Source organism: Alteromonas sp. CI.11.F.A3 (genome assembly GCF_032925565.1).
GTDB lineage: Bacteria > Pseudomonadota > Gammaproteobacteria > Enterobacterales > Alteromonadaceae > Alteromonas.
In genome coordinates, this window is sequence record NZ_CP136708.1 from 748,459 (window position 1) to 806,129 (window position 57,671).

General features: G+C 43.6%; 42 protein-coding genes, 6 tRNA genes and 3 rRNA genes (2 of these 51 only partly in view). 39 read left to right on the forward strand and 12 right to left on the reverse strand.

Translation table 11 applies throughout. From position 1 onward, the window contains the following. The 13 genes from R1T43_RS03275 to R1T43_RS03335 all read left to right on the forward strand — a co-directional run. Positions 1 to 494 carry the 3' portion of a hypothetical protein gene (locus R1T43_RS03275; RefSeq protein ID WP_317352827.1) on the forward strand. 403 nt of this gene lie to the left of the window's left edge, so 494 of the gene's 897 nt are visible here — the last part of the coding sequence; its start codon lies beyond the left edge, outside the window; its stop codon occupies positions 492 to 494. A gap of 6 nt (positions 495 to 500) precedes the next feature. Then, positions 501 to 1,529: a glycosyltransferase family 10 domain-containing protein gene (locus R1T43_RS03280; protein WP_063457842.1), complete on the forward strand. Its 1,029-nt coding sequence runs from the start codon at positions 501 to 503 to the stop codon at positions 1,527 to 1,529. A gap of 115 nt (positions 1,530 to 1,644) precedes the next feature. Then, a complete protein-coding gene (locus tag R1T43_RS03285; protein WP_063457841.1) occupies positions 1,645 to 2,253 on the forward strand; it encodes a hypothetical protein in 609 nt (202 codons plus the stop codon). Positions 2,254 to 2,303: 50 nt separating this feature from the next. Continuing rightward, positions 2,304 to 4,355 carry a glycosyltransferase family A protein gene (locus tag R1T43_RS03290; protein ID WP_317352832.1) on the forward strand — a complete coding sequence of 684 codons (2,052 nt, stop codon included), beginning with the start codon at positions 2,304 to 2,306 and terminating at the stop codon, positions 4,353 to 4,355. Further along, positions 4,348 to 5,211, forward strand: coding sequence for a hypothetical protein (locus tag R1T43_RS03295; RefSeq protein WP_317352835.1), 864 nt, complete (start codon positions 4,348 to 4,350; stop codon positions 5,209 to 5,211). The genes R1T43_RS03290 and R1T43_RS03295 overlap by 8 nt, the downstream gene beginning before the upstream one ends. A gap of 14 nt (positions 5,212 to 5,225) precedes the next feature. Beyond that, positions 5,226 to 6,008 (forward strand): heparin lyase I family protein, encoded by a 783-nt coding sequence (locus R1T43_RS03300; protein ID WP_317352838.1) that lies wholly within the window; start codon positions 5,226 to 5,228, stop codon positions 6,006 to 6,008. 43 nt (positions 6,009 to 6,051) lie between these two features. Continuing rightward, positions 6,052 to 7,098, forward strand: a complete 1,047-nt coding sequence (locus tag R1T43_RS03305; protein WP_063457836.1) for a glycosyltransferase 61 family protein — start codon at positions 6,052 to 6,054, stop codon at positions 7,096 to 7,098. Positions 7,099 to 7,151: 53 nt separating this feature from the next. Beyond that, positions 7,152 to 8,036 (forward strand): glucose-1-phosphate thymidylyltransferase RfbA, encoded by an 885-nt coding sequence (rfbA, locus tag R1T43_RS03310; protein ID WP_317352842.1) that lies wholly within the window; start codon positions 7,152 to 7,154, stop codon positions 8,034 to 8,036. A gap of 75 nt (positions 8,037 to 8,111) precedes the next feature. After that, positions 8,112 to 8,657 carry a dTDP-4-dehydrorhamnose 3,5-epimerase gene (rfbC, locus tag R1T43_RS03315; protein ID WP_317352844.1) on the forward strand — a complete coding sequence of 182 codons (546 nt, stop codon included), beginning with the start codon at positions 8,112 to 8,114 and terminating at the stop codon, positions 8,655 to 8,657. Between the two features lie 9 nt (positions 8,658 to 8,666). After that, positions 8,667 to 9,527, forward strand: coding sequence for a dTDP-4-dehydrorhamnose reductase (gene rfbD / locus R1T43_RS03320; protein WP_317352846.1), 861 nt, complete (start codon positions 8,667 to 8,669; stop codon positions 9,525 to 9,527). A gap of 18 nt (positions 9,528 to 9,545) precedes the next feature. Continuing rightward, positions 9,546 to 10,625, forward strand: coding sequence for a dTDP-glucose 4,6-dehydratase (rfbB, locus tag R1T43_RS03325; protein WP_317352848.1), 1,080 nt, complete (start codon positions 9,546 to 9,548; stop codon positions 10,623 to 10,625). Positions 10,626 to 10,712: 87 nt separating this feature from the next. Beyond that, positions 10,713 to 12,428, forward strand: coding sequence for a glycosyltransferase family 2 protein (locus tag R1T43_RS03330; RefSeq protein ID WP_317352850.1), 1,716 nt, complete (start codon positions 10,713 to 10,715; stop codon positions 12,426 to 12,428). A 42-nt stretch (positions 12,429 to 12,470) separates the two neighbouring features. Beyond that, positions 12,471 to 13,658 carry a nucleotide sugar dehydrogenase gene (locus R1T43_RS03335; RefSeq protein WP_317352853.1) on the forward strand — a complete coding sequence of 396 codons (1,188 nt, stop codon included), beginning with the start codon at positions 12,471 to 12,473 and terminating at the stop codon, positions 13,656 to 13,658. A gap of 83 nt (positions 13,659 to 13,741) precedes the next feature. Here the strand turns inward: R1T43_RS03335 and R1T43_RS03340 are convergent, their stop codons facing one another. Next, complete coding sequence (locus R1T43_RS03340; RefSeq protein ID WP_317352856.1) at positions 13,742 to 14,656, reverse strand: LysR family transcriptional regulator; 915 nt, start codon at positions 14,654 to 14,656, stop codon at positions 13,742 to 13,744. 109 nt (positions 14,657 to 14,765) lie between these two features. Between R1T43_RS03340 and R1T43_RS03345 the strand changes: the two genes are divergently transcribed. Genes R1T43_RS03345 through R1T43_RS03355 form a run of 3 tightly spaced genes read left to right on the forward strand, consistent with a single transcriptional unit; the run spans position 14,766 to position 18,923 of the window. Then, the gene (locus tag R1T43_RS03345) at positions 14,766 to 16,472 is read left to right on the forward strand and encodes an ABC transporter transmembrane domain-containing protein (RefSeq protein ID WP_317352859.1); all 1,707 of its coding nucleotides are present in this window, start codon (positions 14,766 to 14,768) and stop codon (positions 16,470 to 16,472) included. Continuing rightward, entirely contained in the window at positions 16,465 to 17,508 is a 1,044-nt protein-coding gene (locus R1T43_RS03350; RefSeq protein ID WP_317355648.1) for an efflux RND transporter periplasmic adaptor subunit, read from the forward strand. The genes R1T43_RS03345 and R1T43_RS03350 overlap by 8 nt, the downstream gene beginning before the upstream one ends. Positions 17,509 to 17,516: 8 nt before the next feature. Then, positions 17,517 to 18,923: a TolC family protein gene (locus R1T43_RS03355; RefSeq protein ID WP_317352862.1), complete on the forward strand. Its 1,407-nt coding sequence runs from the start codon at positions 17,517 to 17,519 to the stop codon at positions 18,921 to 18,923. A gap of 80 nt (positions 18,924 to 19,003) precedes the next feature. Here the strand turns inward: R1T43_RS03355 and R1T43_RS03360 are convergent, their stop codons facing one another. Together R1T43_RS03360 and R1T43_RS03365 are read right to left on the reverse strand one after the other, a co-directional pair. Continuing rightward, on the reverse strand, positions 19,004 to 19,879 hold the full coding sequence (locus R1T43_RS03360; RefSeq protein WP_317352865.1) for a sulfotransferase: 876 nt from the start codon (positions 19,877 to 19,879) through the stop codon (positions 19,004 to 19,006). Positions 19,880 to 19,998: 119 nt separating this feature from the next. After that, positions 19,999 to 20,802, reverse strand: coding sequence for a hypothetical protein (locus R1T43_RS03365; RefSeq protein ID WP_317352868.1), 804 nt, complete (start codon positions 20,800 to 20,802; stop codon positions 19,999 to 20,001). A gap of 504 nt (positions 20,803 to 21,306) precedes the next feature. Here R1T43_RS03365 and R1T43_RS03370 point away from each other — a divergent pair. The 5 genes from R1T43_RS03370 (at position 21,307) to rrf (ending at position 26,860) form a co-directional block, all read left to right on the forward strand. Further along, positions 21,307 to 22,839 (forward strand): 16S ribosomal RNA (locus R1T43_RS03370). A 207-nt stretch (positions 22,840 to 23,046) separates the two neighbouring features. Continuing rightward, positions 23,047 to 23,123 (forward strand) — tRNA-Ile (locus R1T43_RS03375). Positions 23,124 to 23,237: 114 nt separating this feature from the next. After that, a tRNA-Ala gene (locus R1T43_RS03380) sits at positions 23,238 to 23,313 on the forward strand. Between the two features lie 279 nt (positions 23,314 to 23,592). Continuing rightward, positions 23,593 to 26,470 (forward strand): 23S ribosomal RNA (locus tag R1T43_RS03385). A 274-nt stretch (positions 26,471 to 26,744) separates the two neighbouring features. Beyond that, a 5S ribosomal RNA gene (gene rrf, locus R1T43_RS03390) occupies positions 26,745 to 26,860 on the forward strand. Together the 16S, 23S and 5S rRNA genes with 2 tRNA genes alongside form the textbook arrangement of a ribosomal RNA operon. 169 nt (positions 26,861 to 27,029) lie before the next feature. On the opposite strand, the gene R1T43_RS03395 is transcribed toward rrf, so the two are convergent. Further along, on the reverse strand, positions 27,030 to 27,548 hold the full coding sequence (locus R1T43_RS03395) for a hypothetical protein (protein WP_317352871.1): 519 nt from the start codon (positions 27,546 to 27,548) through the stop codon (positions 27,030 to 27,032). 439 nt (positions 27,549 to 27,987) lie between these two features. Between R1T43_RS03395 and murB the strand changes: the two genes are divergently transcribed. From murB to R1T43_RS03465, 14 genes are all read left to right on the forward strand, one after another. Then, entirely contained in the window at positions 27,988 to 28,980 is a 993-nt protein-coding gene (gene murB, locus R1T43_RS03400) for a UDP-N-acetylmuramate dehydrogenase (protein WP_317352873.1), read from the forward strand. After that, positions 28,977 to 29,966, forward strand: a complete 990-nt coding sequence (gene birA, locus R1T43_RS03405) for a bifunctional biotin--[acetyl-CoA-carboxylase] ligase/biotin operon repressor BirA (protein ID WP_057789228.1) — start codon at positions 28,977 to 28,979, stop codon at positions 29,964 to 29,966. Before murB ends, birA begins: the two co-directional genes overlap by 4 nt. Then, entirely contained in the window at positions 29,953 to 30,693 is a 741-nt protein-coding gene (locus R1T43_RS03410) for a type III pantothenate kinase (RefSeq protein WP_317352878.1), read from the forward strand. Before birA ends, R1T43_RS03410 begins: the two co-directional genes overlap by 14 nt. A 112-nt stretch (positions 30,694 to 30,805) precedes the next feature. Beyond that, positions 30,806 to 30,881, forward strand: a tRNA-Thr gene (locus R1T43_RS03415). Between the two features lie 7 nt (positions 30,882 to 30,888). After that, positions 30,889 to 30,973, forward strand: a tRNA-Tyr gene (locus R1T43_RS03420). A gap of 33 nt (positions 30,974 to 31,006) precedes the next feature. Then, a tRNA-Gly gene (locus R1T43_RS03425) sits at positions 31,007 to 31,081 on the forward strand. 7 nt (positions 31,082 to 31,088) lie between these two features. Next, positions 31,089 to 31,164 (forward strand) — tRNA-Thr (locus R1T43_RS03430). A gap of 67 nt (positions 31,165 to 31,231) precedes the next feature. Then, entirely contained in the window at positions 31,232 to 32,413 is a 1,182-nt protein-coding gene (gene tuf / locus R1T43_RS03435) for an elongation factor Tu (protein WP_013782545.1), read from the forward strand. Positions 32,414 to 33,200: 787 nt separating this feature from the next. Next, complete coding sequence (locus R1T43_RS03440) at positions 33,201 to 34,583, forward strand: alkaline phosphatase PhoX (protein WP_317352880.1); 1,383 nt, start codon at positions 33,201 to 33,203, stop codon at positions 34,581 to 34,583. A 356-nt stretch (positions 34,584 to 34,939) separates the two neighbouring features. After that, complete coding sequence (locus tag R1T43_RS03445) at positions 34,940 to 35,092, forward strand: hypothetical protein (RefSeq protein WP_211071734.1); 153 nt, start codon at positions 34,940 to 34,942, stop codon at positions 35,090 to 35,092. A gap of 48 nt (positions 35,093 to 35,140) precedes the next feature. Further along, complete coding sequence (locus R1T43_RS03450) at positions 35,141 to 36,703, forward strand: catalase (RefSeq protein WP_317355650.1); 1,563 nt, start codon at positions 35,141 to 35,143, stop codon at positions 36,701 to 36,703. A 163-nt stretch (positions 36,704 to 36,866) separates the two neighbouring features. Continuing rightward, a complete protein-coding gene (locus R1T43_RS03455) occupies positions 36,867 to 37,433 on the forward strand; it encodes an ankyrin repeat domain-containing protein (RefSeq protein WP_317352885.1) in 567 nt (188 codons plus the stop codon). A 304-nt stretch (positions 37,434 to 37,737) separates the two neighbouring features. Then, positions 37,738 to 38,271, forward strand: a complete 534-nt coding sequence (locus R1T43_RS03460) for a hypothetical protein (RefSeq protein ID WP_317352888.1) — start codon at positions 37,738 to 37,740, stop codon at positions 38,269 to 38,271. Between the two features lie 232 nt (positions 38,272 to 38,503). Continuing rightward, positions 38,504 to 40,957 (forward strand): S8 family serine peptidase, encoded by a 2,454-nt coding sequence (locus R1T43_RS03465; protein WP_317352890.1) that lies wholly within the window; start codon positions 38,504 to 38,506, stop codon positions 40,955 to 40,957. Between the two features lie 9 nt (positions 40,958 to 40,966). On the opposite strand, the gene R1T43_RS03470 is transcribed toward R1T43_RS03465, so the two are convergent. The 6 genes from R1T43_RS03470 to R1T43_RS03495 all read right to left on the reverse strand — a co-directional run bounded on the left by R1T43_RS03470 (position 40,967) and on the right by R1T43_RS03495 (position 49,755). Next, positions 40,967 to 41,596 carry a response regulator transcription factor gene (locus tag R1T43_RS03470; RefSeq protein WP_317352891.1) on the reverse strand — a complete coding sequence of 210 codons (630 nt, stop codon included), beginning with the start codon at positions 41,594 to 41,596 and terminating at the stop codon, positions 40,967 to 40,969. Beyond that, entirely contained in the window at positions 41,593 to 42,282 is a 690-nt protein-coding gene (locus R1T43_RS03475) for a sensor histidine kinase (protein WP_317352894.1), read from the reverse strand. Before R1T43_RS03475 ends, R1T43_RS03470 begins: the two co-directional genes overlap by 4 nt. Then, entirely contained in the window at positions 42,275 to 45,397 is a 3,123-nt protein-coding gene (locus R1T43_RS03480; RefSeq protein ID WP_317352897.1) for a protein kinase domain-containing protein, read from the reverse strand. Before R1T43_RS03480 ends, R1T43_RS03475 begins: the two co-directional genes overlap by 8 nt. Before the next feature lie 88 nt (positions 45,398 to 45,485). Next, positions 45,486 to 46,313, reverse strand: coding sequence for a GAF domain-containing protein (locus tag R1T43_RS03485; protein ID WP_317352901.1), 828 nt, complete (start codon positions 46,311 to 46,313; stop codon positions 45,486 to 45,488). Positions 46,314 to 46,338: 25 nt separating this feature from the next. Further along, the gene (locus tag R1T43_RS03490) at positions 46,339 to 47,181 is read right to left on the reverse strand and encodes a DUF6689 family protein (RefSeq protein ID WP_317352904.1); all 843 of its coding nucleotides are present in this window, start codon (positions 47,179 to 47,181) and stop codon (positions 46,339 to 46,341) included. A gap of 93 nt (positions 47,182 to 47,274) precedes the next feature. Further along, positions 47,275 to 49,755: a S8 family peptidase gene (locus tag R1T43_RS03495; RefSeq protein WP_317352906.1), complete on the reverse strand. Its 2,481-nt coding sequence runs from the start codon at positions 49,753 to 49,755 to the stop codon at positions 47,275 to 47,277. 354 nt (positions 49,756 to 50,109) lie between these two features. Between R1T43_RS03495 and R1T43_RS03500 the strand changes: the two genes are divergently transcribed. From R1T43_RS03500 to R1T43_RS03510, 3 genes are all read left to right on the forward strand, one after another. Beyond that, complete coding sequence (locus R1T43_RS03500) at positions 50,110 to 51,189, forward strand: chemotaxis protein (RefSeq protein WP_317352909.1); 1,080 nt, start codon at positions 50,110 to 50,112, stop codon at positions 51,187 to 51,189. Between the two features lie 18 nt (positions 51,190 to 51,207). Next, complete coding sequence (locus R1T43_RS03505; RefSeq protein ID WP_317352912.1) at positions 51,208 to 52,260, forward strand: aldo/keto reductase; 1,053 nt, start codon at positions 51,208 to 51,210, stop codon at positions 52,258 to 52,260. Between the two features lie 218 nt (positions 52,261 to 52,478). Further along, complete coding sequence (locus tag R1T43_RS03510; RefSeq protein ID WP_303461481.1) at positions 52,479 to 53,630, forward strand: Na/Pi symporter; 1,152 nt, start codon at positions 52,479 to 52,481, stop codon at positions 53,628 to 53,630. A gap of 112 nt (positions 53,631 to 53,742) precedes the next feature. Here R1T43_RS03510 and R1T43_RS03515 read toward each other — a convergent pair whose 3' ends face one another. Next, a complete protein-coding gene (locus R1T43_RS03515; protein ID WP_317352918.1) occupies positions 53,743 to 55,743 on the reverse strand; it encodes an alpha-amylase family protein in 2,001 nt (666 codons plus the stop codon). A gap of 155 nt (positions 55,744 to 55,898) precedes the next feature. Then, entirely contained in the window at positions 55,899 to 57,065 is a 1,167-nt protein-coding gene (locus tag R1T43_RS03520) for a DcaP family trimeric outer membrane transporter (protein ID WP_317352921.1), read from the reverse strand. A 253-nt stretch (positions 57,066 to 57,318) separates the two neighbouring features. On the opposite strand from R1T43_RS03520, the gene acs reads away from it, so the two are divergent. After that, positions 57,319 to 57,671: the start of an acetate--CoA ligase gene (acs, locus tag R1T43_RS03525; RefSeq protein ID WP_317352924.1), read on the forward strand. Its footprint extends 1,597 nt past the window's final position; the window shows 353 of its 1,950 coding nt (coding positions 1–353); it begins with the start codon at positions 57,319 to 57,321; its stop codon lies beyond the right edge, outside the window.

The following is a 57,671-nucleotide window of genomic DNA, read 5'->3' on the forward strand; positions in this document are numbered from 1 at the left end:
TGGGAAAAGCTGGTTTAACAATTGAAGCTACTTTATTTAATCAAAATCAAATTGAACGAATCGAAGCCGCTGAGGGAAGAGTGGTCTTTCATGAGAAAAAGCCTGAAAAGACTTTGCACATAGATTGTAATAATATTAAAAGTAATCATTGTATCAAAGCACTTCTCTCTGAATCATTAGTTGTCGTTTGCAGAGCAGCTGTGCAGCAACAGGTCGATGTAATTACTCTTTGCGTTGAACATGGTTCTCTACCAGTCATTCCAACTGAAAAAACTGAGCAATTAGTTCACTTAAATGAGAGCTTTGTTAGGCTAATTCAACGAGATTGGCAAAAGCTCTATCTAGGCGAACACGGCAGCTCGAACATAAAAAGTGCGTTGCGCAGTTTCGAGAATGCCAGCAAGTGGCTATGTTACTATTCTCGTTCAGATTCTTCCTACGTAAGAAGTATTGTTGAGCTGGTGTTTTCTCTTACTTCTTCTACGAATGAGTAGCGCACTATGAAAAAACGTAAGGTTTGTTTATTCGGGAGGCATGCCAACCGAACACCGCTCGCTTACAAAGAGTACCAAACTCTTTTTTCAGAACACTTTCAGTTGGTAAAAGAAGTTGAGTGCGCTGATATTATCGTGCTCGGGTATTCCGTCGATCTTTACGGACTGATAGAAGCGCACCATAATTTTCTTGCTAGAAATAAAAACGTTAAGTGTTTAGTGATATCTGAAGAGCCCTTGTGGGATCTGATTTCAAAAAATTATCCGCTGGATACGCAAATGCAGTTCGAACATAGGGGGTTATCTATAGAAGTAGGGGTAGCAAACTTTTTTAACAGTAATATTTATAAGTTCAGTAAAATTCCATACTTCATAACTACAGAAAGCCATTACGCAGCGCGTTACTTAGTTGAAGCCACCAATTTATTAAATGAGTTTGATAAAAATAAATTGCTTATTCATTGGAAATCAATCCCATTGAAAAGCTGTTTTCTTCAACAAAACCGAACAAATGATGTTTTCTTCCCAGAGCAGTACGCTGATATCGCGCTTTCTAGCTATAGAACAACGCTTGCAACGCGGTTGAAGGATGATAAAGCTATGGCTAAAGGTATGGGGTGGGGAAATGATGGACCAAGGCAAGCCATACCCGATTGGCATCTTGACAAACTGCTTACATATAGCCGGAAGTTTCCGATATTTTCAGCAATAGAAAACACACTATTAGATGACTATATCACTGAAAAAATCTTCGATGCATTCATGCTGGGTAGCGTTCCTGTTTATATCGCAAACTCTTCTCACCGAGTGTTCGAGCTCATCAACCAAGAAAGCATGATTAATCTTTCCAATACATCAGAAACAGCTGCGGCAGAAATTCTTTCTAATTGGACACCTAGCAATATGAACATGGATGCTTATTTCGATTCTCTTGAAAAAATTCGAGAGTTATTTTCTACTCCTGAAACTCTGCAGATAGAAAGACAAAGGGTAGTTAACGAGGTTGTGAATTTTATTGGCAAAAACTGTAATTGAATTACAGTTTTTGGCCGATGTGCTCTTTTTATAGTATGATACCTACCAGAACTTAGCGTGATGCTAACCGTTCTCCGCCATTACGTATCGACCACCTTCGCATTTAAGTGTTTATATGGAAAATAACGATTCTTTGTACCAAAAAGTATTTGGTACTGATTCAATAGCCTCTGAAGATATCGTCTTATCACAAGATAATATTAAGGTCCTTTACCCAGCGCTATTCATCAAAAATACCTCCAGATCTCGACGTAACAGGTTAGAACAATCAGCTACGTCTAAAATAACCTACAAAAATGTAGCGACTTTTGATGAGGAGCTTTTTGTGAGCAGTGCAACAATGCATAATGATGCAATGTTGAAATACCGTTACTCTTCAAAGCTTGCTAGGCTGATGCGTAAGATTGTCAATACGTGGTTTAAACCTGTGTTTTATAACAATGCTGCAATAGAAAACGACGTAAAGCTGTTATTAGACAGTTCGCTTTTTGATGCTAATTGGTACAAGGCCCAATATCAGCTGCAAGGTTCCACAGATCTCCTTGCAAAGCACTATTTGTTAGAAGGCTACAAGAGTTTAAAAGATCCTAGTGAGCACTTTTCAACACGTTTCTATTTGGCTGAATACAGTGATGTGGCCGCTTCGCCAGTAAACCCATTAGTTCACTATCTTACTAATGGAGTACATGAGAAAAGAAAAATTAAAGCACAGAGTAAAAAATAATGCGTAATCACCATCGATTTTCTTCTTTCTTAACGTTCTCGAAGCGTGTTTTGGGCATCTCTGAATTAACAGAACAAGAATTTGAAAAATATCCTGGTAGTTTAACTTTTGACTATCGACTTAATGAACAAGGTAGTTCAACCTTTTTGGTTTCTTCTTTAACCTCTAAAGGTGAGGAAGTCGCACAATCAAGTTATCTATTGGCGGACGATAAAAGAGAGTGTGAAAATACAGGCTTTCCATATATAGAAGGATACACATTAAAACATTTGGCTAGCATTAATCGCATTTTGAATGAAGTCGAGGAGTGCAGTGAGCATGTTACGCAAGAGCATATAAGAAAGTTGGCTGATTTACTCTCTGTCGATATTGATATTCCTTTTTCAATTGAGCAGAAGGTTCGGGAGGTAATTGAACTACCTCGAGTGATGCTTGTAGCATTAAATGAAGCAACGGATATAGCAATTTTACTCCAGTGCGAGGATAGCTTTACGTATGCTGTGTTAGAACAGTTTGAGTCGCTTATTGTAGCCCCTCAGTTTGTGGCCAGTGCGCCAAATGTAAGGTGCCTTCAACAATTACTTTCTGCATTAAAAAACTCAGCAAAAGTGTTGGAGACGTGCTCAAGAATAACTGTTACGAATGACTCTGCTGTTGAGGATGCATTCATTGCGATTGTGCTGAGTGTCTCGAAGAATGCACAAGAAGCGCAGTGTGTTTTTAAAGCACACCAATTAACGAGTATATCTTCACATATAAAAAATTATGAGCGCGTAATCGAAACCCTTTCACGCTCGCCGATAAAAGTGAATTACGTATCTGAGTTGCCGGTGTTAGCGTCTCTTTTATCTCAGTTGAGTATTGAGCGCACATCTCACGCAAAGTTATTGTTCAGAGCATATTACTTTTGTGAAGAAGAAAATAGAAGTTGGCTTTCACTATACCCATTCGAAGGTGTGCTTGAAAAAGTCTTTTCATTTAAGGATAGTGACTTCAATGAACTTTATCGTGATGTCCGTCGATCGTTAGTAACGCCTGTAGCCGAAAGTGAAATTGCGACGTTGTTGACAACCGCGGAAGTTGAGCATTTAAGTTTAGGTAAACTTATCTATTTTTTTAGTTTGCTGCCTAAAACTATGCATGACAGTGAAAAGCTATCGTTTTTATGCAAAGGGATGATAGCAAGAGGACTACCAGTTATAAACAGTGAAGAGAGTTTAACGTTATGCGCCTCATTAGGGCTAAAAAATGTAAGTAACCAAATAATAAATGATGCGTTGAAAGTTAGCGGTTTCTTGCCTTTATTACCAGAAGTAAATGAATACTCTCTACTTGATGTATTTAGTCATGTACTTGACGTAGAGCTCGAGAATGACAAGGCAAATAGTGGACTCGTTTCAATCATTGTTACTACATTCAACCCTAATGTCGAGCTTCTCGAAAAAGCAATCGAATCGTTGTTACAACAAACTTATCGCAACATAGAAATAATAGTCATTGATGATTGCTCAGCCCCAGCAATTAGTGAGAGTATTGAGGCACTTTGTAGGCAAAAAACCGAAAGGCCCATTGTCTACTACCGGAATAACGATAACGTGGGTCAATATATTAGTAGAAATACAGCGATTGGCTTGGCAAAAGGCGAGTATATAGCGATACAAGACGACGACGATGTTAGCCATCCACAGCGGGTTTCTGCGCAAGTTAAAGCGCTAGAAGAGAAGAAAGGCTTGGCTTGTTTCACTAAACATGTTCGATATACAGATGACGGTAACTTATCAGTAGACGACCCTAGAAATTTACTGGTACTAGGAGACGGCCCCGCGACATTGTTATTTAAGCGCACCTTAATAGATCTAATAGGGGGATTCAGAAACTACCGCTCTAGGGGAGATATCGACTTCAGAACTAGAATCGAGAGAATTGCCGGTGCTAACGCAGTCGTCAGACTCGATGTGCCACTCTATTTTATGAGGTCATCGCTTACCTCTGTATCATCTATGTATGAATATTTTAACGGCGATCAACTCACTTTCTTCAGAAGAAGAATTAGTTTACTTCAATCAAAAAAGGCGTCTGAAAAGGTAATTCCGAATGAGTAAAGTAATAATTAGCTTAACAACTATTCACTCTCGGGTAGACAAAATACATCATGTTATTAAGTCATTGCTTGCACAAGAATGCACAATTCAATTCGAAGTTAAACTTTTTATCTCAGAGAAAGGGTACTTACTTGACGAAGGTATTCCAACTGTACCTGCTTCACTACAAGAATTGGCTGATAATTACCCTAATTTGTTTTCGATTAACTACACAGAAAATATCGGGCCGTATAGAAAGTTCATCCCTATTCTAAAAGATTACTTTTTCGATAAAGACGACTTTAGCTATTTTGTTACAGTGGATGATGATACTAAGTATCCTATAACCTGGCTGCAGACGCTTGTCGAAAATGCTCAAAAGCAAGAATGCGTAGTGGCTTACAGAGGACGAGTTTTAAGTTGCGATTCTAATAGTATCCACAGGTATAAAAAATGGTCTCACTCGGATGAGTCCGTACTTACGCCTGATATAAGAACAGTGGGGACTGGAAAAGACGGGATCATCTATAAGCCGGAATACTTTCATCCCGATGTTATTGAAGTCGAGAGTGCGCTGAGAGTTTGCAATCATGCTGATGATTTGTGGTTAAAGTTCCATACCGCAGTGAATGGAGTGAAGTCAGTACTGCTCGCTTCTTCATTGCAAGAGGCTTTCGAAGACATTGGTGAAGAAGACGAAAATACACTATACAGAAAAATTAATAAACACGGTGGCAACGACAAAGCAGTTGAAAGTTTAGTGAATTACTTTTTAGAGCGCTATGACTTGAACATGCTCGATGTGTTTAATCTTAATGTTTCAAATAGTTCAACTTGGTTAGGTAAGAAATTTATAAATTCTTACCATGCTATGTAAACAAGTCGGCGATTGTGTTTTTAGGCTTCGCTTTCTATGCCATGCTCCTGGCTAGTGATCCGCTCAAATTAAGCATACCGATAGGCGATACAGACGGTATTAGAAATCCTCATCTTTGTGCGGAAAAAATAAACGATGGGCATGGCGACCTCTTAACTTCAAAAGTAATGTTGAGAGGGAAATGTGAAGGAAATGGGCAGAGTGCGAGTATAACTCAAATAGGTAATCGAAACGCACTCCAATTTTTGGCTGTGGGAGAGAGCTTACGTTCGAAAGTGTCTAGAACAGAATTAGCCCTAACATCTTTAAATTTAGAGTTTGAGAAGCCTGTAGCAATCACTTTTGACTTAATGATTCCTTCCAGTGCTGATGTAACCAATGGCTTTTATTATCTCATGCAGTTTTGGCAGTGCTCGCCATTATCACCGCTCGGTGGAATTCGAGTGGTAAGGGGGAGTAGTCACAAAATTAACTTTATGACTAGAGGTGATGAAAGCGAAGTAGGCTCAAGTTTTTATTCCGTGGAACTTAAGCCTGAAGAGTGGACTACATTTGAGCTTCGGTTAAACGTGTCGCCAGAGGACGAAACTTCATATTTTGAGGTTTGGAACGAAGGGGTATTGGTGGGTAGGCGCACTGGACCATTTGGCTTCAGTAGCAAGTTCTCTTGCAAAGGAAACTCAAACGCCCCTGAGCATTTTCGATTGAAGTTCGGAATATATAAAGAGTACGAGGATAAGAAGAGCTTTGAGGCATTTTTTGATAATATCCAGCTTTTAGTTTCTCCATCTAAATAAATTTACATATAAAGTAAGTTTAAAGCGCATAATAGGGTAATGGATGCTCTCAATTTATAACGCACTAGAAATTAACAACATTAAATCATCTTCTGTCTTCGGTTCGTTAAATGTAATAGATAGTTGTATTGACTATGGCTCTGTGTGCGAAGCTAAGTTAATACCCAACTATTACAAACGAGGTATGAGAACGTGGTGGACGAGAAGATCGCAAGGTGTTTTCGACAAAGACTGTAATCACGTAGAGGCACTTTCTGATATTCGTTCTGAGCGAAGAATATGGTGGCCGAACGAAGAAACGCACCTCACTTTGTCTGAAGCGAAGTTCGAACATTACGACCAAGCATTTTATGGTGGTACGATTTATGACCATTTTGGTCACTTTCTTTTGGATTCACTTTCTAGACTGTATCCAATATTGAACGAAGTTAGGTCTAGCAATTCGCCTATTTTATTTCACTATCCTTTAGATTCGCTCGACCGTGAAAAAGTGCTAAATGGTTATGTAGGAGAGTTTTTCGCATTACTCGGATTAGCGCATGAAAAAATTGTTTTCATAGACAAGCCCTTATTGGTGAGCAAGCTTTACTACCACGAGGCCACGTTTAGTGACGCTAATTTTGTTTCAGGCTCCATAAAGTCATCCTACCCTTGTCTTAGTCAAAAAAACAAGACCGCGAAAAAAGGTTTTATTTCCAAAAGCAAGCTTCAGTCGGGCACAGGATTCACTTCTCAAGGCGAAGAAATTGATGAAATATTCGGAAGCTTAGGGTTTGATGTCATCTACCCTGAAAGCATTCCATTGCAAGAGCAAATAGACATAGTGCAAAGTTATGATGTTCTTATAGGTTTCCCATCATCTTTCTTTCATCTTAAACTGTTTTGCAAAGAGGGAGCTAAGTTGATAATAATGTTTCCAGAAATTGATGAATTTTTGCATACGAACTTTTTGAATATAGATGTTGGTGCTGAGTTCTACGACTCTTATATCCCTCTTGCAGCTGAGCCAGTAAATGCTCCCCCAGGTTTTGCGAAAGGTTTTAAACTTGAGCTTTCTCAGGTTTATGAGATAGCAAGGCTATTCTGTTAATATATAGCATCGCTGCTTATGTAAGTTAAGTGGTTATAAACAGGTAATGAAAAATGAGTAGAAAAGGAATAATACTAGCTGGCGGATCTGGCACACGTTTGCACCCGTTAACTAAGGTGGTAAGTAAGCAGCTAATGCCTGTTTACGACAAGCCGATGATTTTTTATCCGTTAACAACGTTAATGATGTCGGGAATTCGTGATGTACTTATTATCACCACGCCTGAAGAGCAGCAGCGGTTTATCGACCTTATTGGAGATGGCTCGGCGCTAGGAATGAATATAGAGTACGCAGTTCAGCCTTCGCCCGATGGCTTGGCACAGGCATTCCTTATAGGCGAACAGTTTATTGGGAAGGATAGCTGCTCACTTGTGCTTGGTGATAATATTTATTACGGCCACGACTTAAAGCTGTCGTTACAGAACGCCTATAAACAAGATCATGGTGCTACGGTATTTGGCTATCATGTTAACGACCCTGAGCGTTATGGTGTGGTAGAGTTTGATGAAGACTGGAACGCACTTTCTATCGAAGAAAAGCCTGCTGTTCCTAAATCAAACTATGCCGTGACAGGTCTCTACTACTACGACAATCGCGTAGTGGATTTCGCTAAAGAAGTTAAGCCATCACATCGTGGTGAACTTGAAATTACCGACCTTAACAACCTGTATCTTAAAGATGACTCACTCAAAGTAGAGTTGATGGGCCGAGGCTCAGCTTGGCTTGATACGGGCACGTTAGACTCTCTTTTAGATGCTGCAAACTTTGTGGCTGCTATCGAAAAACGCCAGGGTTTGAAGGTATGCTGCCCAGAAGAAGTCGCATATAGAATGGGGTATATCAACGCTGAGCAACTTGAAAAGCTAGCGGCACCACTCAAGAAGAGTGGCTATGGCGATTATCTGCTCAAAGTGATAAACGATAGAGTTAAGATCTAGCTTCATATCAAATTTTATAAGGTGGCACTGCCACCTTTCTTCTTATTTTAAATTGCCAGTTTGTACGGAAAGTAAATGCAAGTAATTAAAACAGACATCCCAGACGTAAAAATTATCGAGCCAAAAGTATTTGGCGACGAACGCGGTTTCTTCCTTGAAACCTTTCGCACCGACTGGTTCAAAAAAGAATGTGCAGATGTTGAATTTGTGCAAGACAATCATTCAAAATCCAGCCAAGGTATTCTTCGTGGGCTGCATTATCAGTTAGAGCAGACACAAGGGAAATTGGTTCGCGTGGTCAGTGGCGAAGTATATGATGTTGCCGTAGACATGCGTAAAGACTCATCGACTTATGGAAAGTGGGTAGGGGTTTTACTGTCGGCTGAAAATAAGCGTCAACTATGGGTACCTGCAGGTTTTGCTCACGGTTTTTATGTAACCAGTGAATCTGCTGAGTTCGTGTATAAGTGTACCGACTACTATCACCCAGAATCAGAAGTGTCGGTTAAATTTGACGACTCTACTTTAAACATCGATTGGCCATTAGTTAATGGCGAAAAGCCGTCTTTATCTGGAAAAGATGAAAATGGCGTCGCGTTCGTTAATGCCCCTACGTTTTAAGGATTTAACATGAGTATTGTAGTAATTGGCAATGCTGGCCAATTGTCTTTTGAATTGGTTCGTATTCTAGGTGAAGACACTATTTGTTTAGGCCCTGAAGATACTGACATTACCAACGAATCTGTACTATCTGAAACGCTAAGCAAACTAGCGCCAAGCGTTATTATTAACGCAGCAGCTTATACTGCGGTAGATAAAGCAGAAGAAGACGTTGATTTGTGCCACGCGATAAACGCGACAGCCGTTGAAAACTTAGCAAAGTACTGTAAGCAGTCGGGTGCATTTTTAGTGCATGTGTCTACTGATTACGTGTTTAACGGTCATAAAGGTTCGCCTTATCTCACTGACGACACTATCGAGCCTCAAGGGGTTTACGGTAAAACCAAGGCCGATGGCGAGAAAGCCTTGCTTGATTTACTACCTAACTCAAGTTGCTTAATTCGTACCGCGTGGGTGTATTCATCTCATGGGAATAACTTCGTTAAAACCATGCTTCGTTTAATGGCAGATAAACCGCAGTTATCGGTTATTGACGATCAAATTGGCACCCCTACGTGGGCCAAAGGGTTGGCAGAAGTGTGCGTAAGTGCGGCGCAGAATAAAACCCAAGGTGTATATCACTGGACGGATGAAGGCGTTGCCAGCTGGTACGATTTCGCGCTAGCCATTCAAGAACTTGGTATTGAAAAAGGTTTATTATCTTCGGCTATTCCAGTATTGCCTATTCCTTCTTCTCAGTACCCAACACCGGCTTCACGACCGCACTATAGCGTGCTAGATAAAACCAGCACACGAGATACCTTTTCATCACTTAATCTTACACATTGGCGTACTCAATTGTCTGCCATGATGGATGAATTGAAAGCATAATTATTGAGTAATACACGTATGAAAACAATTTTAGTAACCGGTGGCGCAGGTTTTATCGGCTCGGCAGTCGTTCGCCATCTTATTAACGATACAGACCATAAAGTCGTAAACTTAGATAAGCTTACTTACGCAGGTAACTTAGAATCGCTTTTATCTGTATCAGATAACGAGCGTTATGCGTTTGAACAAGTGGATATTTGTGATGCTGACGGCGTAAAAGCCGTTCTTAATACTCACCAACCTGACATTATTATGCACCTAGCGGCTGAATCTCATGTAGACCGTTCAATCGACGGCCCGGGTGAGTTCATTCAAACCAATGTAGTAGGTACTTACACCTTGCTTGAGCAAGCTCGTGCTTATTGGTCAACGCTTGATGATGGGAAAAAGGAAGGCTTTAAATTCCACCATATTTCAACTGATGAAGTATATGGCGACCTTCCACATCCAGATGAAATAGAAGAGGGTAGTGAACTACCTCTATTCACTGAAACTACCCCTTATGCACCAAGCTCGCCTTATTCTGCCAGTAAAGCGTCTTCAGACCAGTTGGTGCGTTCATGGCTACGTACCTACAAACTACCTACTTTGGTAACCAACTGTTCGAACAATTATGGCCCGTATCACTTTCCTGAAAAGCTAATTCCTTTAGTTATTTTGAACGCCTTAGCTGGCAAGCCATTGCCTGTATACGGTAAAGGTAATCAAATTCGCGATTGGTTGTATGTGGAAGATCATGCCCGTGCATTGGTGCTAGTTGCCCTTGAAGGAAAAATTGGCGAAACCTATAACATTGGCGGCCATAACGAAAAGCAAAATATTGAAGTAGTGAATACAATTTGCGACATCTTGGATGATGTTCAGCCAAAAGCCAGCAAGTATGCAGAGCAAATCACTTATGTGGCAGACCGCCCTGGTCACGATATGCGTTATGCTATCGATGCGTCTAAAATTGAACGTGAGTTAGGCTGGTCACCACAAGAAACCTTTGAAAGCGGTATTCGTAAAACCGTAGAATGGTATTTAAGTAACGAAGGCTGGTGGAAAGCTGTATTGGATGGTAGCTACCAAGGTGAGCGATTAGGTTCAGGAAGTTAATACCTATAGATACTGTCGTGTTACAATATAAAGCCGCTTTGCTAGTCCGAAGCGGCTTTTTGCTAATTAACGTAATGTAGTGAGTACATGAAAAAAACTGCTATGCGCTCTTTGCGAGCCGCCCTCAAACTCATCCCAAAACCTTTAAAAGATAAGCTTAAAAAGAATGAGTCGTTGACGGAACTCTATGTACAAGCGATAAGAAAATCGGGACTTTTTTATGGTGCTCCTACTAAAAGAGATACGCAAAAAGCATACAATCGCCACCTGATAAATCAAGACAGAAACTTAATCTCTTCACCTCAGGTGTCAGTAAACAATCAATGCCAAGCGATTATTTTTGGAATAGAAGATACCGGGGTTACTATCGCCTCTTTGAAAGCACAGAAGGTTAATACCTATTTTGTGGTCTCCACTGATAAAAAACCAAGCGAAATAGGCGCTGAAATCGCAAGTGTTTTCTCAAATTTAGATGAAAATTTTCCTACCTTGTTATTAAATGCGGGAGATACGTTAGCTGAGAATGCTTTGCCTTCGTTCATGGCTGCATTGGGTGATGCAGCATTTGTTTATAGTGATACAGACGAGATTGACAGTAAAGGTAAGCGCTGTCGTCCAAGGTTTTTACCTTGTTGGAATCCTGACTTACATATATCAACCGCTTATGTGCTATCAGGGGTTCTGTTTAATACTGGGGAGCTAAAGTCTTTATCAATGGGGGAGTATTCAGATATAGCGTCATTGATCGGTGAAGTATGGCTTTCGAAACCGGATATTAAAGTAAACCATTACGCCGCTACACTTGTACATTTAAACCTCAGCGATAAATCAATTACATCTAGCTTGTACGCGTTGAAAAATAGCGTTTTACGTCACGAGCATGTTTCAATAGAAATAGGTGAAGAAGCTCAAGTTAATAAAGCGCTATGGCATTTAGATACGCAGCCACTCGTCAGTCTTATTATCCCTACGAAGAATGGCAAAGAGTTAGTAAAGGCGTGTATAGATTCCATCCGCGAAAAAACCATCTACAAAAATTATGAGATCCTTCTCATTGATAATGGTTCCGATGAAGAAGCGAGCATTCGTTATTTTGAAACGCTGGCAGAGCTACCAGAAGTTCGCGTTTTAAACTACCCTGGACCTTTTAATTATTCAGCGATAAACAACTTTGGCGTAAAACATGCTAAAGGACAGGTAGTAGGGTTAATTAATAATGATATTGAGGTAATTAGTCCAGATTGGCTTACCTACATGGTTGGGCATGTAATGCGCGACGATATTGGATGCGTAGGCGCTAAACTTCTTTATTCAGATGGCCGTATACAGCATGCTGGCGTGGTACTTGGTTATGGAGGCGGTGCTGGACATGCGCATAAGTACTTCCCTCGATATCACTCTGGTTATTTGAAACGACTTGCTGCCACGCAAAATTACAGTGCGGTTACTGCGGCATGTCTGTTAGTAAAGCGTAGCCATTTTGGTGCAGTGGGCGGTCTTGATGAAGAAAACCTTGCGGTGGCCTTCAACGATGTCGACTTCTGTTTACGGGTAAAAGAGTTGGGTGTTAGAAACTTATATTGTGCCGAGGCTGAGTTATATCATCATGAGTCGGTCAGTCGAGGGCTAGATATTTCACCAGAGAAGGCTGCTAGGTTTAATCGAGAACTTGAATATCTGCAAACAAAGTGGTCTCATGTTATAAAGCACGACCCTGCATATAACCCTAATTTAACGCTGAAACGCGAAAACTTTGCGCTTAAGACAAAAGAAGAGCAGAGTGTTTTATTAGCTTCATATTGATAATTTATAGTCATTGCTTCTAGTTACGGAGAAAACGAAATTATGGAAAGCACACCACAAAGCATGAAAATAGCCGTTGCAGGCACAGGCTATGTAGGTTTATCTAATGCAGTATTACTCGCACAGCACAATGAAGTGATTGCGGTAGATGTAGTTCCTGCGAAAGTGGATCTTCTAAACGACAAAAAGTCTCCTATTGAAGATAAAGAAATTACAGAATACTTAACGAACAAGCAGCTTAATCTTAAAGCCACGTTAGATACTGAACTTGCTTATAAAGACGCTGAGTTTGTAATTATTGCCACACCTACAGATTACGATGCGCAAACCAATTACTTCAATACCAGCTCAGTAGATGCGGTAATAAAAGAAGTTATGCGGGTTAACCCTAATGCGGTAATGGTTGTAAAGTCTACTGTTCCAGTAGGCTTTACCGTTGAAGCAAAAGAGCGTCATGGCACTGAAAATATTATCTTCTCGCCAGAGTTCTTACGTGAAGGTAAAGCCCTTTACGACAACTTGTACCCAAGCCGTATTATTGTAGGTGAGCTAAGTGACCGTGCGAAGGTGTTTGCTGGTTTGCTAGAACAGGGAGCGATTAAAGAAGACATTAATATTCTTTTCACTCACAGTACCGAAGCTGAAGCCATCAAGCTTTTCGCTAATACTTACCTAGCCATGCGTGTCGCTTACTTTAACGAGCTAGATAGCTATGCAGAGCGTAGTGGATTGAATTCTAAACAAATCATTGAAGGTGTTGGGTTAGACCCGCGCATTGGCGATCACTACAACAACCCAAGCTTTGGTTATGGTGGCTACTGCTTGCCGAAAGACACTAAACAGTTGCTAGCTAACTACAGTGAAGTGCCTAACAACATGATTCAGGCTATTGTAGATGCTAACCGCACTCGTAAAGACTTTATCGCGGATTCTATTGTTAGTCGTCAACCTAAGGTTGTGGGTATCTTCCGCTTAATTATGAAGTCTGGGTCTGACAACTTCAGAGCGAGTGCAATCCAAGGCATCATGAAGCGTATTAAAGCGAAGGGTATCGAGGTTGTGGTTTACGAGCCTGTTATTACCGAAGATGACTTCTTCAACTCGCGCGTCATTAAAGATTTAGAAGAGTTTAAATCTATTTCTGACGTTATTGTGGCAAACCGCGTAACTGACGATATTGAAGATGTACTAGAGAAAGTATACAGCCGTGATTTATTTGGCGCTGACTAATACCTTTACAAAAAACTGATAGCTCACAAAAGCCAGCATTAATGCTGGTTTTTTGTTTTCAAAAACCTCAGAGTTCACTTCAACTAAGCATCTATAGGCTTTTGTGAGTAACCTAAGTTGATGCGCGCCGCCCTAATAATAGATTCAGTAATAGTAAAATCTACGCGACTTTTCCCCGTAATAGCATAGTACCTTTCATTCAATGAGTGGGCCTGTCCAATACAGTAAACACCATATTGCGCTTCAACATGACTTGATATGGCCGACGGCGCGCAAAATACCCCGAAGTTCTCGCTACCAAATAGTTTTAGCAGTGCAGTGTCATCAAACTCTGCTACTATCTTTGGATAGAGTTGTTCCGTTTCTAGCCAACTCGTTAACGCGTGGTGTATACCGGACGTATTCCCCTGAATCAGCAATGGCATATGATTTAAGCATTCGGGAAAGGTCTGGTTATCGGAAAGGGGGGCTTTAGCAAAAAAGCTAAGCGCACTTTCTCCAAGAAAGTGGCTGTTAGCACTAACTTGTGAACCCGGCGCAACACCCCTATCGGCCAAAATGAAATCAATCGCGTTAATTGCTAGTTCTTTAAGTAAGCCATCGAAGCTATCTTCTTTAATCACATATTTAACGTTAGCGAAATTGCGCATCGTGTCATGAACGAAGTCATAAAAAAGTACTTTAGGTATGCCATTAGTAATACCAATCACAAATTCCTTAGTATTTATTTCATCACCGGCGTTTAGTATTTCTGCTAGTTGATGGCCTTTATGAAATATCTCACTGGCATACTGGAAGCTTACTTTCCCTCTATCATTCAAATATAGGCGCTTATTAACTCTATCGAAAAGAGGATAGCCAATCTGATTTTCAAAGGTACTTAGTTGCCCACTGACAGTTTGAGGAGTAACGTGAAGTAACTTAGCGGCTTGCGCAATACTGCCTTCGCGAGCCACTAAATAGAAGTAGTAAAGATGATGATAGTTGAGGTGATGCATAAGTAAGGTTTTTACGATGAACTAATAAGAATATAACAGGTTTAGTATTATTTTATTTGAATTACACTAGATAGAATGCGAAGTATCACTCGGCGCTATTGAAGGAATTATGGGAAAAGTCATCAATTTACACGCAACTAGGAAAACCTTGTTTGCTATTTTGAAACCAGAGTCAGGTTTTTTCTGGGTTGCCATTGCGTATGGGGTCGCCATTAGTTTAATGACACTAGCGGTGCCTATTGCGGTACAAACACTAATTAATAGTATTGCGAATATCGGCTCTACGCGCTCGGTTATCATTCTTGCCATTGTGTTGTTTTCAACGCTTTTCGTCTCGGGTATTTTTAGTGCGCTTCGAATGCGTATTATGGAATATTACGAACGCAAAGTTTATGCGCGGCTCACTGCCATAATTAGCTTAAAAACTATTATGGCCGAACACCGCTTTTTTGAAGGCCGGCAAAACACCAATATTACCCAGCGTTACTTCGACATAATGACCCTGCAGAAGAATGTGCCTTCACTCATGGTGGATGGTTTTGCCCTTGTACTACAAATGCTAGTGGGTTTTACTTTAGTTTCTTTTTACCATCCCATGTTATTTGCGTTTAATTTGGTGCTGGTTTTAGTGATGTACGCCATATGGAAAATTTGGGGTACGGGGGCTAAACGCTCTGCTATTGAGCTATCACATGCAAAGTACGATTCGGCGAAATGGCTAAACGACATTGCAGCGGCTCATGAGTTTTTCAAGTCGGCTGACCATGTTGAATATGCAGGCAGAAGCACCGACACCTTTATCAACAACTACCTCACTAAGCATAAAAGTCACTTCCACTATACCTTCGCGCAAGTCGTTATGTTTTTACTACTTTATGCATTTGCCAGTGCGGCACTATTAGGTATTGGCGGTGTGCTGGTGGTACAAGGCCAGTTATCCATTGGCCAGTTGGTTGCGGCAGAATTAATAATGTCTGCAGTATTCTTTGGATTGTCGCGCTTTACGCAATATTTAAAGCTTTATTATGAATTGTATGGTGCGGCTGAAAAGATAGGATCCGCACTGGTTATTCCGCAGGAAGACGTTAATGAGAAAGCCGATCGGGTGCCAACCTCTTCACAGCTAATATTTAATAAGTTGCACCTTACCCATGGTAGCGATACCTGCTTAATTGATTTGCAAATTGAAGCGGGTGGTAAGTACTTTATTACTACCAATAAGAGTTGGGTTCAAAAGCAACTCATTGGGTTGATGAAGCGCTATGAAAAGCCGCAAAAAGGCGAGTTATTGCTTGGTGACTTAAGCCTGTATGACTTTGATACCTATGAATTACGCCAAGCTATTAATACGCTAGACCGCTCTCTTATTGTTGAATGCTCTATTGAAGAGTACCTACGGTTAGCAAACCCTCGAGCGAGCTTTGCTGAAATTAGAGCAGCCCTTGCCGTTGTTGAATTAGATACCGTTATCGACGCGCTGCCTAAAGGAGTCGACTCTAAGGTGTCGGTACTAGGAGCACCATTGCAGCCGCTAGAATTCTTACTGTTAAAACTGGCCGCAGTTATCATTGAAGAGCCTAAAGTACTTATCATTAATCAACATTTCGACGCCATTCCGCTCGCACTGCGATTACGGTTATTAAGCCGCTTGTCTGAACTTAGTTGTACGGTGCTTTATTTTACTAATACACCAGAAGCTCATTGTTTGGATGGTGTCATTTATCTAAAAGACAGTGCGAAGGTAGTGGCCGCTGAACCTGCAAAAGAAAGCATTATTGATCAGGAAGTTCCGCAAGAAGGAGCGAATGATGAATAGTGCAGAAAAGCGATTTTTAGATAATGTCAGTTCTTTATCGTCACTACACATTCCTAAACTTCACAAAGTGGTGTGTGGATTAGTGCTAGCGATGGTGTTGTGTGCCTCGCTAATTTTGTGGTTCACACCATGGATGCAAACGGCCTATGGCACAGGAATGGTCGATTCTTTAGATCCGGTCGACAGAACGCAAGCGATTAGCGCCTTAGTAGACGGGCAAATAAAGCAATGGCATGTGCGCGAAGGTATGCAAGTAAAAGCGGGCGATCCTATTGTCACGTTAATTGATACGGACGCTGGTCGGTTAGATAAACTTCAATCTCAACTCACAGCGGCAAAAGCTGGGCATCAAGCTAACGAAACGGCAGTGGCAAACGCTGAAAATAACCTAGCACGTCAAATTGGATTACAAGAACAGGGGTTAGTGTCTCGCAAAGATGTAGAGGCAGCGCAAATAAAGGTGCAGGAGTTAAAGGCGAAAGCGGCAAGTTCTCTATCCGCTATTAACGATGTAAGTATGAGTTTATCTCGCCAGTCTATTCAAACAAAAGTGGCGCCAGTCGATGGCACTATTATTAGGCTTTACTCCGGTGGGGTTTCAACGTTTGTAAAAGCAGGGGCCGTACTAGGTCAGTTCATTCCTTTGAACGCCAAACGTAGCATACGTATAACGGTAACGGGGCTAGATGCGCCGCTAGTTAAAAAAGGCGCCAAGGCGCGTTTACAGTTTGAAGGCTGGCCTGTGTTTCAATTTAGCGGGTGGCCGGGCAGTTCCATAGGCACTTTCGGTGGCGAGGTAGTTTACGTTGAGCCAGTAGCAAGTACAGCTGGTACGTTTCAGGTGTGGATAGTGCCTGACGCCGACGATGTGCCATGGCCAAGGGAAAGTGCTACACGGTTAGGAAGCCGCGTTAAAGCCTGGGTATTGCTAGAGGAAGTGAAGTTGGGCTATGAATTGTGGCGGCAACTGAATAACTTTCCTCCCCAGCAAACCGCTGAGCCCGAATCATCTGAAACTAAAACATCGAGTTGGTGAGGGGTAGCATGAGAAAACTACATGTTGTTACGCTTGCCTTGGTATTGAGTGTTTCTATGACGGGTTCTGCATTTGCGTCGTCTTTACCTACGGTAACCGAGCTTATTGAGTCAATGCGGTATCACCACCCTTATACGCAAGCTATTGCTGAGGGTGAAATTCAAAGCGGCGCAGATATCGACATTGCGCTTAGTGAGTTCGACCCCTTTATAGAACAACAAGCATCTAGCAGAGTAAGCGGTTATTACGATGGCTTGGCACTGCAACAACGGGCAATAAAGCCGCTTCAGTCGTTGAATGCTTCAGTTTATACAGAGTACCGTGTGTCTGATGGCGACTTTCCTGTTTACGAGCAAGAATACGAAACCCTCTCTGGCGGGGAAGCCAGTGTAGGAATAGCCCTATCTTTATTGAAAAACCGCGAAGTAGATAAACGCAGAGTAGGGGTTAGAAATGCGAGGTTAGCTGCACAGCAATGGGAGGCTGAAGCGCAAGATTTACTAAATAGCTTTTTATATAAAGGGTTAACCGAATATTTACTATGGTATGAAAGCGCGTTGCAGGTGGTATCGGTAGAATCTTTATTAAGCCGTGCCGCTGAGCGCGAACGTGCCTTATCTACTCGGGTTGAAAAAGGCGATTTAGCGCGAGCCACCCTTACCGAGTTTAAAGCAAATATTTTAGAACAGCGCCTATTAGTAGCCAAGCTAAAGCAAAAACGTAACGCGCATGCTCGTACCTTGTCGTATTACTGGCGCGATACGCAAGGTGAAATGATACCGATAACAGAAACTATGTTATCGCCCGATATTCATTGGCCTTTTAGTATCAGTACTACGCAAATATCTCAGCTACGTAAGCAAATAACTCAGCACCCTCAGTTAGCTTTATTGCGCATGAGTAAAACGGTGGTTCAGAACAAGCAAGTGTTAGCTAAGAATGCGCTACTCCCTAAGCTTGATCTGAAAGCCTCTTTAGCCCGAGATATTGGCAGCGGACCTAATTCACTAGACGGTACAGAAAGCAAAGTGGCCTTGGCCTTTTCCTATCCGCTAGGCAACAGAAAGGCAAAAGCCGAGCAAGTTAAACTAGTATCGAAGGGGCGAGAGCTCGAACATAAATATGTATCTAGTAAGCAGTCCATCGAGCAAGCATTCGAAAAAGCCTATGAATATTGGGTGCAAGCAAAAGAGATTGCCAGTTTACAGCAGCAAAATGCAGAGCTCGCCAAATTACTATCAAGTATGGAGCTTAAACGTTTTGATGCAGGCGACAGTGATATGTTTACGTTGAACGCTAGGGCATCCAATGAAATCAAGGCACAAATGAAAGCGATTGAAACAAATGTCGACTTGTTGAGTGCTGAGCTTATGCTATACCGTGTCGTTGCTAAACTGCACTCGGTAAATCACTAGTTCAGTAGGTAACCACAGCGGGTTTAATCAGCCGCTTCTATTTCGGCTTCAAAGTTTGCTTTCAATTAGTTGAAGGGCTTTTATTGACCTGAAGCATAGACTCGGGCTTGATTGTATTGCATTAAGGTGGGTATAAGTGCGGCCGCTAGCATGTAGTTGGTTTCACTAAACCACCTGTCGTCATATCGAATCTCAGTTTTACGTGTATCACAATTTCGCATGGGATTTCCGAATAGTACATGATGCGTTGATTTCCCTAAGTTTTCGTTACTTGGCGTTTTCGGCAGCGCTAAAAAGTCGTAAACGCTGTCGAGAGTTTGGCTGGGGTTAAAGCAAAAAGGTTCATAACCTACCGTTTCGAAAGGTAAAGCAAGATCGGTTAATAAAGATTCCCTTTTCTTATTGTCACTTAGCCAGCGCATCATCTGGTACCAATAATGGCCTTTTACCTTCTTTAACCCTTTGCGAGGTTGTGAACGCGCTAACCTAGCTTGCGAACTCGCGTAAGAGCGAACATCTCTAATCAAAAATAGCGCTTTGGCATCGATAGTCTCAGAGCCAGCCAGCAACTTTAAATGTTTTATACCCTTAGAGGTATCTATTGGTTGGTAGTCTTTACCGTACAATTTAGAAAACTGGTCGAGGACAGTCGCGTAAGCATCTGGGTAATAGCTTGGTAAAGAAGGGTTCATAATGTCTAAACTGCGCATTGTGGTTAATACGGGGCGCCAGAAATCACACTGTTCGGCAGGTACACCACAACTACAACGATGTTCTTGTTGATTCAGCCAATAAGTCGGGCCCATTCTTAAGACCTGGTATATCTCTCCAAGCGAGATGAGGTTTTCATGGCACGCTAATGCCATAGAGAACACCGTCGACCCAGAATGAGATAGGCTGGTTAAACAAATGATAGGTTTTTTAAGAGGGGATAGGTCGTCATTGTTCGGCATCATAGCTTATCGATAGTCAGAGTAAATAAAGGATTATCTACTCTGACTTACAAATGTGACGAAGGGTCTTATCTTTACGTGTTATTTACGTAAGTTTGAAAGGATTGTTTAGGTTTTCTGGATTAGTTATTGATTGCTGAAGCAAAGTCTTCTTCAGATAACCCTGCAGCCAATGCATATTCTTTTAACTTGTCGTCTTGAACACCAGCATGTTGGGCAGTGGCTAATATACGAATAACTTGCTCACGTTGCTGAGAAGATTCTCTTACCGCAGTCTCTACTACTGTTTTTGCATCGTTCGGAAATACAGCTAACAATGCATCTACTACGTATTCACCAACAAATGGCACTGCGTTAAGTGCGCTTGTCATGATATCAACAATCTTGTTTGGGTGTTCTTGAGACAATGTCTGAACAATACTGTCCGCGGCATCAGGTTGCGTAAGCACGGCAACACGAACAATTTCGTTTAGTTCCTCAGGCGTTGCAACAGCAGCAGCTTGAACCACAAAGTCTACATAAGTCGGTTCCGCCATTATCGCCAACTGAACGATGTTAGGGCATGAACTTACTTCTTTCTCTATGGCCAACTGTACTATTTCTTCTGTGGATGAAGGCTGAGATGAAATAGCAGCAAAGATAATCTCACGGTACTGATCTGGATAAGTGTCTAGTGCAATATCAACAATTGAAACTACATCTTGAGGATAATGACTTGCGATAGAACTTATAGCACGTCCAACAGACATGTTTTGATCAACCTGACGTTTCAGGAACGAGGTTTGAAAGTGATTAGATTGACTTGATTGATTAGAGCTAGCTTCTTCCGGTGAAACTGTTCCATCTTTTGCACTCATACCTATCGCTGGTGTACTTACTGCAAGTACCAGCACTGCCGATGAAAGCAATGAAGTAATACGAAACATATATCCACCTTATATTTATTGCGTAGTCTATTACCACTAACAAACTACTACTTTATAGGAATTATAGTCCCATCCTATTAGTAATTAGTCCATATTGTCTACTTATTATCTTATCTGAGTGAAAATTAACCGAATGGTTCACTTTGTTGCACTTTTCTTGAAACAGGGGTTGACGCAGGCTCAGAAATCTCTAGAATGCGCATCCGCTTCGACAGGAAAGTGAAATAACTTACACTGACAAAGCAAGTCACTACTTACCTTAAAGGCCAAGTGTGACGGGGTTTTAAAGAAAACGCTTCAGAAAATAAAATTTCAAAAAGTGTTGACACTGAAAACTTCAAGCGTATAATGCGCACCTCACTCAAGCAGAGTGAATCACGAAGGAGCAACGGCTTCTAGTGAATTGCGACGAAGTCGCAACGTTCTTTAACAATTTATAACAAGACAATCTGTGTGGGCACTCATTAAGAGTGTCACACAACGACGATTCATATTCGATATATTTAATTGAAGAGTTTGATCATGGCTCAGATTGAACGCTGGCGGCAGGCCTAACACATGCAAGTCGAACGGAAACATGTCTAGCTTGCTAGATGATGTCGAGTGGCGGACGGGTGAGTAATGCTTGGGAACTTGCCTTTGCGAGGGGGATAACAGTTGGAAACGACTGCTAATACCGCATAATGTCTACGGACCAAACGGGGCTTCGGCTCCGGCGCAAAGAGAGGCCCAAGTGAGATTAGCTAGTTGGTGAGGTAAAGGCTCACCAAGGCAACGATCTCTAGCTGTTCTGAGAGGAAGATCAGCCACACTGGGACTGAGACACGGCCCAGACTCCTACGGGAGGCAGCAGTGGGGAATATTGCACAATGGGGGAAACCCTGATGCAGCCATGCCGCGTGTGTGAAGAAGGCCTTCGGGTTGTAAAGCACTTTCAGTTGTGAGGAAAAGTTAGTAGTTAATACCTGCTAGCCGTGACGTTAACAACAGAAGAAGCACCGGCTAACTCCGTGCCAGCAGCCGCGGTAATACGGAGGGTGCGAGCGTTAATCGGAATTACTGGGCGTAAAGCGCACGCAGGCGGTTTGTTAAGCTAGATGTGAAAGCCCCGGGCTCAACCTGGGACGGTCATTTAGAACTGGCAGACTAGAGTCTTGGAGAGGGGAGTGGAATTCCAGGTGTAGCGGTGAAATGCGTAGATATCTGGAGGAACATCAGTGGCGAAGGCGACTCCCTGGCCAAAGACTGACGCTCATGTGCGAAAGTGTGGGTAGCGAACAGGATTAGATACCCTGGTAGTCCACACCGTAAACGCTGTCTACTAGCTGTTTGTGACTTTAAGTCGTGAGTAGCGAAGCTAACGCGATAAGTAGACCGCCTGGGGAGTACGGCCGCAAGGTTAAAACTCAAATGAATTGACGGGGGCCCGCACAAGCGGTGGAGCATGTGGTTTAATTCGATGCAACGCGAAGAACCTTACCTACACTTGACATGTTGAGAAGTTACTAGAGATAGTTTCGTGCCTTCGGGAACTCAAACACAGGTGCTGCATGGCTGTCGTCAGCTCGTGTCGTGAGATGTTGGGTTAAGTCCCGCAACGAGCGCAACCCTTGTCCTTAGTTGCCAGCATTTAGTTGGGCACTCTAAGGAGACTGCCGGTGACAAACCGGAGGAAGGTGGGGACGACGTCAAGTCATCATGGCCCTTACGTGTAGGGCTACACACGTGCTACAATGGCATATACAGAGGGATGCGAGACAGTGATGTGGAGCGGACCCCTTAAAGTATGTCGTAGTCCGGATTGGAGTCTGCAACTCGACTCCATGAAGTCGGAATCGCTAGTAATCGCAGGTCAGAATACTGCGGTGAATACGTTCCCGGGCCTTGTACACACCGCCCGTCACACCATGGGAGTGGGATGCAAAAGAAGTAGTTAGTTTAACCTTCGGGAGAACGATTACCACTTTGTGTTTCATGACTGGGGTGAAGTCGTAACAAGGTAACCCTAGGGGAACCTGGGGTTGGATCACCTCCTTACCAAAATGTCGATGGTGACATTGTTAGTGTAGTGCCTACACAGATTGTTTTGTTATTAAATGAAGAACGCTAAATGTAATACAAACACTATTACGCAGCGGATTTGTCGGTCAGGCAACGCCGCCAGAAATTTGTTTAAGATAATGATCATTGATTATATCTGAACTTGTTTCGTAGCGAGGCAGTTGAGCGACAAAGACCAAGCATAGGCTTGTAGCTCAGCTGGTTAGAGCGCACCCCTGATAAGGGTGAGGTCGGCAGTTCAAGTCTGCCCAAGCCTACCATTTCTTATATTATCGTAAAAAATTACTGCTTATATGCTATTAGTATAGGGCTTATTTTTTATGTGTAAAAAAGAAATGCCACTAGTTAAATCTCAGTTAACTAGTTTGATATTTGGGGCTATAGCTCAGCTGGGAGAGCGCCTGCCTTGCACGCAGGAGGTCAGCAGTTCGATCCTGCTTAGCTCCACCACTTTTAAGTGCATTTAGATAAGTGTATTTAAAAGTGGTATTTATTACCGCGAATGTTCTTTAACAATTTGGAAAGCTGATATTTAATTAGTAAATCAATCAAAATTTGAGTAATTGAGAAGTCGAAAGACGTACTTACTACTCTACTTGACTTGAATTGCTTGTTATCAATCTTTATTTGATAGCAAGGCAATTTCACGATTAGCTTGTCATGCATACAACACTACCCATACTCGGATTCAAAAGGCGAGTATGATCGCAAGGTCTTTTGGGGTTGTATGGTTAAGTGACTAAGCGTATACGGTGGATGCCTTGGCAGTTAGAGGCGATGAAGGACGTGTAAGTCTGCGAAAAGCTGTGGTGAGCCGACAAAATGCATTTGAGCCACAGATGTCCGAATGGGGAAACCCACCTATTTATAGGTATCGTTACATGAATATATAGTGTAACGAGGCGAACGAGGGGAACTGAAACATCTAAGTACCCTTAGGAAAAGAAATCAACCGAGATTCCCCTAGTAGCGGCGAGCGAACGGGGATTAGCCCTTAAGCAATTATGAACGTAGTGGAAGCCTCTGGGAAGTGGCGCGATACAAGGTGATAGCCCTGTACACGAAGTGTTTGTTTTTGTGAAATCGAGTAGGTCGGGACACGTGTTATCTTGACTGAATATGGGGGGACCATCCTCCAAGGCTAAATACTCCTAACTGACCGATAGTGAACCAGTACCGTGAGGGAAAGGCGAAAAGAACCCCTGTGAGGGGAGTGAAATAGAACCTGAAACCGTATACGTACAAGCAGTGGGAGCAGACTTGTTCTGTGACTGCGTACCTTTTGTATAATGGGTCAGCGACTTATATTTAGTAGCAAGGTTAAGCGAATAGCGGAGCCGTAGCGAAAGCGAGTGTTAACTGCGCGTTTAGTTGCTAGGTATAGACCCGAAACCCGGTGATCTAGCCATGGGCAGGTTGAAGGTTGAGTAACATCAACTGGAGGACCGAACCCACTAACGTTGAAAAGTTAGGGGATGACTTGTGGCTGGGGGTGAAAGGCCAATCAAACCGGGAGATAGCTGGTTCTCCCCGAAATCTATTTAGGTAGAGCCTCGGACGAATTCCATTGGGGGTAGAGCACTGTTAAGGCTAGGGGGTCATCCCGACTTACCAACCCTTTGCAAACTCCGAATACCAATGAGAACTATCCGGGAGACACACGGCGGGTGCTAACGTCCGTCGTGAAGAGGGAAACAACCCAGACCGCCAGCTAAGGTCCCAAAATATTGCTAAGTGGGAAACGATGTGGGAAGGCATAGACAGCTAGGAGGTTGGCTTAGAAGCAGCCACCCTTTAAAGAAAGCGTAATAGCTCACTAGTCGAGTCGGCCTGCGCGGAAGATGTAACGGGGCTAAGCAATATACCGAAGCTGCGGATACGTGTTTACACGTATGGTAGGGGAGCGTTGTGTAAGTGGATGAAGGTGGATTGAGAAGTCTGCTGGACATATCACAAGTGCGAATGCTGACATGAGTAACGATAATGGGAGTGAAAAACTCCCACGCCGGAAGACCAAGGTTTCCTGTCCCATGCTAATCAGGGCAGGGTAAGTCGGCCCCTAAGGCGAGGCAGAAATGCGTAGTCGATGGGAAACGGATTAATATTTCCGTACTTATATAATCAGTGATGGAGGGACGGAGAAGGCTAAGCAAGCTTGGCGTTGGTTGTCCAAGTGAAAGCAAGTAGGCCGAGAATTTAGGTAAATCCGGATTCTTAAAGCTGAGATGCGAGACGAGCTACTACGGTAGTGAAGTTGTTGATGCCCTGCTTCCAGGAAAAGCTTCTAAACTTATGATTATATGAACCGTACCCCAAACCGACACAGGTGGTCAGGTAGAGAATACTAAGGCGCTTGAGAGAACTCGGGTGAAGGAACTCGGCAAAATTGTACCGTAACTTCGGGAGAAGGTACGCCCTTGTTTGTGATAGGACTTGCTCCTTGAGCAGATGAGGGCCGCAGTGACCAGGTGGCTGGGACTGTTTATTAAAAACACAGCACTCTGCTAACTCGCAAGAGGACGTATAGGGTGTGACACCTGCCCGGTGCCGGAAGGTTAATTGATGGGGTTATCTTCGGAGAAGCTCTTGATCGAAGCCCCGGTAAACGGCGGCCGTAACTATAACGGTCCTAAGGTAGCGAAATTCCTTGTCGGGTAAGTTCCGACCTGCACGAATGGTGTAACCATGGCCACGCTGTCTCCACCCGAGACTCAGTGAAATTGAAATCGCAGTGAAGATGCTGTGTACCCGCACCTAGACGGAAAGACCCCGTGAACCTTTACTACAGCTTGGCACTGAACATTGAACCTACATGTGTAGGATAGGTGGGAGGCTTCGAAGCACAGTCGCTAGATTGTGTGGAGCCGTCCTTGAAATACCACCCTTGTATGTTTGATGTTCTAACATTGGTCCCTTATCGGGATTATGGACAGTGTCTGGTGGGTAGTTTGACTGGGGCGGTCTCCTCCCAAATAGTAACGGAGGAGCACGAAGGTTAGCTAATCACGGTCGGACATCGTGAGGTTAGTGCAATGGCATAAGCTAGCTTAACTGCGAGACAGACACGTCGAGCAGGTACGAAAGTAGGTCATAGTGATCCGGTGGTTCTGTATGGAAGGGCCATCGCTCAACGGATAAAAGGTACTCCGGGGATAACAGGCTGATACCGCCCAAGAGTTCATATCGACGGCGGTGTTTGGCACCTCGATGTCGGCTCATCACATCCTGGGGCTGAAGTCGGTCCCAAGGGTATGGCTGTTCGCCATTTAAAGTGGTACGCGAGCTGGGTTTAGAACGTCGTGAGACAGTTCGGTCCCTATCTGGTGTGGGCGTTGGATGATTGATGGGAGCTGCTCCTAGTACGAGAGGACCGGAGTGGACGAACCGCTGGTGTTCGGGTTGTCATGCCAATGGCATTGCCCGGTAGCTACGTTCGGAACGGATAACCGCTGAAAGCATCTAAGCGGGAAGCCGGCCCAAAGATGAGTCATCCCTGACTTTTAAAGTCCGGAAGGGTTGTTATAGACGATGACGTTGATAGGCAGGATGTGGAAGCGTTGTAAGGCGTTAAGCTAACCTGTACTAATTGCCCGAGAGGCTTAACCATACAACGCCCAAGAGGCTTTTTATGGCGCTACGCTTAGTCGTAGAAAATGGCTTAAACGTCGAGAAACTCGACTGACCATTTTCTTACTCGCTAAAGAAGTGCGATATGAAGAACTTCGGTGTTGTGTACAAGCTAATTAAAGCAAATAGAGTAGTAATACTCAGTGCTCAAAGATTGATTACGTGAATATCAGAATTCCTAAATTGTTAATTATTAACGTAATATGGACTGAATAAGTCGGTATTACGCGAACGAAAGTTTGCAACCAGTTTTTCCTGGCAGCCATAGCGATACGGTACCACCTGATCCCATTCCGAACTCAGAAGTGAAACGTATTAGCGGCGATGGTAGTGTGGGGTTTCCCCATGTGAGAGTAGCACACTGCCAGGTCCCATTCGAAGAAAGGGCTATCCTAACGGATAGCCCTTTTTTTATGCCTATAGGAAAGTGATACTTAGCGGGTAGTCTGTAGTAAAAACTGCGTGTACTGCAGGTCCTCCTTGCGCGCTCATTCCAAAAAAGGAAGTGAATGAGTAGCGTTTACTTTCTTTTAAGATACCTAGCGAGAAGCTTTTTGCTTTAAATAATTCTCAAGCTCAACTTTGCTGAGCGCGTCATTACCATCGGTATCCATTTCAGAGAAATTACCATCCATATTGGCTGTTGAAACTTCGGTTGAAGATAGGGTTCCGTCCTTATTCGTATCAGCCTTTTCAAAGTTCGCGATAACCGCAGATACCATATCGCTATTTTCAGCAGTCGCTACTTTTTGTTCACTAACAGCATCTTCTACACTGTTCTTATTAACCGAAGCAATCACATCTTCAGAAAATTTATCTGGATTAGCTTTTGCGTATTCATTGAATTCAGAGAGGTTAATAGATGAGTCGCCATTAATATCTATATCATTGATATAAGCAGCTAAAGATGTCCCATCTAATTCTTGGGAGGCTAATAACTCATTTCCATCACTATCCAGAGAGGAAAAGCTAGCGTCGAATTTTGCGGTTTGATCACTCGCTATCGCCGCGCCAGAAATTAAGGTACTAACCAATATTGTAAGTGAAAGCTTTTTCATAGAAAACTCCATTTAATTTAGCGCGCCTAATAATAAAAGTAGAAAGCGCATTATTTGGAACCATATATTCCGTAAAGACCTGTTTCGTAGAAGACATTTATCTATATGAGATAGATACATAATACATGCCACTCACTAAGGCCATGATCATAAACGATATCTTATTTTGATTTAGTAAGTAGAGAGTCAAAAGGTCATTGATGAGTGAAATTTATTCATATCGTTCCGTAACAATTAAAGGTACTGATAACTGGTATATTTAAACTTTCCTATTTGAGTATTAGTGCAACTGGTCTTTATAAATTTAAATAACATGTGCCGGTTAGAGATAAAATTACACGACCACCCTTAGCCCTATTATGCAATAGCCTCTAAACCGCTTTTAATTAACATCAGCTTCACCTACCATTAGCGCATTATCATTCTTCTAAAAAGTGCTATGCCCTCATTACAGCAGTACCACACCTTTTCTCTAGCATCGAATTGCGCAACTATCGTTGAATTCGACTCTGTAGATTCATTTCTAAACGCCTACACGCCCGACGTTAATACCTATATTTTGGGTGGTGGTAGCAACTCTGTATTTCTAAATGACTTCGACGGTGTGGTATTAGTTAATAAAATTAAAGGCATTAGCCATTACGATACCGAGTCACATCATCATATCAGTGTTGGGGCGGGTGAAGATTGGCACGAGTTTGTGTCGCTGTGTATGCAAAATGAATGGTTTGGGCTGGAAAATTTAGCGCTAATCCCTGGTTCAGTAGGTGCATCCCCCATTCAAAATATTGGGGCTTACGGGGTAGAGATACATGCCTTCATAGATTCTATTGAAGCGATACTACTTGAAACAAAAGAACCCTTTCTAATTAAAGGTGCTGATTGCCAGTTTGGCTACCGCGATAGTATTTTTAAACACGCCTTGTACGGTAAAGCACTTATCACCAAAGTGAATTTTACACTTCCAAAAGAATACGACGTTGTGGCGAGTTATGGTGAGTTAGCGGTAATGGATAGCCCTACTGCATTAGATATATTCAATAAGGTAATAGAAGTGCGAAAAGCGAAGCTGCCTGATCCTAAGCAGCTTGGAAATGCAGGCAGTTTCTTTAAGAACCCAGTTATTGCATTAACGCATTTTGAAGAACTAAAACGTGTCCACTTCGATATACCCAGTTATCCGGTGTCAGAAAATCAGGTAAAGGTGCCAGCTGCGTGGCTTATCGATAAGACTGGCTTTAAAGGAAAGACGCTTAATGACGTTAGGTGTCATCCTACACAGCCGCTAGTATTAACTAATATTGGACACGCACAGGGCAGTGACTTAGTTGCCCTGGCTAAACAGATTATGCATGCGGTAGAAAGTGAATTTAAAGTACTGCTTGAACCAGAAGTGCGCTTGGTAGGTAAGGAAGGGCTCATTGGCTTATGAGACAGGCATCGAAATCAGTAAGAAAACATATATTGGCCCTCTTATCAGATGGGCACTTTCATTCAGGTGAAACTATAGCGCAACAAGTTGGCCTTTCCCGGACCGCTGTTGCTGGCCATATTTCTCAGCTTTCTGACTGGGGATTAGATGTTTTTAAAGTTAAAGGTAAGGGTTACCGTTTAGAACGAGGTTTTGCTTTGTTAAATGCAGAGAGTATTAAGAAGCACTTAGGTAACACTAAGCGCGCCATGATAGATGTTGAGTCGGTGTTACCTTCTACTAATACAGAAATGAAAAAGCGCATTGCCAATGCACGTCACGAATTAGCCGATGGTGATGCGATATTTGCTGAAATCCAAACGGCGGGTCGTGGTCGTCATGGTAGAACCTGGTTAGCGCCAATTGGCGGTAGCTTAACGTTTTCTATGTATTGGTCTTTTCCCGATGGTTACCAAAGCATGGCCGGTTTGTCGTTAATGGTTGGTTTAGCAGTATGTGAGGCTCTAAAAGACTTTGGTGTAGATGATGCCGAGCTGAAATGGCCTAACGATATTTACCTTCAAGGTAAGAAACTGGCTGGTATTCTTATAGAGGTAGAAGGGCAAATTGGTGCTACTGCGCATTCTGTCATAGGAATAGGTTTAAATGTGTGTGTTCCTGATAGCCAATATGATGTTGGGCAACCCCATAGTGACTTAACGTCTTATTTAGGTCACACCCCTGATAGAAATAGTTTGGCTGCAGCCATAATAAAATCCCTTTGGGCGTTGTTACCTAAGTTCACCCAACAAGGTTTTGGCCCGTTCGCGCCTCATTGGGAAGCCCTAGACTTATATGCAGATAAAAGAATTGTACTGCAAATGGGCGAAAAGCGTTTTTCTGGTATTGATAGAGGTGTAGATGCTAGCGGTGCGTTGTTGGTAGAAACCCAAGATGGTATCACTCGATTCCACGGTGGAGAGGTAAGCTTACGTGGTAACCGATAAAAATGTGGTTTTAGTAGACGTCGGTAATACGCGATTTAAATATTGTTTGTTATCTAATGCCGAAAATGAGCCAACCGCCACAGAAAATTTATCTGATTTACTTTCTTTTATCGATAAACAACAAAATATTTCCCATTTATATTTAGCCTCAGTACGAAAAGCTGATGCTGTCGAACAGATTTTCACCGCCTGCGAGCAAAGAAATATCGCTGTTGTAGAAAAAAATACCGAGCGAGAAGCCTTCGGTATAAAAAATAGTTACGAAAACGAAAAAAAAATGGGGGTCGATCGATGGCTTGCTATGGTTTGTGCGGCAGAAAAATCACAAAAAGCATTTTTTGTGATGGATGTGGGTACGGCAATTACGGTTGATTTTGTCGTGGGTGGTCAACATTTAGGCGGTTGGATCACCCCAGGCTTTCAAGTAATGAAGCAAGCATTACTTAATTCCACCAAGAAAGTGTATGTAAATGACCAAATTCCGACCACTCTCACGGTAGGTAACGATACCGAAGAATGTGTTGCAACAGGGTGCTATGCAGCAGTTTATGGTGTTTATTTGAGCGCTATTGATTACTTATCCAGCAAACAAACCGATTTTGATATAATTTTAGGGGGTGGAGACAAAAAAATGTTTGCATTCCTTGAAAGCGATGTTAGGATTCGTCCCGCTCATTTGGTGGTGCAAGGTTTGGCCCGCTACGCAAGAAGCGAGCTTCTTACGTAACTGGTTTGATTGATAAGTTTTTATCGGTCAAATAAGAAAAAGTAAAATTTTTCAAAACAACACTTGCACTGAGTAATTCATTACTCTAGAATGCGCACCCACTTGATGTAGTGCCGACTTAGCTCAGTTGGTAGAGCAACTGACTTGTAATCAGTAGGTCGCCAGTTCGACTCCGGCAGTCGGCACCATCAATCTGGAGGGGTACCCAAGCGGTCAACGGGATCAGACTGTAAATCTGACGGCTCAGCCTTCGCAGGTTCGAATCCTGCCCCCTCCACCACTTTTTTATGAGGTGGCCAGAGAATTAGGATTTGCGAGCATCGTATAATGGCTATTACCTCAGCCTTCCAAGCTGATGATGTGGGTTCGATTCCCACTGCTCGCTCCAAATCAGTGCTGATATAGCTCAGTTGGTAGAGCGCACCCTTGGTAAGGGTGAGGTCGGCAGTTCAAATCTGCCTATCAGCACCAGTTTCTCCCCAGCTCATGTTTATAGAATTTCATAAATTTTTAAAGTAACTTTGCTGGGATAATAGAAATGGCAAAAGAAAAGTTTGAACGTACGAAACCCCATGTAAACGTTGGTACTATTGGCCACGTTGACCACGGAAAAACTACTCTAACTGCGGCAATCACTACTGTTCTTTCTAAGACATACGGTGGTTCAGCTCAGGCTTTCGATCAAATCGATAACGCGCCTGAAGAAAAAGCTCGTGGTATTACCATCTCTACATCTCACGTAGAGTATGACACTCCTACTCGTCACTACGCTCACGTAGATTGCCCAGGACACGCTGATTACGTTAAAAACATGATCACCGGTGCTGCTCAAATGGACGGCGCGATCCTAGTAGTAGCTGCGACTGATGGCCCTATGCCTCAGACTCGTGAGCACATCCTACTTGGTCGTCAGGTTGGCGTTCCTTACATCATCGTATTCATGAACAAATGTGACATGGTTGATGATGAAGAGCTTCTAGAGCTAGTAGAAATGGAAGTTCGTGAACTTCTTAGCGAATATGAATTCCCAGGCGATGACCTTCCAGTTATCCAAGGTTCTGCACTTAAAGCCCTTGAAGGCGATGCAGAATGGGAAAAGAAAATCATCGAACTTGGTGAAGCTCTTGATTCATATATCCCAGAGCCAGAGCGTGCTATCGATAAGCCGTTCATTCTTCCAATCGAAGACGTATTCTCAATCTCAGGCCGTGGTACAGTTGTAACTGGTCGTGTAGAGCAAGGTATTGTTAAAGTTGGTGAAGAAGTAGAAATCGTTGGTATCAAAGATACGACTAAGACGACTTGTACTGGTGTTGAAATGTTCCGTAAACTTCTTGACGAAGGTCGCGCTGGTGAGAACGTTGGTGTTCTTCTACGTGGTACTAAGCGTGAAGACGTTGAACGTGGTCAAGTACTAGCTAAGCCTGGTTCAATCAACCCACACACTAAATTCGAAGCTGAAGTATACGTACTAAGCAAAGATGAAGGTGGTCGTCATACTCCATTCTTCAAAGGCTATCGTCCACAGTTCTACTTCCGTACAACTGACGTAACTGGTGCTGTAGAGCTTCCAGAAGGCGTAGAGATGGTAATGCCTGGTGACAACCTTAAGTTCGTAGTAGAACTTATTGCACCAATCGCGATGGACGAAGGTTTACGCTTCGCTATCCGTGAAGGTGGCCGTACTGTAGGTGCTGGTGTTGTAGCTAAGATTCTTTAATCTAAGCAAGCCAAAAGCATTAAAGAAAGGCGCTCATTAGAGCGCCTTTTTTGTGCGCGGAATTTGGCGGCGTAGGGAAGAGCTTTGTGCGCCTCTGAAACCCGGCGTAAACCCATCCATGGGGCCTTCGCTACAGCATCCATGCTGTAGAGAGTTTCCGAGGCGCACAAAGCCCTTCCTTCCATAGCGTACCATCGTACGCAGCCACTAAGCTGAGCGGGAGTTGCCTCCATCAAAAACACGGCGTGAACCCATCCATGGGGTCTCTGCCACAGCATCAATGCTGTGGAAGGTTTCTGATGGGGGCGACTCCCTCTCCTATAAACGCTGACCTGCACGATGAGGTAGTGGCGCGTAAACCCATCCATGGGGCCTTCGCTACAGCATCCATGCTGTAGAGAGTTCCCGAGGCGTACAAAGCCCTTCCTTCTAAAGCGGGCACCGCACGCACCGACCTCACTTAGGTGAGTGTAACTAATAACCCATCATAAACGCGGTCTAATTCCATCCCTTACCATTAGGTCTATTGCCATGTGTTTTCACTAACAAAAGTAAGATTTGCTGTGCTTTACTATAAATTTTATAGGCCCTTACAAGTGCTCTGATTTAACCGCGCCGGTTTAGTAAGGGCGGTGTATTGCATAAAAACAAAGGTATTTGCCATAGTGGAAAGTACATAAATGTTATAGTGTAACAATAGTGTGTGATGATAGATGCAGGCAGTATTTGGTTTAATCAGGTACACGTAAATCAAGTGCGTAAGTATCAGTACAAAAGAGTGATAAAAATGATTAATAGAAGGCAGTTTTTTAAAGGGGCGGGTACCTTGGCATTTGCTGGGTTGGCATCAAGTGCGCTGGGTAAGGCGAATGCGGGTATGTTGACGCCAACAATCAAAGGTTATGGGCCTCTTGTGCCTGATCCTAAGAAACTTCTCGATTTACCTCAGGGTTTTAGTTACCAAGTTATCTCTGAACTGGGTGATGCCATGAGTGATGGATTACATGTGCCAGATCGTGCTGATGGTATGGGGTGCTTTGCGCTAGGTAATAATAAGGTTGCCTTAGTACGTAATCATGAATTACAGGCCGCTCACTTATCTATTCAGCCGGAATCTATTCAATCTCATACTACTGAATTAGCTTACGATAAATTTGAAAACGGTGTTGCGCTACCAGGGGGCACTACCACGCTGGTTTATAATCTTGATACTAAGGTTGTTGAAAAAGAGTTCGTTAGCTTAGTTGGCACTATTCGTAATTGTGCTGGCGGTATTACACCTTGGGGTACGTGGTTAACTTGCGAAGAATCTGTTGATAAACCTAACGGTGTTATTGCTAAAGAGCATGGTTATATCTTTGAAGTGCCCGCAGATGCCGAAGAGTTAGTTGCGGCAAAACCGCTTAAAGAAATGGGGCGGTTTAACCATGAGGCGGCTTGTGTAGACCCAGAAACCGGTATTGTTTATTTAACAGAAGACAGAGGCGATAGTTTGTTTTACCGCTTTATTCCTAATGTTAAAGGGCAACTGGATAGAGGCGGCAAGTTACAGGCGTTGCGTATACAAGATGTGCCTCAGTTCGATTCTCGTAATTGGGATAAGGCGCGTATGAATCTGGGCGAATGGTTAAATGTAGATTGGGTTGATTTACATACGCCAGAAAGCCCTAACGATGATTTGCGCGTGCAAGGTTACCAAGCAGGGGCAACACTGTTTGCTCGTGGTGAAGGGCTGCACTGGGGCAACAGCGAGCTTTATTTTTGCTGTACCAATGGTGGGGCTAAGCAATTAGGTCAGATAATGCGTTATCAGCCACAAAGCTCTCAGCAGCAAGGCGCGGAAGCTGATTCTGTTTCAAACGCTGAAGCTTCAGGTGGCAGATTGCAATTATTCGTTGAAAGTGACGACGCTAGCTTATTTAACTTTGGCGATAATCTAACAGTAAGCCCTAATGGTCATTTGATTGTATGTGAAGATCAGTACACCGAAGTGGTAGATAATCATCTAAGAGGCGTGACGCCAGAGGGCGATATTTATAATGTTGCCAAGCTTCACGCGCAAAGTGAGCTTGCCGGCGCTTGCTTCACGAATGATGGCAGTGTGTTGTTTGTGAATATGTACTCTCCCAGTAAAACCTTGGCGATCACTGGCCCTTGGATGGCACTTTAACTAACACAATGTTCAAGTAAGTTATTATTGGTAATGTGCTTCATGTTTATGTGAAGTACATTGCTTTTCTACTTTTTCCCTTTCTATCCTTTTCTTCCCTGCCATGGTTGTCACTCTAAATTGGGTTCAAAGATACTAACTTCTTGCTATAAAACTAAAATTTACCTGTTGGTTTAACGACCAAGTAAATCGCCACTTCTCCCCAGCTCGGCAAGGCTAAAATACCAATCGAAAAACTCAATCATTTTTCTATTCTTTAGTCACATCTATAAATTCAATTAAGTTAATCAGTTTATGTCGTTTTAATAGTTTTCGCAGAACAGTAATAATCCTCGCATCAAACAAGGAGAGCTGTTGTGAGCACTATTTTAAGAAAACTTGCACCACAAAAATTTGTTAGCAAACCGACCCATCCGGTTTGCAACTATGCAAATAACTATTATGGCGACCAAATTTGTGTCGCTCAGAAAAACCCGACCACTAAAACTCGTATTTCAGGAGCAGCATAAATGAAGCGATCGTTTACCCGTAGTATTATAAGTTGTGTAACCGTAGGCATGTTAAGCATGGGCTTAAGTGCTCAAGCAGATACCCTTACTCGTCAAAATGGCGCACCAGTTGGAGACAACCAGAACTCTCAAACTGCTGGCCCATGGGGCCCTGTGCTTTTACAAGACTCTCACCTAATTGAAAAGCTAGCGGCATTTGACCGTGAGCGTATTCCAGAGCGTGTGGTTCACGCCCGTGGTGTTGGTATTCATGGTTACTATGAAAACTACGAAGATTTATCTGACGATACGGTAGCTGCGCCTTTTCAAGGTGAAGGTAAAAAAACCGAAGTATTCGTTCGCTTTTCATCGGTAGTACACGGTCACCTTTCGCCTGAAACGCTTCGTGATCCTCGTGGTTTCGCCGTTAAATTCTACACTGAACAAGGAAACTGGGATTTAGTAGGCAACAACTTCCCTGTGTTCTTTATTCGTGATGCAATTAAATTCCCAGATATGGTTCACGCATTTAAACCGTCTCCGGTAACGAACAAGCAAGATGCTAAGCGTGTATTCGACTTCTTCTCGCATGTTCCAGAATCTACTCACACACTAACTATGTTGTTCTCTGACTATGGTACACCTGCAAGCTACCTAAATATGGATGGTTCAGGTGTTCACGCTTTCAAATTTGTTGATGATGAAGGCAATGTGAAGTACGTGAAATTTACGTGGAAAGCGAATCAACCTATTAAAAACTTCACTGCTGAAGAAGCAATGAAACAACAGGGTATGGATTTCCAACCACACACGACTGACGTTTACACTCGCATCGGTGAGAAAGGCGAAACCGCTTCTTGGGATTTGTATTTGCAAGAACTTGAGCCAGAGCAGTTAGACGACTTCGACTTCAACCCGTTAGATACTACAAAGATCTGGCCTGAGAAGTTAGTTTCTTCACGCAAAATTGGTCGTATGGTGTTAAACCGTGTACCTGACAACTTCTTTGAAGAAACTGAGCAAGCTGCATTTGCTCCAAGTAACCTAATTCCTGGTATCGAGCCTTCAGAAGACAGAATGCTACAAGGTCGTCTGTTCTCTTATGCTGATACACAGCGCTACCGTTTAGGTGTTAACGCTTACCGTATTCCGGTAAATGCACCTAAAAATGTTGAGATTAACAACCACGAGCAACATGGCCAGCTTCGTACTACATCAACTAACCGTGATGTTAACTACCAGCCTAGCCGTCGCTTAGACTTGAATGAAGATCCAGCATACCGTTACTCAAGCAAACCGCTTGCAGGTATGACACAGCAAATTCCTTTCTACAAGGAACAGAACTTCAAACAAGCGGGTGAGTTTTTCCGTAACCTTGATAAACAAGGTCGTAAGAACTTAATCAACAACATGGGTGGTGCATTGGCATCGGTACCTGAAGAAGAAATTCGCGTCATCATCAGTGCTTTCATGTACAACGCTGATAAAGACTATGGTACTGGCGTTGCTAAGCTAGCCAAGGTTTCTATCTCGCAAGTACGTGCAGAAGCAAAAGCCCTAATTGACGAGCAAGCAGCCCGTGCTGCAAAAGCTAAGAAAGTAGCGGAAAGCTTAACTGCTCTTATGCAATAAGAAACACTAACTACGAACTCGCCCTACTTATTTAGGTAGGGCAGTTGTAGTTATCAAAAATTATCAAAGACTTCGTTTGAATAACCTGATTTGCCTAGTAGGCTTTTTTTAATATCAACTACTCATATCTATCATTACCAACGTCAACAATAGGAGATCCACAATGCACATCGTTAAACGCACACTATTGGTTTTTACTTTACTGCTGAGTGTGAGCCTATGTCATGCACAAACTAGTGTTGATGACCTTAAAGCACGCTATTTCGACGCTGCCCGCGAGGGAAATGTTGAATTGCTTCAAGCTTTTTATCAAGCGGGTCTTGATGGGAACGTAGCTGATGAGAAAGGTTATACCGCGCTTATTTTAGCGGCTTACCATGGTCATAATGATGCGGTTTCATATTTACTTGGTAAAGACAGCATTAATGCCTGCCAAGAAGATAATAAAGGTAATACCGCTTTAATGGGGGCTATCTTCAAAGGACATCTGAGTGTAGCTAGAAAGCTCATGTTTGCCGAGTGCAATATTGATGAAACTAACGCTCAGGGGCAAACCGCATTAATGTTTGCTAGCTTGTTCGACAGACAGTCTTTAGTGAGTGAGCTAATTGAAAAAGGCGCTAACCCACAACATAAAGACTTAGCAGGCAACTCAGTAGCTGATATTGCATTGTCGCAAGGCAATTACAATTTGGCCAAATCGCTGAATGAGTCAAATGTTAATCGATGATAATGAAGTAGACACATATATTAGAAGAACGTAAACGGGGCATTGCCCCGTTTTTTTATTTTAGGCATACGTACTGCCAAAGACACCCACCAAACAAGTACTTCCTTATAGAAATACAGCCTAAGTAAGGTTGCTATCCAACTTAAAATAATGGATTAAAAGTAGGGGCAACTCCCTATGGCTGGAGCTAAGTGATGATTAGATACTAAGTATTAGGAGATAAGCCTAATAATACTTATCTCCTCAAAAAAATGTAGAAATAGAACAACTGAAATAAGCCCTAAATTTATAAGTTGGAAACCTTATGAAAATATTCATTACGCTGCTCACGCTTACTATCGCCTCTCCGACATGGGGAGCGCTAATCACGTTTGACTTCAATCGGCTTACGCTATCCTCTAGCACATCACAGGCTACGGTAACGGGATCTATTACGTTTGATGACACCATGTCAGATTTTAGTGCCTACACGTGGGAAAGCTTTGGTTTTAACTTCGAGTTCGATGGCGATACTTTCTTACTTGACGAAGATCATATTAGCGATATTGAAATTGTAGACTTGGAAGACCTTATATTCGGAGACGATTCCAGTAGTGGGTATGAAGGCTTTGTTTTCTCATTTTTCGATGGAAATTATACATTGGCAACAGGGCAAGGCGGTATGGGAGCAGAAGAAACCTGCTTTTTTACTGACACGGATACCTTATGCGCAAACGAACTGTTCAGTTTAACAAGAAGCTCATTACAAAATCGCGCAGTATCGGTCAGTGAACCACCTTTGCATATGTTTGTTCCACTATTATTAATGGTGCTATTCGCCAGAAAAAGAAAAATATAATAAAAGCGTTGGGCGAAAAATGGCCCTAAAGCGCAGCAATTTGTTCCCGCCAATTTACTTGTTTCTCGTAAGTTGGTGCCTCCGCAGCCCCCACATTTTGTGGGGGCTTTTTTATGTCCAGTTCAGTGTTTGGCTAGCTGATTTTATTATACTTATGGTTATAGGGGGAACCCCCCATAGTGTCAGCGCCTCGCTTACGAAATACTCAAAGGGTAAAACAACGAGGTGTACTATGAAAATTTTAAACAAGAAAAACTTATTAGCCGTTGCGGTAGCGTGCGCTTTACCGGCAAGCATGGTTAACGCAAAAACTTTCGACACAACGCTTGCAGACAAATTGCTAGCGGCGCCATCAGAGCTACAGCAAGTTATTGTCACGTTTGAAGGAAATGGCCCCCTTTCATTAGATCAATTAGACGCACTTGACGTACTGGGTATTACATCAGGTGTTAGCCTTAAGAACCTGCCTATCGTAGGTATTATGGCCACGAAAGCACAAGTTGACGCATTGTACAGTCGCGATGACGTAGTATCAGTGTGGAACAATGATCCACTTGTACTAGAAAATCACGAGTCGACCCAAATAACAGGCGTGCAAGCATTACGAGCAGACCGAGATTTGCGTAATAACGGCATCCCTTACTCAGGCCGCGGCATTGGCGTAGTGGTTAACGACTCGGGCGTAGATGGCACCCATTCTGATATCGCTTATCCGGATCACGTAATACAAAACGTACTCGCCCAAGTTAATTTAAATAGTTTTAGTAGTATCTTACCCATCTCTTATATCGAAAATGTGCCTAACTCAGATATTGGCGGTGGCCATGGTACTCACGTAGCTGGCACCATTGGTGGTAATGGCGCAAAGAGCAGTGGCTTACATGCAGGTGTAGCGCCAGGCGCTGATATCATCGGTTACGGTTCGGGTGCTGCACTATTCATATTAGACACCTTAGGTGGTTTCGATTACGCCCTTACTCACCAGTACGACTACAACATTCGTGTTATTTCTAACTCGTTTGGTAATACAGGTGATGTGGGTACTGATTTTAATCCAGATGATCCAACAAATGTCGCGACGAAAGCATTGGCAGATAATGGCATTATTACGGTGTTCTCAGCAGGGAATTCAGGCTCTGGTGAGTCGACAATTACCGGTAACTTTAAAAAGGCTCCTTGGGTTATCACAGTAGCGGCAGGCGATAAGGAAGGCAATTTGGCCGACTTTAGTTCTCGAGGCGTAGATGGGAAAGGAGGCCAAGTCGTTGTCGATGGTGAAGTGTTTACATGGGAAGACCGCCCTACTATTACAGCACCTGGTGTAGACGTTATTTCTGCAAGAGCATCAACATCGAGTTTAGGCGCACTAAGCGCTACCGATGATGCTGCGATGATAGAGCCCGCCCATTTACCTTTCTATACTGTATCAAGTGGTACTTCAATGGCAGCGCCACACGTATCTGGGATAGTTGCATTAATGCTAGAAGCTGATCCTAGTTTGCAGTGGGAAGAGGTGAAATCAATTATTCAACAAACTGCTACACCAATGGCGGGCTTGGCTGAATGGGAAGTCGGTGCGGGTTACGCGAATGCTTATGCCGCCGTGAATGCGATTGTTAACGGCGTTGAAGTATATGGTGATACGTTGAAGCTAGACCGAAAATTTAACGGTTTTGCCAATGTATCGGAAGGCGAAAGCTTTATTCTGCCAACCACGTATCTTCCTGTTGGTGAGCCTCCGGTAGAAACCTTCGATGTGGGGCCAGACGTGTCTATGGTATTGGCAAGCGCCACCATTGAAACGGCGACTGCATTTGTATTAGAAGATCCAGCAGGAAACCGATATGGCTCAGGTATTGGTCTGCCGCTTTTGGGCTCTTCAGTAGGTATTGCAGCGCCTGGTATGGCCGGGCAGTGGAAACTATATAGCAGCGGTATTGGAAGCGTGAGTGGGATATCTGTCGATCCACTGGGCGTAACTAATGGAGTGGGAATTCCCTCTACTACAGACGTGAATATTCGATTGTTAGAAACCTCAGGTTATGTGGGCATTGACGATGTTGTAGGTCACCCTTCACAGTCGTACGTTGAATACGTGATAGCCAATGAATTAATGGATGCCACCACTGATGGTTTTAAGCCGGACGATGCACTTACCCGTGTTGAATTCGCTGATGTACTTACTCTTAGTAATAGCGTGCGCCAGTCAATTGTTGGTAATACTGCGATGTTTTTTGATGTAGATTCAGCGTTTGCTGGAGCGGTTAACGCCGTCACGTCAGAAGGGGGCGTGTTGAGCGACCTTACTTTCAGCGAGGGCCCTCTTATGCTTATCGGTGGTAGCGAGCATTTTGGCGCTGCTGATACTGTGACTAAAGAAACCATGGCCTATTCTTTAATACAGGCGTTAGGGTTGGAAGCGTCGGCACAATCCTTCGATACGGCTGAAACGCTGGTAGCCATTGTATTTGACCAAGCAGTACCTGTTGCCGATAGTGAACTGATTGCGCCTGAAATGCGCGGCTATGTGCAGCAAGCGTTAGCCATGGGGTTAATGCAGGTGCAAGTGGAAGTAGAGCAGGGGCCATTTGATTTAGAGCCAACGCTGGTGGCTTACTTCAATCCTACTGATGAAGTGACACGCGGAGAAACAGCCTTCGTGGTGACTCAGGCACATCAGTTGTAAAAGCAATCGCTATTCAAGAAGGCCGGCTTTGCCGGCCATTCTTATTAGTTCGGCTGAACTGCTCAAGTTGAGTTTTTTGTATATATTACTTCGGTGATTTTCAGCGGTTTTCAAGCTCATATTCAATAGCTCACCTATTTTTTTGCTGGTATTACCGGCAGCAACCAAAAAGAAGACTTCGCGCTCACGGCGCGTGAGTACACTCAATGGGCTAACATGTTTTTGAAATTGCTCATCCTCGCAATCACTCACTTTGTCGGGGAAGAACGTTTGCCCTGCTGCTACTTTTTTTATGGCATCAACAAGAACATCGCCAGATGACTCTTTTAATACATAACCTTTAGCCCCTGCATCACGCATGGCTTCTACATACTCAATTTCGTTATGCATCGACAACACAAGTACTTTGGCATCGCATCGCTGGGAAAGTATTTTGTCAATGGCCACAAGGCCGCTCATTCGAGGCATGGATATATCCATAAGAATGACATCGGGTGAGAGTTTAACCACTGCCGATACAAGCTCGACGCCGTCATCACATTCACCAATAACGCTGATGTTATCAGTGGCATTTAACATTTGTGATACGCCTTGGCGCATTAATACATGGTCGTCTGCGAGCACTACACGAATTGTCATACGGGTACCGTTACTGTTGTTCTTGTGCCTTGACCTACAGCCGACGTTAACACTAATTGTGCGTTGAACGCCTTAGCTCGATCTCGAATACTCGATAAGCCCACACCGGGTTCTACGGTTGTTTTATCAAATCCGTCACCATTGTCCACAATATCTAAGCGAATAACATTATTATGAAAGGCAAGACTTAGCGTAACTTTGCTCGCGTGGCTGTGTTTTATGGTATTCACCAATGTCTCTTGTGTAATGCGAAAGAGTAAAATACTCACATCTTTAGTAATGTCTGCTGGAATATCAATGGTGCACTCATATTCAATATCTTCAGAGGCAAGCAAATTACGACAAAGCCAGCTTAACGCAGGTTTTAGCCCCAAGTCGTCTAAAATGGTAGGGCTCATCAACCTAGACAGTTGGCGCACATCATTTAACGCCATTTCTGCCAAGCCATGCAAATTTTCAAGTTCAGGTGAATCTGCTGACAAGGCCTGCAAGCGTCGAGTAAGCCCTGTTAAAAGCTGACCAATACCATCGTGTAATTCACGGGATAGTTTTGCCTTTTCAGACTCTTGTTGCGCCCATAGCCTTTTTGCGAGCTGTTGAAGTGTAGCTTGTTCATCATCAAGTCTGTTTTTAAGCGAGTCTTGAAGGGCTCGAATTGAGGCGAGCTGCTGCTCAATATCACTCAAGGTAGGCCTGCCTATAATCCAATGCCTGCGTTTCCGTGAGCTGCTCAAGCCATTGTGAACGCAAGGGTTGTAGTTTAGCTTCGTACTCAGGTAATACTGAGTAGTAAACATGATTGCGCCAGTAGTCTGGATGAACGGCTAATTGTTGCGCTAGGGTCTTGGCTAGCTCAGTTTTGCCAGCCCTAACTTCAAGATATAGCCAATGCAGATAGGACTGATAATAAGTTGGCTTGATAAGCGTATTAATCGTCTGCATCACTTCGCTGTTAGATTTAAGGTTCAATCGATGTTGAATATCCAATAAAATTTTAAGTTCTGTCACTACAGGAATATGAGAGGTGTCAAAAGACGGTCTAAAGTCGGCCGCATTTATTGGTTGTTGCTGATGCTGTAATGCTAATAGTAGCCACTGTATGACAGCATGCTGATCGCGCCTTTCTTTAGCAGCGTCGCTGTCGATATTTGAAAGCACCTCTTTTACACACGGCCAGTTGGCTGTACGAAGACAGACTTCGCCATGCCATAAACTCACCTCAATCAGTGCTCTTGTATCTGAGGCACGCTCAGCTAATTGCTTAGCTTGCTCTATTTGGGTAAGGGCTTCACTTAACTTCCCATTACTAAAATGGAAGTAACTAAACAGCAAGTGGTTCACCATTTTCTCTTGATCGTTTTGCTGACTCAACTTGCTATCAACTTCAGAAAGATAGCGGGTAGCGGCGTTATTATCGCCTTTTACTAAACTTAACTGTGCCAGGTTCTGATACGTTCGAAGCAGATGAGACTGGTCGTTGTTTCTCTCGAATAAAGTTTTGGCCTGCTGCCAATAAATATCAGCAAGTGACAAGTCGCCAATCAAAAAATGCATATAAGCCACATTGCTCATGCTTTCTGGTTTTAGTACTTTGTCATCGATTTGAACCCGAATATCTAAGCCACGTTTATAGTGCAATAAGGCTTTTTCGAACTCACCTTGTTCTTCATAGAGAAAGCCTAACGTATCATTGATGTGGGCTTCTTGTTCTAGATCACCGATATCCATTATTAGTGACAAAGCCTCTTTTAAGGAAGACTCCGCTAGGTCGACTTTGCGAGTAAGTGATGCTGCAATCGCTAAGTTAGCAAGTGTTTTAGCGCGCTCAGAAGGTTGAGATTCAGCATCTCTAAGTGATAGTGCGTCTTGAAAATACGATGCAGCGGTACCGTGTTCTGCAATACGTAAATGAGCGATACCAAAAGCATTAAGTACTAAGCTTTCACCTTTCTTGTTTTTAACTTTTCTAAACGCAACTAGCGCTTGAGTGAGGGTTTCACTAATGGCTGTGTCAATGTTTCCCCCCATTATTTGCAAACGCGCAAGTTCAAACCAAAGTTGGCCATCATTAGGGCGTAATTGCAACGCGGCTTGGTAATCATCCATGGCCAATAGTGGCTGGTTAGCCCACTGATGTATATCGGCACGCATGGCTAGTAAGTCGGCTCGATTCGGGTAAAGGCTAATTAGCGCATCAATGGATTGCTGGGCCAACGAAAGGTTATCATCTAATTGCGCCCGAAGTAGTTCTCCCTGCAAACGCCAATAGTCGCCAATATCAGGTATTGCCATTAAGGTATCGAGAGACTCTCTAGCGACCAAAATATCGTTATTATTTAATGCTAGTTCAGCGTGAGCTACCCATCCCCCAGGATAATCGGGTGTACTGGTTATCATCGCCTCAATAGCATCGTCCCGGGTCAGAGGCGGCCCCGCCTCCCAGGCATCATGTAACGCATTTAAGTAACGCAAGTCTGGGGTGTCTACCTCAGTGTTTAAATGAGAAAATAATGCTTCAACGAGCTTGTCGGCGAAGGCATCTAAATCGTCAGCCAAGCTGCTGGTCGTAATAGAATGACTTACTGTAAATATCTGTGTATTGGCTGGCATGCTAAGTACACTGGCGTGAAGTAGATATGACTGACTGCTAGTAGGGGTTGCATCAAGTAGCAACAGGCTGTCGGTGCCAAGGATTGCGCTGAAATCCACTCTATCATTGTCACTATCCATAGGGGACAGTGCTAAATTTCGAATTAGCGTCGAGCTTTCGTTTTCGCCGACAAGCGCAATATCAGGATGAGTTGAAAGAGGGTAACGAAGTAAATCACTAATCGTGCCTAACAGTGGATAGTTGTTATCGTGAATTATAGCCAGTTGTAGGGTTTTATTGCCGAATCCATCAGGATTAGGTTTCGTATTATTTATAACAACGGTAATGGCGATCGTCGCTAACACAAGCATAAATATTGTGAATGCGGCTACGAATTTTGACCATGAAACAGGCGTATTAGCTTGGGTCAACGCTTGTGTTAGAGTAGGGCGCTTTTCTGGAATTTGATGGGTAAGGTTGCTAATAAACTGAGTTTGCTTTCTAAACCACACAGTGTCAGATAACGAAAATGACGACAACGCCACACAACTGAGCATATCGTTAAGCACTTTACCGGCACTGTAGGTATCAGAAAATTCCCCTGCCTTTCCTGAGTGAATCACCTCTGGGGCCGAGTACGCTAAATGGCCGCTCGTTTGCTCGCTATTTTTTTTCAATTGGCCTATGCCGAAATCAATGAGTAATAAATCATCGTCTGCATTAATAAGGATATTGTCGGGCTTTATGTCACCGTGCTTGATATCGACGCTTTGGCAGGTAGCAATTGCATCAAGTAATTGGTGTGACCATTTTTGATATGTCTTGCGAGAAATAGGGCGTTGAAGGCGCTCGAATAGTGGCTCACCTTCTATGTACTCCATGGTGAAAAAGGCGTAATAGTCGTCGGCAAATACATCGTGAACACGAATAATATTAGGATGTTGAAGTTGTCGAGCAATAACAACTTCATTACGAAGAACCTGCATACTGGCTAGGTCGGTAGCGGCACCAGGAATAAGTTTCAGTGCTACATCAACCGCGAGCAACTCATCTTTGGCGGCATATACACAGGCCTGAGTACCTGCCCCTAGCTGTTGAATGATGCGAAACCTATCAGCAAGAATGGTTCCACAGGCAAGTCTAGGCCCTGATGGCAAAGCCTCAGTTTGAAAATGTTCAGGCGTTGAAGGTATATTCCCCGGCCCAGTCAAACGCATCTCCACACTACAATTACTACAGCATAGGTATCATCTCGCGCGCTTTGCTGGGCTTATCGCAACGAGTGAAACCGATATTATTCTAATTAATTAAAGAAAGTTTATGCTCTATGGCGTGGAATAACAAACGAAGAGACAATAAATTGGCGAGAGACTTGGCAAACTCGATGTCAGTGTCGGTGAAATAGCGTCTTCCTACTAGGGAGTCGGCGTATAAAACGCCTATTGGTTTATCGTCTATGCAAACAGGCACACTAATAGCGGCTTGAATACCATTACGAATAATACTTTGTTGCGCGTTCAGCGAGTCATCAGCAACGATGTTGCCTACCGCCAGCACCGAATTTGTTTCCATCGTGCGTTGGATAATAGTGCGGCTTCCGGTGAAATTTTCCGCATTCATCCAAGGTTCATAACCTAAACCAAACAATGCTTTATTTTCCTCATCAAACAAGATGAGCGAGGCGCGCTCGCAAGCTAACGATTGAATTAAACATTCGCGAGCGATATGAACTAACGCACTACTGTCATTACAGTTTTGAAGTTGGTGTTGATAGCGCTTTAATTGCCGCTCTCGCCATACACGTTGACTATCTAACTGAATGACTTTTTTATGCTCAACCGGTGTAAATTGGCATGATATTGGGCCGAAAAACAAATGCTGGGGTTTATTAATGGCAATGTTTTTAACCGGTATACCACCACTGAAACAGCCTGTTGAACTAGTATCGTTTAATTGCCATAAGCGGTCGTTAGTCGCCTGCAATTTGGCATGCAAGCGAGAGATTTGAGGGTGCGCAATGACAATGTCAGCATTGTGCGCACGACCTATTCGATACTGCCTACCCTCAAAAAGTACGTGTTCTGTTACGCTGCCATTAGGTTGAGATACTGCAATTTGCAATGGCATAACAAGGCTCCGTATAACCTGCGATTTACAGTGTACGTAAACTAAAACGCAGGGTTTGCAATTGTGTCAGCAATATCCCTTTTGCGTTTACCACGCTACCGTTAGCAAGCCATACATCAGGAATTTGACTGCCAGATGCATTATCAACAACCGAAATCAGGCTATCCACTGCAGTTAATGCTGCAGCATCGTCATTTATCGCCAGTGCATTTTGAATATCATTAATGCCACTATCTAGCGTACCTTGAAGTAGCAAAGAGATATCGCTTCTATTGCTATTAACGGTTTGGCTGATATTACTGACTTTGTCGCTAATGACTGCACTTGGCGCGCGAGTATCAAGCAGAATAATAAAGTCAGAAAATTGTCCTGTACTGCCCCTGGCGCGAAGGCTACCGGAAGATGTCAATGTAGTGATATCTTCAAAAGTGCTATTTGCATGAGAGGTAAAGAGTCGAAATGGAACAGTAGGAACGTAATGGAGGGCCTTAGTATAAAGCTCAACCATGGCTACGCCTTCAAAACCAAAACCCGAATCTGCTTTTGGTGATATTGATACCAATACAGGAAAGCCAGATGTCGCGCTGGTTAATAATGAAGGTAGACGGTCAGTAATTAATAAGTCACTGGGGTTGAGAAGCTCGGCCGTAATGTCAAAGTTGTTAGCGTGAAGGCCAATACTATTTTCAAACTCGATGGTGAGATCGACTTCAATCGCAGTGGTTAGTGATAATTTAGCTTGTATGCGATTATTATCGACGGTAAGTATATTCGGTAGAACGATTTGAGCTTGGGCGGTAGAAAACAAAGTTACCGCAAGGGTAATAACGCTGGCTAAGAGCTTAAACTTCATCTGAGATATATTCATAATACCAATCTCTATTAAACCTTGATTAAAAAATAACCCGAAAAGGTGCTGTTATCAACAACTATAACAGCACCATTATTCATTCAGCTGTTATCACTCATAGTATTGTGTAAACAATCTTGATGAAAGAACGGCGTAATGGGCGCGGGTTACCGTCGACTCAGGATTAAAACTTGCTGTTAGCGTTGGGGTAACACTAAAAGGACTTTGTTCAGTACCAAAGGAGACATTAATTAGCGACATCGTAATAGCGAGTTGGACGTAGCCTTTTAATTCCGCTGGAATTTGATCTTGATCGACGAGAACTATCTGTTCACCACTGTAATCGACAATAATGTCAGAATCGGGGTCGAAACTGGTGGCAACCGACTCTAACCCTAGCATTTGAACCATGGCATAAGCCGTGTCTAACTTACTCATTACACCGAACGGGTTGGCACTACCGTCTTCACTATAAAGCACGGGCGATTGTGTGCGTAAGTTGTCTTTTAACGCGCCGCCACTCACCATGACCGACTCAACAAACGCTTTATCAAAGCCTGGAACGGCACCAATGTTAGGAACGTCTTCGTTTAACAAGTCACGGTATTGTCTTACTGCGCCGCCCATTACCGCATAGCGGGCGAAGTCTTTGCGTTTTAAGCCAGCATCTGGATAAAAGCCTCGGTTGTCAAGGGCATCCATTAATCGCTCGCTGATCGCAAATTCAATCGCGTTTTGTTGTGGGTGGCCTTCAATGTCATCAATGCCTTCATAGCCACCACTTTCTTCAAACGATACCGTCACTTCAAAGGTTTCAGGAATACCTGGTCCATTAGTGATGCCTAGAGGGTCTGCTTGGATACCTGAAAGCGATGTTAAGCCGTAGACATAGATTCCCCAAGTGCCTGGCATTGCTGGGGCAGATACACGCATAGTGGTACTTAATACTGGCGTAGTAAGATTACCAAAATACTCGGTACCATCTGGGGCAACTAATACCAATTTCGTTAGGTTTGCTAAGGTACTGGCAGAGGCTTTAACGAGTACTTCGCTTTCGCCTACCTCAAAGGTCTTTACTTCAGGTTCTCCCACTGGTGCGTAGAACACGTCGAGCACTTCTGTACGCTCACTGGTTGAAACCAATGCGTTAGCTTTAAAGGTTTTCGACGGTAAATTATTTACGGTTAAGCTGTGAGACATATCATAATCGAGTGCAGCGGCTACTGCAGAGCGAGCATTAACGTAACCCGCTCCGACTTCCCAGCGTTCGTAACCTGGCATATTCGTGGCAGTTTCTTGCAAAATTTGTTTGATAGAAGCGTTATCCAAAGAAGGATTTGCTTCTAGCAACAGTGCAATGATGCCTGACACGTGGGGCGTTGCCATAGAGGTGCCTGAAATCATGGTATAGAACGGTAGGTTCTGTACTTCAATGGCATCAATATCTGCTTCACCACCGTTGGCCGCTAAGTTCGTTGTTGCTCGGGTAGAAACAATATCAACACCGGGGGCAACAATGGAAACCTCGTTGTTATATGTCCACTCGGTGCCATCGGGCATCGTAAAATCGCCAGACTCGCTGTTGAGTCCTCGCGAAGAAAAGTCTGCCAAGCCACCAAATTTATCCCCTGCCCCTACCGATACACCCCATGGAATTTGCGCATAAGGATTATGTGAATCTTCACCTGGACCATCGTTACCAGCAGCGAAAACGCTGATCATACCTAGCTTATGAGCCTTATATGTTGCTAAAGATACAGGCCCTAATGGCTCGTACTTACCGCTTGAACCCCAAGAGTTACTAATGACTTTAATTGGGTTGTCGTAGCTATAAACATTATTTATAGCAAAGTCGAAACCGCCAATGGTATCTAGTAAAAGCACTGCCCCACCGGAACCATAGCCAATAATGTCAGCATCAGGCGCGGCGCCTACATATTTGCCATCAGACATGCTGCCGCTACCAGCAATAGTGCCTGTCACGTGGGTACCATGACCTGAGTTAAGGTCGGTGTTAACTTGTCCTCTTAAGGTGAATCCATCAGTCACACCGGTAATGCTAATCACAGAAGCATGGGTCAGGGCTTGTACATTTTCTACGACGGTATCACCGAAAAAATGATCTTGGTGCGATGCATCAATACCCGAGTCAATCACCATTACGGTAGAGCCTTTACCGGTAAATTCCATACCGTTGCGCTGAATAAAGCCTTGGCTCTGCAAGTCTGCAACACCCGTAATTTCGCGAGCATCTGCGTTATATAACTTCATTTTACGGTTCGCAAATACAGAGCGAACGCCGTCAATTTTTGCAATAGCATCTATCTGTGCCTTCGTGGCGATAACACCAACAATAGGTAATGATTTAAATTGAACACCCTCTGAAATGCCAAGGTTTAAGAGTTGTTGTAATTGAGATTCGGCTAAAGGGTCTAGCTGATCGTAAGTCACGACCGCCATAAGTGAGTCGGTTACATCAAGAGTGGTGAGTGTGTCGGCAAGCTGAGCGCCAATATAGGCATCAGCTAACGTGTTAGCCGCTGGGCTTGCGAGCATGGCCGCAGCTAAGGTAGATAGGGCAAACTTTTTCATTATTCTCTCCAAAATGAGACTGCATGTTTGTGTGGATATTCTCGTGTTAAGACTGTCATCTTCTTCGGGTATCCTTTGCAGCGAGGTACGCCCCTATAATGTCGGTTTGTTTTTTGTTCGAACATAGGGGTTTCACCCTATATGTCACCGAGCTTTGATATTGGCTGCAATGACTGCGCACTTCGCGGGGGTAGTATTGATGTAAGCTCTGGTAGAAGCACCAATAAAAGTACCTGTGAATATGCCGGTACAGCGGCAGCGCGAAATAGCAGGTTTTAGGCTATCTTCAATACACAATCGCTTTTTATATGCCCTGACGTTGATGGAAAACATAGTCTAGGAGAAATACTAAAAATGAAGTTTGATTCTATAAAATCTAGGCTTGTGCTGATGACACTGATTTGTGTTGTTGGGATGGGCATGCTGGTGGTTAGCCAGCATTATTTTACGCAACGGTTTATTGAATTAAATCAGCAGCGGGATTTATTGCTTCGTATGGGCCAGGACTTACTGCAAATGCGACGTCACGAGAAAGACTTTCTGATGCGCCATCAGCAGGAGTACTTTCAGCTATTTATTGAGCGTTCTGATAGTTTTAGCACTCGGCTTAATCGGCTTACCCCTTTAATTAGCGATTATGATATGCCTACGTCGCAGTTAGGAAACTTAGCCGAGGGAGTACATAAATACCAACAACTTTTCCAACAAGTGGTTACGTTACAAACCGAAATAGGGCTGACGCCAACATCTGGTTTGCTAGGGCAGATGATTGAGACTGAGGGGTTATTGCTCAGTCAGTCGTATTTTGACGTTGGGTCGAGTGCGCTCATTCAACTTGATGGCGCAAGGTTGGCCATTCGTGATTTTCAGTTAACCCACAATAATTATTACGCCACCCTTGCCATTCAAAATATAGAGGGGCTGGCACAGGTGCAAAGCGCGGGTAAGTCTGAACAGGTAGACGAATTGCTCGGCTTATATAAAGAAGCGGTGGAGGCACTTGCTATTGCCTATCAAACACTAGGCCTTACGCATAATGAAGGTTTGGTGGGGCGTTTTCGGCGACAAGCACACAGTGTGGAGCAGCAGCTCACGTTAATCGACCAAGCTCTACAGCCTATTATTGAAAACCAAGAGCAACAAGTCAAAACATACAGTATTAGTATTGCGGTGCTTACCTCGGTGCTACTAATTTTAATTTTAGTGAAGAGCTTTGCCACATTTCATCGTGCTTTTTCTAATTTCGTTATGTTTTTCTACCGGTGTAAGCGCCAATATCAGCGAATGGATCCGAGGAAACTCGGTTTTGCTGAGTTCAAATCGTTGGCTGAACTTGCCAATGAAATGGTAGAGTCTCGTCAAGCAATTGAAGAACGACTCGCTGTTGTGGAAGCAGAATTAGCACAAAAGCAGAGAAAACCAGAGACACGTTGAAGGTAGGTGAACGTAGATATGCAATTTAACAAATTAGGCGGCAGCGACTTATCGGTATCGGATATTTGCCTTGGAACTATGACATGGGGTATTCAAAATACTCAGCAAGATGCCGATGAACAATTAGCAATGGCGATAAGTCATGGTGTGAATTTCATCGATACCGCCGAAATGTACCCTGTCCCGCCGAACGATAAAACCTATGGTGATACCGAACGGATTTTAGGTAACTGGTTAGCAAGAAATCAATCAGCACGTGACTCGCTTGTTATCATGACAAAAGTTGCCGGAAGCGGCTTGAGCTATATAAGAGAAGGCGGGCCTATTACGGCAAGCGCCGTTGAGACGGCACTGAATGATTCGCTTAGCCGTTTAAATACCGATTACGTTGATGTCTACCAGTTACATTGGCCAAACCGCGTTACCCCACACTTTGGAAAGCATTGGCCGGATCGCGCTAACCCTACCAAAATCAATAAACAGCAAGAAATCGATGGAATGCGAGATATTTTAACCGGTATCAAACAAGCGCTCGATGCGGGGAAAATTCGCCATTGGGGGCTATCTGATGACACTCCCTGGGGCATCCACACGTTTTTGACCCTGTGCAAAGAAATGAATATTCCTTTACCAGTTTCTATCCAAAACGAATTCAGTTTACTGCATTTAAAAGATTGGCCGTACCTTATTGAAATGTGCGCGCTTGAGAACATTGCCTACCTACCGTGGTCGCCGCTTGCTACAGGTATGCTAAGTGGTAAGTACATGAACGGAGATAGACCCAAAGGTTCTAGATGGACACTGGTTCAGCGCCAAGGATTATTCAGAGACAAAGAGCCCGCTCGTGAAGCCACCGCTCGTTATGTTGAAATTGCCAAGCGAGCAAAGATTACTCCGTCGCAATTGGCTTTAGCATGGTGTAAACAAGTGCCAGGTGTGACTTCTACCATTATTGGTGCTACTACCACTAATCAGTTGGCTGAAAACTTATCGGCGTTTTCACTTAACCTTGATGAAAGCACATTGAAGCAAATAGGTGAGGTGGTTCGCCGCCATCCGCTAGGTTATTAGATACTGGTAACAAAAGGTGCAAACGTTTGAGCGTAAGTTTCTAATATTACGGGCCAAGTCATAACGACGTGGTGCCAGCCCTAAACACAGCCTGTCTTACCCAAGAATTGCCGTAAGGTTATAAATTGCGGTGATTTTATACTGTCGACGTTGGTCATTTATCTGTCACAACTTCGTCATAGTATGAATTCACTGTTATTTATTGACTGTCATTTCCTATGTCTCTATCAGATTCGCCTCTTGTTTGTGAAACCGAAACCCAGCATGGTAACTGGCGCCGTTGGCTACTGCTTATTGGCCTAGTGTATTTAATGTTGTTGGCCGTCAGCATGATAGGAAGCGGCTTCAAACTTGCCGCAGGCGATCAAGCTAAAACACTATTCACGTTTGCTAGTAACCCCATCATGGGGTTGATTATTGGCATGGTGGCTACCGCGCTCATTCAATCTTCAAGTACGGTGACTTCCATTATTGTTGGTATGGTCGCGGGTGGTTTACCTATCACCATTGCCGTGCCCATGATGATGGGAGCTAACATTGGTACCAGTATTACAAATACACTAGTTAGCCTTGGGCATGTCGCCAGAAAAGATGAATTCCAACGAGCATTTAACGCCGCCACTATTCACGACTTTTTTAACGTGATGTCGGTGTTTATATTTCTACCTCTTGAAATGGCGTTTGGCATTCTAGAGCATACCAGCGCCTTTGTAGTGTCTATGCTAAATGCTGGTGGCACAATGGGAATTGATGGCTTTAACCCAATTAAGGCAATCACCCAGCCTGCGCTTAATATCGTAACAGGCATGGTAAGCGGTTTACCTTCTGTCTACCCCGGTATCGCCAAAATCATCTTAGGTATTGGGCTTATTGTTACCTCAATTACTTACATGGGGAAAATTATGAAATCTCTCATGGTGGGTAAGGCAAAAGATATTTTGCATAAAAGTATCGGGAAGGGGCCTATTTCGGGAATTTCATCAGGCGCGCTAATGACAGTGTTAGTGCAGTCTTCTTCTACCACCACTTCGCTGGTGGTGCCATTGGTGGGCAGCGGAATATTAAAGGCGAAAGATATTTATCCGTTTACGCTTGGCGCAAATGTTGGCACCTGCATTACCGCGTTAATTGCGGCGCTGGGTGTGGTGGGTGTGAATGCAGGTGTTGCATTACAAATTGCCATTGTGCATTTACTGTATAACGTTTTTAGCGTGGCGTTAATTTACGGTACGCCTATGTTACGCAACATACCGTTAGATTTGTCTTACAAGCTATCGGTAATTGTGGCCGAGAAAAAGTTTTACGGGGTCGCTTATATTGGCGGGTTATTTTTCTGTATGCCGCTAGGTATTATTTTTATATCAGTGTAGCTTTTCCCACCGCTGTTATAGTCGCGAGTTAAGGCAGGTGCTTACTTTGCACCTGCCTTATGTTGTTTTAAAGTTTATAGCCTTAAAATCTAAAGCCTTAAAATGTGTAGTGCTAGAACGTTGTTATGTCGGCGCTACTTTGCCCAAACACAAACATATTGCGCTTTCCACATTGCGCCATATGGTTGCTAGAGGCATAAGGCGTACCGGACTGTGTTACGTCGCTTTCCCATCCTTGCCCATTTTTAATAAACGCTTTTAATTCGAACCAACCGTCTACGGTTTTACTGCAATCCATTTGAACATCGAGCATCCAATAATGATCGCCCCATACGTTTAACGGGGTTTCTCCAAAACCATCGCTAGCCACGGTTTTCACGGCGCCCCACGCTGAAGGCCAATTGTTGGTAGTCCAATCAAGCGCGCTGCCTTGTGCTTCGCTACTCTGGCTAGCTTCAACACCGTACCAATCAAGGTAATTGTCGTTGGCTTTCCACGGTGCCGTCGTGGTGTTGCGCATATTGTTGTGGGTAATGGGAATGGCACACGCATAGTTACTTGTTGTACAAGAGATCCCTAAATTTGATGCAGCATAGTCATGATCAATTCCGCCTCGAATAAACATGTCTTGTCCGCTTTCGGTGGTGGCTTGTACAAAAATAATAGTGCGTTGCCAATCTGCATTGGGGGCGTCTGTGGTCAGCATTGCCCCTTGATGAATGGCAATGGCTTCCCATGAAGCAATATTTACGGCAACAGAGCCATCGGCGGCAACGGATATCACATCACCGCTACATTGGGTTTTGGCTGCATTAATATTACCGGTTAACACGTTGCAATATTGACCCGGCGCCATGGAGGTGGGAAGCGTGGTATTCATGGCATAGCTTTCTTTGTTAATAGCTACAAATCCACTGTCTGCGCGACCAAAGGCGATTTGGTTGCCGCCATTACTCCACCAGTCGGTTACGACGAAATCATCTGAAGTGTGGTCTCTGAAATCAACGCCGCCTGTAATATACGACCAACGATGTTCGCATTTCCAGTTGTCAGCAAAGCATTCCAGTGTTCCGTTGTTATGCACGGGTACTGATGGTGCGCCGGCATCGGTGTCGCCGTGGAAGTCGTAACTCGACATGACTTTGGGGTAACCATAAGGCCAAGCCAGCATAAAGATATTCGCTAGGTCGTATAACCGTCCGTCTTCAAAGGTAATAACGTTACCGCCTCCACCGTGACCTCGTTGATTATCATGGTTATCGACGAAAACCACGGCTTGATAGCTAGGCATAAAGCCCCACGCTTCACCGAAGTTACTTAGCCAAGCAAGTGAGCCATTGCGAAAAACATTGCCAATTTCAACTGAGTATTTAAATTCGGTCACCAGACCATTTGAGAAATACTCATTAGCACCAACTGCCTCACCGCCTTGATCTATTACTTCTTGAAACACGAGGGGAGAGCGGTTGACCTGATTGATTATGCTCGATATGTCGACCGCAGGCATGTGTTTAGAGGCATCCAGTCTAAATCCAGCCACGCCTATATTTACCAGGTCATTGAGATAGTTTGCTAGAGTGCTTTGTACGTAACTAGACTCGGTTTTCAAGTCAGCCAAACCGACTAATTCACAGTTTTGAACTTGCCATCGGTCTCCATAGTCATCAACCGAGCAGGTGTCATGGAAATCTTGAGGCGAATACATTGGATAACTTTTATTCCCAAAGGTATTGCCGTTTGTTCCCGTACCCGACCCTGCAGCCATATGATTGATGACGGCGTCAACGTAGATATCTACACCCACAGCATTGCAGCGCTGAACCATATTCGTAAAGTCTGCGCGAGACCCTCCGCGACTTTCTAAATCGTAGCTAACAGGCTGGTAACGAGCCCACCACTGAGGAACATTAATATGTTCATTCGGCGGCGACACCTGCACTGCTGCATAACCATTTTGGCTTAAATAAGTTTCGCATTCGGTTGCTACATCCTGCCAATCCCATTCGAATAAGTGCACGAATGTGGAGGGCTGTGAATGCGCAACGGGGGAGGCTATACCACAGCCTAGTAGGATAGTAACTGCACTGGAAGTCAGCAATTTACGGTTGATCATAAAAGAGTCCTGGTGGCGTTGTTTAACTGCGTGAAAAAACTAACTAGACACTAGGATGTAAATTAAATGTAAACAACGTGAATACGTATGCAGGCAGATAAGAATAAAAAGGGCGCCGAAAGAGGCGCCCGTAGTCATTACTGGTAAGTATCAGATTAAAAAGCGTATTTCGCAGAAACCTGTAGACGGTTCATGTCACCTTCCAACCCTTCCTCAATTTCGCGATGTGCAAACGCATACTCAGCGCCAAAAGTAAGTGCTTTGGTGGGTGAGTAGAGAAGGTTAGCCCGTGCACTATAGCTGCTTTCTGTCACACTAAGACCGGTAAGCGCTGTATCGTTATCAATATCCAATGCTGAAAACATGAAGCTGCTTCGCATTTTGTCGTTCCAAAGGTGACGGTAGGCGATAGCATAACCCGTTGAATCGATAGCTTCTAAATCGCCATCGGCAGTAATGACTGCCCCATTAGCTGCATTTAGTGCGGTGTATCTACCCATTCCTTGGCCTGTATTCACCATAAAGCGAATATCATCGCCGCTCGACAGTTTGTATTTTCCTGACAAGGCTAATCCGTAACTGGTTTCATCAGCGTCAATGCCACTGCCGTCATCATATGAAAGCTGGCGCACAAGACCTGCTATTTTTACGTAGCCCCAGTCTTGTTTCGCGGTGTAAGCCGCTACAAAATCAGGTACAGCATTGTCGTCAGCCACAATACGTCCACCGCCACCGTTAGGCGTGACGGTAGTTTCAGGATTTTCTAAAGCCAACTGTAGGCCACCGTTGGTGTATCGCACCATGACTTGTCGGCCAAATGTAATACCGTCTGTGGTACCAATGAAATCAAGAGATTCCGGTAGGGAACCCACGTCCATAAATGTGGTCCATGTTTGACCCACTAGCCATTCTTTATACTGAATGTAGGCGTGGCGAACACGAGGAGTATAAGAGTTACTAATACGTTCATCACCACCGCTAGTGACGATAAAATCTAATTCTAATACCCCTTTGATTTCGTCACCTTCTGCTGTTGGCGTGTTGGTGCTAAATCTAAAGCGGGATTGACGAATATGTGCATCGAATTGGGTGCCTTCATCGCCGCCTGAAACCGGAGTCAGCGAGGGTATGTAAAAATCTCGACCAATACTACCGGAACCCAATGTGCCCTCAGAGTAGTTGCTCACCATAGCGTCGGCTTTTATGTAGCCGGTAAATTTAACGCTGGTATCGCCTAAGTCAGCGGCGCTAACGAGAGTGGCGCTAGACGCTGCAAGTGCTAACGATACGGCTAGCACTGAGTTTTTTATTGTGGCTTTCATTATATTTGCCCTAAAGTGTGGTTAAATAAATGTAAATTCAAAGTTAACTTCTATAGGTTTGCCGACCTTGCTATAAATTGAAATAAGCTAATGGTCGCATACGACTATAGTCGTAATTGATGAGCGGTTGAATTCCTAGGACTAAAGTTTATAAACCGTAAGACCAAAGTCGCATTTTTACTTTATAGTCTAATCATTACAGTGTTTAGTATATAAAAGCATTTCACATTATTGATATTGGAGGCAATTTTTTATGACTGCCAGTAAGACTTTTTCTGTTCCTGACGCGATTAAAAGTACGACCCACTTAACGGATGCTCAGTACGCTGAGATGTATGCTAATTCTGTAGCACACCCTGAAGCATTTTGGGCTGAACACGCTAACTTGCTTGAATGGTTTAAAAAGCCGACCAAAGTGAAAAACACCCATTTTGGTGACAATGATGTTTCGATAAAATGGTTTGAAGACGGCGAGTTAAATGCCAGTTACAACTGTATTGACCGCCACCTAGCAGACAATGCAGACAAAGTGGCTATTCATTGGGAAGGTGACTCTCCTGACCAAAGCCAAGATATTACGTTTCAAGAAGTGCATGATGAAGTCTG

Bases quoted from the DNA above. Each gene is read 5' to 3' on its own strand.
- R1T43_RS03395 (WP_317352871.1), bottom strand. From the start codon at position 27,548: ATGAAAAAGCTTTCACTTACAATATTGGTTAGTACCTTAATTTCTGGC.
- rfbD (WP_317352846.1), top strand. From the start codon at position 8,667: ATGAGTATTGTAGTAATTGGCAATGCTGGCCAATTGTCTTTTGAATTG.
- tuf (WP_013782545.1), top strand. From the start codon at position 31,232: ATGGCAAAAGAAAAGTTTGAACGTACGAAACCCCATGTAAACGTTGGT.
- birA (WP_057789228.1), top strand. From the start codon at position 28,977: ATGAGACAGGCATCGAAATCAGTAAGAAAACATATATTGGCCCTCTTA.
- R1T43_RS03465 (WP_317352890.1), top strand. From the start codon at position 38,504: ATGAAAATTTTAAACAAGAAAAACTTATTAGCCGTTGCGGTAGCGTGC.
- R1T43_RS03460 (WP_317352888.1), top strand. From the start codon at position 37,738: ATGAAAATATTCATTACGCTGCTCACGCTTACTATCGCCTCTCCGACA.
- R1T43_RS03510 (WP_303461481.1), top strand. From the start codon at position 52,479: ATGTCTCTATCAGATTCGCCTCTTGTTTGTGAAACCGAAACCCAGCAT.
- R1T43_RS03440 (WP_317352880.1), top strand. From the start codon at position 33,201: ATGATTAATAGAAGGCAGTTTTTTAAAGGGGCGGGTACCTTGGCATTT.
- R1T43_RS03495 (WP_317352906.1), bottom strand. From the start codon at position 49,755: ATGAAAAAGTTTGCCCTATCTACCTTAGCTGCGGCCATGCTCGCAAGC.
- R1T43_RS03355 (WP_317352862.1), top strand. From the start codon at position 17,517: ATGAGAAAACTACATGTTGTTACGCTTGCCTTGGTATTGAGTGTTTCT.
- R1T43_RS03365 (WP_317352868.1), bottom strand. From the start codon at position 20,802: ATGTTTCGTATTACTTCATTGCTTTCATCGGCAGTGCTGGTACTTGCA.
- R1T43_RS03470 (WP_317352891.1), bottom strand. From the start codon at position 41,596: ATGACAATTCGTGTAGTGCTCGCAGACGACCATGTATTAATGCGCCAA.
- R1T43_RS03360 (WP_317352865.1), bottom strand. From the start codon at position 19,879: ATGATGCCGAACAATGACGACCTATCCCCTCTTAAAAAACCTATCATT.
- rfbB (WP_317352848.1), top strand. From the start codon at position 9,546: ATGAAAACAATTTTAGTAACCGGTGGCGCAGGTTTTATCGGCTCGGCA.
- R1T43_RS03490 (WP_317352904.1), bottom strand. From the start codon at position 47,181: ATGAATATATCTCAGATGAAGTTTAAGCTCTTAGCCAGCGTTATTACC.
- R1T43_RS03305 (WP_063457836.1), top strand. From the start codon at position 6,052: ATGCTCTCAATTTATAACGCACTAGAAATTAACAACATTAAATCATCT.
- rfbC (WP_317352844.1), top strand. From the start codon at position 8,112: ATGCAAGTAATTAAAACAGACATCCCAGACGTAAAAATTATCGAGCCA.
- R1T43_RS03520 (WP_317352921.1), bottom strand. From the start codon at position 57,065: ATGAAAGCCACAATAAAAAACTCAGTGCTAGCCGTATCGTTAGCACTT.
- R1T43_RS03455 (WP_317352885.1), top strand. From the start codon at position 36,867: ATGCACATCGTTAAACGCACACTATTGGTTTTTACTTTACTGCTGAGT.
- R1T43_RS03485 (WP_317352901.1), bottom strand. From the start codon at position 46,313: ATGCCATTGCAAATTGCAGTATCTCAACCTAATGGCAGCGTAACAGAA.
- R1T43_RS03285 (WP_063457841.1), top strand. From the start codon at position 1,645: ATGGAAAATAACGATTCTTTGTACCAAAAAGTATTTGGTACTGATTCA.
- R1T43_RS03335 (WP_317352853.1), top strand. From the start codon at position 12,471: ATGGAAAGCACACCACAAAGCATGAAAATAGCCGTTGCAGGCACAGGC.
- R1T43_RS03280 (WP_063457842.1), top strand. From the start codon at position 501: ATGAAAAAACGTAAGGTTTGTTTATTCGGGAGGCATGCCAACCGAACA.
- murB (WP_317352873.1), top strand. From the start codon at position 27,988: ATGCCCTCATTACAGCAGTACCACACCTTTTCTCTAGCATCGAATTGC.
- R1T43_RS03340 (WP_317352856.1), bottom strand. From the start codon at position 14,656: ATGCATCACCTCAACTATCATCATCTTTACTACTTCTATTTAGTGGCT.
- R1T43_RS03350 (WP_317355648.1), top strand. From the start codon at position 16,465: ATGAATAGTGCAGAAAAGCGATTTTTAGATAATGTCAGTTCTTTATCG.
- R1T43_RS03450 (WP_317355650.1), top strand. From the start codon at position 35,141: ATGTTAAGCATGGGCTTAAGTGCTCAAGCAGATACCCTTACTCGTCAA.
- R1T43_RS03515 (WP_317352918.1), bottom strand. From the start codon at position 55,743: ATGATCAACCGTAAATTGCTGACTTCCAGTGCAGTTACTATCCTACTA.
- R1T43_RS03330 (WP_317352850.1), top strand. From the start codon at position 10,713: ATGAAAAAAACTGCTATGCGCTCTTTGCGAGCCGCCCTCAAACTCATC.
- rfbA (WP_317352842.1), top strand. From the start codon at position 7,152: ATGAGTAGAAAAGGAATAATACTAGCTGGCGGATCTGGCACACGTTTG.
- R1T43_RS03500 (WP_317352909.1), top strand. From the start codon at position 50,110: ATGAAGTTTGATTCTATAAAATCTAGGCTTGTGCTGATGACACTGATT.
- R1T43_RS03345 (WP_317352859.1), top strand. From the start codon at position 14,766: ATGGGAAAAGTCATCAATTTACACGCAACTAGGAAAACCTTGTTTGCT.
- R1T43_RS03295 (WP_317352835.1), top strand. From the start codon at position 4,348: ATGAGTAAAGTAATAATTAGCTTAACAACTATTCACTCTCGGGTAGAC.
- R1T43_RS03505 (WP_317352912.1), top strand. From the start codon at position 51,208: ATGCAATTTAACAAATTAGGCGGCAGCGACTTATCGGTATCGGATATT.